This is a genomic window from Maricaulis sp. (genome assembly GCF_034670125.1).
Classification (GTDB): Bacteria; Pseudomonadota; Alphaproteobacteria; order Caulobacterales; family Maricaulaceae; genus Maricaulis.
This window is the reverse complement of sequence record NZ_JAXMOC010000005.1, coordinates 1-56,780: the sequence shown is the minus strand read 5'-3', so window position 1 is coordinate 56,780 and position 56,780 is coordinate 1. Positions and strand designations below refer to the sequence as shown.

Sequence of the window (56,780 nt, the reverse complement as noted above, 5' to 3'; positions counted from 1 at the left end):
ATCGCCATTGGTCTGTTCGACCTGGTCGACGGCGGAACCGGCGATCTCTGTCGAGCGGGAAATCTGCTGGGAGATCTCGCCGATCGAAGACACCATTTCCTCGGCAGCCGCAGCAACGGTCTGGACGTTCTGCGAAGCCCCCTCGGACGCCTGGGCGACCGCGGCAGACTTGCCGGTGGTGGCGGCAGCCGTCGAGCTCATGGCCCGGGCCGCAGTCTCCATGCGGGTCGCCGCTTCGCCAACCTGACCCAAGGCATCGCCCGACTGCTGTTCGAAGGCCTGGATCAGGCTTTCGATGGCCGCCGACCGCTTTTCCTTCATGCGGCGCTCGGCTTCGGTCTCTTCCTCGAGGCGAGCCCGTTCGATAGCGTTCTGGCGGAACACATCCACCGAGCGCGCCATCGCACCGATCTCGTCCTTGCCTGGCGAGAAGCCGAGATTGACATCGCTATTGCCCTCAGCCAGGGCACCCATCGTACGGGCCATGGCGCTCAGTCGCTTCAACAGCATGTTGTTGACGTAGAAGATGGCGATTGCAGCGGCGACGCCGAGGCCGATCGCGGCGATCGCGATGAGCAGGATGCGCCCGGTAATGACGGCTGAATCCGCCGCCGACGTCGCATCGGTGACGCGGCCGGCCACCTGGGCCTTGAACGCCTGGACACTGGCCAGCAGGGCCTCGGCAGAGATGCGCGCTTCCTCGGCGACCACTTCGGCAGCGGCCACGGCGCCCAGCTCGCTCTTGCGGAGCTCGAAAATGCCGTTCTCGCCGTCGCCGAAATTGATCAGATTGTCGGATTGGGTCTGCATCACATCGGTTACGATCGCGCCGAGGATGGCAAAATTCACGTCCAGCTCGCCGGCAGCCTCATCCCAGCGGTCAAGAATGACATCGACTTCACCGGTCGAGGCGGCCGTGTCGACTTCGTTGTACTGGATCAGCATCTGGTTGGCCGACAGCAGGGCCCGCAGCAGGCTTTCAATGTCCGCTTCGTCGCTGGAATCCAGGGCGCCTTCGACGCTGGAGGACAGGGCGGCGCGGGCATTGCGGGCATCATTGGTGGCGGCCCAACGACGATCCCGGATCTGCAAGCGGCGCTCGACCACTTCATTCATGCTTTCGACAAGCTCGTTCAGGTCCGCTACGGCCGTCCGCAGGGCGGTGGTTTCGCCAACACCCGACAGGGCTTCGAGCTGCTGCAGCTCCTCGCCGAGCGAGTCGCGATAGCCAACGACGCGGTTGTAGTTCTCCAGGCGCGCTTCAACCGTGGTCGATGCGGCAAACACGCTGAGGGCCTCGCTGAGGCCGACACTGTATTCGGAGAGGGCGTCGACTGCCTGGGTTTCCGGAATGGCGCGATCGGCAATCTGCTCGACTGCATAATTCGCGGAGTTGAATCCGGTGACCCCGACAATGGCCGCGATCAGTGTCATGACCGAAGTCAGCGCAAATGCCGCAAGCAGCCGGACCCGGATGCTGGTGGTTTTGCTGAGAAAAGTTTCAAGCACAGAATTCATTTCACGGCCCCTAAGGCTGATGGCCTGACCCAAAAAAGATACGGCGACGCTACCGCGCCGCCGTAAATGAATTCTTATTATGGTAAACGCTTTTCAGTTCTTTCGCTGATTTGCGCTTTGTCTCAGGGTGTTAACCGCCGAGATTGAAGTCGAACCGCTGCTGCATTCCGGTCGTAGCCGCTGCAGCCGGGGCATATTCCCAGCCTTCAATGGCCCGCAGGACAGCGCGATCAAAGACGCCTTCCGGCTCGGCCTCGACAACGGTGGCCTCGGCAATCGAGCCGTCTTCGGCCACGGTATACTCGACCACTGCGTATCCTTCGATACCGCGACGCTCTGCGCCTCGCGGATATTCTGGCGCTTCCACACCCGTACGTTCACGGTCCTGAGCCAGTGCCGGCGCCGCTGTGAAAGCCATGGCAGACATCGCTGCCGCCAGAATCATGGTTCCCGTCTTTTTCATGACTTACCCTTCATCCATTTTACAAAGTGGCGCGTCCGGGATTTTCCCCGTGTTCGAACGCCGTTGTTGAATTCGTGCGGGTCGTTTGCTGCCCGACGAGATGGATCATGCCCGATAGCGGTTGCCAAACGCTTAAATCCGGACGGAAAAGGCAGAATTCTGTTCGATTTTTTTGTGTAATAAATACAGGCGGTTAGGGCAGAAAAATTGGGATTGTCGGACGGTTGTGCCAGAATGCGACAGGTTTCGAACCGAGTTATGCTTAATAAAGCGATAACGGCCGACATCAAATCTTATGCAGTCGGACTTTTGACGGCGACGAGGTAGACAACTCCCCATGAACCCACCGGAACGCCGCATTGATGCGCCAACCCTGACCGCTTTCTGTGAGCGCCTGCTGCGCCAGGCCGGTACTCGGGCGGAGGATGCTGGTCCGGTGGCCCATCATCTGGTTGATGCCAACCTCAAGGGCCATGACAGCCACGGCGTCGGCATTCTGCCGGCCTATGCCAGCCACATCCGTCGCGGGCAGGTCTGCCTCGACGCCAGCGACACGATGCTGACCGATACGGCCGTCCTGTTGCGGATCGATGCGGGTGGCGGCTGGGGCGCTCCCGCCGGCGAACGGTTGATCCGCCAGGCCAGTGCCAAGGCGAAATCCGGTGGACTGGCGGCCGCAACGATCGGGAATGCCCATCATCTCGGCCGCATCGGCGCCTATGCCGAACAGGCCTCCGCGGCCGGACTGATCTCGATGCACTTCGTCAACGTCACAGACCACGCGCCGCTGGTGGCGCCCTATCGCGGTTCCGACGCCCGCTTCGGCACCAATCCCGTCTGCATCAGCTTTCCCGCGACAGACACACGTCCGGCCTTCCTGCTCGACATCGCCACCAGCCAGATCGCCCTGGGCAAGGCCCGGGTCGCCTCCAACAAGGGCCTGCCCGTGCCTGCCGGTTCGCTGATCGACAAGCAGGGCCGCCCTACCACAGATCCGTCGGGCATGAGCGGTTTCGAGATTGAAGGCGCCCTGACCCCGCTGGGCAAGCACAAGGGTTATGGTTTGGCCTTTGCCTGCGAGTTGCTGGCTGGCGTGCTGGGCGGGGCCGGAACGATCCAGCCCGACCATCCCCGCTCCGGCGGGCTGAAAAATTCGATGTTCTCCATCCTGATCGACCCGGATGCCTTCGGGGACCGTGCCTGGATGCAGGCCGAGACCGACGCCATGGCCCGCTACGCCCTCGCCTCCCCGCCGATGGATTGGGACAGCCCGGTCCTCTATCCCGGCGACCCGGAACGCGCCATCGCCGGCAAACGCGGCAAGGAAGGCATCCCGCTGGACGAGATCACCATAGGGCAATTGAATGAGACGTCAGACACGTTGGGGATGACAGAGCGAATCTAGCGCTACGTCAGCTCCGCCCCGACCAGCCCGAACGCCGCCATCACATCCTCACCGATCCGCATCGGGCGGCGGGTGTCGCGACTGATGCGGCACCATTCGGTGGTGGCGCGGGCAGAGAAGCGTTTGGCGCCGGGCTTGCGGATGTCGACATGGCGGTCAAAGCGGGGGCCGTGGGGTCGACCGAGCCAGGTGCGGATCTCGGCGGTCTCGCCGGGCAGGATCGGGTCGCGGTATTCGATCGTGTGTTTCAGCGCCACCCAGACCTCGCCGCTGATCAGGTCATCCGGTGCGATGGCGTGCCAGTGGGTGATGGCGATATCCTGGACCCAGCGCAGATAGACGACATTATTGACGTGACCGAGCTCGTCGATATCGGCCTCGCCCGGTTCGATCCGGCGCAGGAAGGCGGTCTCGAAAGACACACAGCCCAGGCCTTCGCCCGCGACCGCCTGGTCGGCCCCGATGATGCCGGAAAGGAAACTGCCGGTGTCGTCCATGGTGATCCCGCCTGATTGCCCCAGAGGGGACAGGTATAATTAACGCGTCACGTCCCGATCCAGAAGCTCGGCGGAGCCACGCGTTAATTATACCTGTCCCCTACGCCAGACGCCCTACTTCTTTGGCGCCGAAATATGGATCGGGTGCCCCAGCGCCGTCAGCGCCGCTTCGGCGAAGCCTTCGGTCAGGGTCGGGTGGACGTGGATGGTGCCGGCAATATCGTCGAGGCGGGCACCCATCTCGACCGCCAGGGCGAACTCACCGGACAATTCGGAGACATGGGTGCCAACCGCGTGGATGCCGAGGATGACATGATCGTCCTTGCGCGCGGTGACACGGACGAAACCGCCATCACTGCCCGCTTCCATCGACAGGTATCGTCCGGAGGCGGCGAGCGGGAATTTGCCGGTGATGATCTCTTCACCCTTGGCCTTGGCCTCGTCCGGCGTCAGGCCGACGCCGACGATTTCCGGCTCGGTGAAACACACGGCCGCAATCGAGACCGGGTCATGCTCGCGGCGATGACCGGCGATGATCTCGGCGACCATCTCGCCCTGGGCGGTGGCCTTGTGAGCCAGCAGCGGCTCGCCGACGACATCGCCAATGGCGTAGACGCCGCGCATGCCGGTGCGGCACTGGCTGTCGACCTTGATGAATTTTCCGCCATCCAGATCGAGGCCCATATTCTCCAGGCCCCAACCGTCCAGGCAGGCCTTGCGCCCGACCGCGACCAGGATCTTGTCGGCCTCGATGGTCTGAGCCGCACCCTTGGCGTCCTCATAGGCAAGAACGGCCTTGCCGTCCTCTTCGGTCACACCCTTCGCCTTGCAGGACAGGTTCACCGCGACCTTGTGCTTCTTCAGCCACATGGTGATCGGGCGGGTGATCTCCTTGTCGTAGAGCGGCAGGATACCGTCGGATGCCTCGATGAAGGTGACGTCCGAGCCCAGCTTGCGATAGGCAATGCCCAGCTCAAGGCCGATATAGCCGGCTCCGACCACGACCAGTTTCTCCGGCAGTTCGGTCAGGTTCAGCGCTTCAGTCGAACCAATGACCGTGTCGCCGAAAGGCAGGAAGGGCAGTTCGACCTCGACCGATCCGGTGGCGAGGATGACATTCTCGGCGGTGATCTCGATCTTTTCGCCATCATCCATTGTGACGACACAGGTTTTGGCGTTCTTGAACTCGGCCCAGCCGACAATGTGCTCGGCGCCTGCTGCCTTGATCAGCTGACCGACGCCGCCGGTGAGCTTGGATACGATGCCGTCCTTCCAGCCGACCAGCTTGCCCATGTCGAGCTTGGGCGCTTCGGCCAGCGAGATGCCCAGCACGTCGCTGTCGGCATGCTTGCCCATGTCCTCGAACTTGGTCGCGGCGTGGATCATCGCCTTGGACGGGATGCAGCCGCGATTGAGGCAGGTGCCGCCCAGCCCGTGCTTGTCGACAATGATGGTGTCCAGACCCAGCTGGCCGGCGCGGATGGCGGCCGGATAGCCGCCCGGGCCACCTCCGACAATGAGGACTTGGCAAGACCGTGTCTGCATCACAGGCGCTCCTTGGAAGATCAACGCACGAAACCGCGTGTTTCGCGGACGGATTTAGCGGCTTGGCCGGGAAAGGGGAAGAGGCTGACTGAGGCTAGGCCGCCCGGATCATCCGCCGCCAGAGCAAGGAGCCGAGCGGTGCCAGGACGGCGACCAGCACAAAGCTGCCGAACACGACCTGCGGCATCCATTCCGACGGCATGCCGACTTTCTTGTGGTAGAACATCAGAACGAAGACCAGCCCCGCCCAGACGGCGGTGACCGTGACAAAATCGGACCAAGTCTGTTTTACATGTGTCGCCATCCGGAGTCCCCTCTGGCGACCTTTGTGCCTTCGAGCCCACACCAACGTCAAGCAGTGCGGTGGTTCGATCTGACGCGCCATGATCATCGGGAAACACCTTGTCGCCGGAAACTGGGTCAGCAGGGATACCGGCTTAACATCAAGCCCGACTAGCGGACCGCCTGGCCTGAGCCTGGTGAGCTATCAGAGCATTCCAGACGCACTAATGCCGGGGGATTGGCGGTGGGCGGTTCCGCGACCAGTCAGCGCTAATTTTAGTCGTCGAAGTATCCGGATTCAGTCAGGTGTGCAGCCAATTGGCGCCCATCAATTACCAATACGCCCGACCTCGAGGCGAAATCCCACCCAAATTTCGAGACGTTACCCGAAGTGACAAGTACGGCAAAAATTGGATCGTAGGGCCGGATGCCAAACCTGTCTGACCGCGTCGGACTATAAGCACTAATGCCATTCCGAACCATACCGACCGAACCAATCAACTCCCGTACATCAGAAATTTTGAAATTTGTCTTTTTATAGTGCTTTGCTTGACCAACTACATAAGTACTAAAGTTATCAATCAAAGAATATGTCGCACCATCATCTTGATTTACAGTTAGATCAATTTTCCCAACAAAATCGACGCCGTCATCTTTCGATGCAGGCGTAATTTTATAAGAAGAAGCACCCATTGAAACAAGAAACGCGACCATGAGGGCTTCAAAACCATTAGCATCTAGCGCATCGATTCTTTCGATATTCGCGCCAATTTTCGAGCGCCGAGAACGGATTAAGCGCTCGTCGGCCGCCATCCCGTCATGGCTCCATGCCATCCCTCGAATGTAATCATTGCCTGTACCAATTATTTCAAAATCTACTGGATAGTTATTTGCAACGCAAAGCTCGTAATGATCAACCACCGTCCGACGAATATCATTGAAGTTCCTCTCGCAAAACTCCACGACATCTTCAGATCGACCAGTATCCTTTAGTAAACAATACGAGTCAGCAAAGGCATCTAAACATCTAATAGGACCAGAATTTATATCAAAATTCTGTATTAAGAACTCCGCCACTTTTTTGATGGAAGGGTGGCCCATGATCACTCAGACGCCAGCCCCGTCGCGAGTTTAGCCAGTTTATTCAAAACGTCTTTGTCGTCCTGAGTAAAATCCTTCACAACAGCGAAGGGAATTGCCTCAAGAGCATTCAATGCCGCTCCGACATCCCTCCGCCAGCGCTTCGACTGCTCCTGACTTCTCGCTAGAGTTACAGAATCGAAAAAGCTCGCGGATTCATCGAGGAGCACACGCGTGGCTTCGCCATTTTGGAGAATATTTCGGAGCTCGCGGACATCAGAGTACGTTCGAATTTTGGGCTCACGTGGGCGCCCACCGTCTTCCTGTTCCGTCGGCGTAATCAACTGATAGAAATTCTCAACTTCGGCTTCTTCATCGAACTGAAACGTCTCCGCATTCCACCCAAGCCACTCCCGGACCCTCGGAAGTGAGACAGCCTCATGAAAGATCGGGTACATGTCTGGCTTCGCGAATCCACCAAAATCCTCGTTTTGCTCCATCTGCTTTAGAGCTTTGATCGCTCTGTAACGGCGGTTGCACTCTTGGACGCTTAGCCCAATCCGTCCGGCGACATCCTGCCCATCAAGACCAAATTCATCTCGCAGCTCCTGGACTAGTTTGGCACTTTGATATCCGCCCCACTCTTTGATGCCGCCAACATGACGAATGCCCATCAGGACATGCCGAAAAAACTCTTCGTTGCCCTGCTCGACGACGATACACGGTACAGCTTGGAAAAGCGCAGCTAGTCGACCGTCATTGTCTTCTATTAGCCCCTCCTCGAGATCGCGCTGAATCAGCTTCAAGCTCGCTATCCGACGGTTCCCTTCAATCACGATATAGCGATTTGGTTCCTCGCCGTACGGCTCGACAACAATGCGTTCAACTGGAATAAACCCGTTCTTGAGGATAGACTCGCGGATTTCTTCCAAGCCTATTTGGCGAAGCGTTTTGAGCGCCCGGTCTTGGTGCTTATCAAGGTGCCGCGCATCATCTGGCACACTCCGATACTCGCCAACGTCATGGTATCTATAGTTGTTCGGGTCGAGAATAATCTGGTCGAGCGGTAAGTCCGTCGCATTCATGTGCGCAATCCCTTTTCGTGAGGCAAGAGACCTAAGCTCCTGCCGACGCTCGAGTCAAAGCTGTGGCTATGCCACTCCGATGTCTGAATGGCAGCGAACCCCGAAACCCGCAAACTGATCGGGCAGTTGCTACTACCCAGCATCACTATATCGTTGCTGAACCAACACTTCACTACATAAACAGAGTCGCCGGATTCTCCAGATAACCCTTCACGGCCTGGATCAGCATAGCCGCCTCATAGCCGTCGACGATGCGGTGATCGAAACAGCTGGACAGGTTCATCAGCTTGCGCGGCACGACCAGGCCCTCGGCATTGTAGCGCGGCAGGGTCTGCATCTTGTTGACGCCGATGATGGCGGTTTCCGGGGCGTTGAGGATAGGCGTTGTGACCAGACCACCAATCGCCCCCAGCGAAGTGATGGTGATGGTCGAGCCGGTCAGCTCGGCCTTGGTCGCCTTGCCGTCCTTGGCCGCTCCGGCGAGACGCTTCAGCTCGGCGGCGATCTGCCAGATATCAAGGCTCTCGGCATGCTTGATGACCGGCACCATGAGACCGTTCGGCGTTGCCGCGGCGACACCGCAATGCACGGCGTCATGCTTGGTCAGCAACATCGCCTCGCCGTCGAAATGGGCATTGGCTTGCGGCGTGTTGGGCAGCGCCTTGGTCAGCGCCATCACCAGGAAGGGGATGAAGGTCAGCTTGGCCTGGTCATCCGACTTGCTGGCATTGAGATGGCCGCGGAGCTCTTCCAGCGCCGTGACATCGATTTCCTCGACATAGGCGATATCAGGAACAGTTCGCTGGACGTGCGACATGTTCTCGGAGATGCGGCGACGCAGGCCGATCACCTTTTCCTCGGTCACGCCGGTCCGCGGCGCCCGGACGGACGAACTGCCCGATCCCGAGCGCGCGACCAGACGGCCACCGGATTTGATGAAATCATCCAGGTCGTCATGGGTGACACGTCCGGCCGGGCCGGTACCCGGCACATTGGCCAGGCGGATATCGGCCTCCAGGGCGCGTTTGCGCACAGCCGGGCTGGCCAGCGGGCGCTCGCCATCGGTTCGGCTGGCGATGGAGGGCGCGTCTGCTGCAGCCACAGGCTCGGCGGCTTTGGGTGCGGCCGGTTTGGCAGGTTCGGCGGGCTTCACCGCTTCGGCTTCAGCCTCGGCGTCGGCTTCAGCGGGCACAGCACCGTCGACCGCGATGAACATGATCTCGGTGCCGACGGCGATGACATCACCCGGCGCGCCAACCAGCTTGCTCACCGTGCCATTGACGGCGCAGGGGATTTCCACGGTGGCCTTGTCGGTCATCACGTCGAGGACATGCTGGTCCTCGGTGACCGTGTCGCCTTCCTTGACGTGCCATTCGACGATTTCCGCCTCGACGATCCCTTCGCCGACATCGGGCATCTTGTAACGATATTCGCTCATCGATCAGGCCTCCAGAACGGTGTTCATGGCATTGATGAAACGGTCCGGCCCCGGGAAGTAGGACCATTCATGGGCGTGCGGATACGGCGTGTCCCAGCCGGTGACGCGCTGGATCGGCGCCTCGAGCGCGTAAAAGCACTCTTCCTGGATTTGCGCCGCCAGCTCGGCCGCGAAACCGGAAGTGCGCGGCGCTTCCTGGGCGACAATGCAGCGCCCGGTCTTGTTAACCGAGCGGGCAATGGTCTCGATATCATAGGGGACCAGCGTCTTGAGGTCGATGACTTCAGCGTCGACGCCGGCCTTCTCGGCCGCCGCCTGGGCCACCAGGACCAGCGTGCCGTAAGCGACGATCGTGACCGCCGAACCCTCGCGCACCACTTCGGCCTTGCCGATGGGCAGGCTGTAATGATCCTCGGGCACTTCGCCCTTGGGATGATTGGCCCAGCTCGACAGGGCGCCACCGGAGTGACCGTCGAAGGGACCATTATAGAGGCGTTTCGGCTCGAAGAAGATGACCGGGTCCGGGCTCTCGATCGCGGCGATCAGCAGGCCCTTGGCGTCGTAGGGATTGGACGGCATCACCACCTGCACACCCGGCACCTGAGTGAAGAAGGCTTCCGGGCTCATCGAGTGGGTCTGGCCACCGCGGATACCGCCGCCGCAGGGCGTGCGCACCACGACCGGCGTCGTGAAGGCACCGGCGGTGCGATAGCGGATGCGCGACATCTCCGAGACGATCTGGTCGAGACCGGGGAAGATATAGTCCGAGAACTGGATTTCAGCGACCGGCTTCAATCCCTTCGCGGCCATGCCGATGGCCATGCCCATGATCGCCGCCTCGTTGATCGGCGCGTCAAAGGAGCGGTCGAGGCCGTATTTGGTTTGCAGGTTCGCGGTGACGCGGAAGACGCCGCCGAAATAGCCGGCATCCTCGCCAAAGCTGATCACGTCGGGATCGCGTTCCATCATGTTGTCCAGGGCCGAGTTGAGGGCCTGGATCATGTTCATCTTGGCCATGATCTAGACTCCCAGGTCCTGGCGCTGGCGACGCAGGCGCCAGTCCGGTTCGGCATAGACATCCTCGAAAATCGACTCGACCGGCGACAGCGGACCGTCATGCAAAGTGCCGTGGCTCTCGGCTTCCTTGTAGGAGGCGATGACCAGCTCGTTGAGTTCCTTTTCGAGCGCGGCGTGGCGCTCCTCGTCCCACTCGCCAAGCCCGATCAGGTGCTGCTTCAGGCGCTCGATCGGATCGCCCAGCGGCCAGATCGCATTCTCGCCCTTGGGACGATAGCCGGACGGGTCGTCGGAGGTGGAGTGTGCATCGGCGCGATAGGTGAAGTGCTCGATCACCGTGGTGCCATGGCCGGCACGAGCCCGCTCGGCGGCCCATTGGGTCGCGGCGTAGACGGCGAGGAAGTCATTGCCGTCAATGCGCAGGGAGGCCAGGCCATAGCCCATGCCCTTATAGGCAAAGGTCGGCGCGTCACCGGCAGCGATGCCCTGGAAGGTCGAGATCGCCCACTGGTTATTGACCACATTGACGATGACCGGCGCCCGATAGGTCGAGGCCAGCACCAGCGCACCATGGAAATCGCCCTCGGCGGTCGAACCGTCACCGATCCAGGTCGCCGCGATTTCACCGTCACCGCGATACTCGCACGCCATGGCATAGCCGACGGCCTGCGGCAGCTGGGTCGCCAGATTGCCGGAGATCGAGAAGAACTTGCCCTCGGCCCAGGTATAGTGAACTGGCAGCTGGCGGCCCTTGAGGTTGTCGCGACTGTTGGAGATGCAGTGGCACATCATGTCGACGATGTCGCGACCACGGGCAAACAGGATGCCCTGCTGGCGGTAGGACGGGAACACCATGTCGTCCTTGCTCATCGCCATCGCACCAGCAACGGCCACGGCCTCTTCGCCTGTGGACTTCATGTAGAAGCTCATCTTGCCCTGACGCTGCAGCTTCAGCATGCGGTCGTCATAGACGCGGGTCAGCACCATGTGGCGCAGACCTTCGCGCAGAACGCCGGCATCCAGCTTGGGGTCCCACTCGCCGACCGCCTGGTGGTTATGGTCGAGCACACGGACGAGGCCGAGCGCCAGATCGCGGGTCTCCATTCCGGGCACCGCCGTGTCGGGGCGCTTGGCCTCGCCGGCCGGCGGAATGTCGATATGGGAAAAATCAGGCGTGTCGCCGGGCCGGACATGTGGCGCGGGAACGTGGAAGCGGGGTTCAGAGTGTGCCATGGGCTCTCGCTGAAAACATCGGCAATACGTGCCTAAACGGGCGTCGCCGCCTGATGCGGCCACGCGACAGGCGTCTAGCGCGCAAGAGCGGGTCTTGTCCAGCATAGCAATGCGGTGCCATTTCGGGGTTCGCAAGTGCGGAAACTTGAATTATTTTCCCTCCAAATGATGATTTGAGGAAATAATGACCGTCACCCTGGACACGATTGATGTACGCATTCTCGAAGCCCTGCAAGCCGATGCGGGTCGATCCGTCGCCGACATCGCCGAAATCGTCGGCCTGACCCCCTCGCCGTGCTGGCGCCGCATCCGTCGCCTGGAGACCGAGGGCATCATCAAACGCCGCTCGATCCAGCTCGACCGGCGCATGATCGGCCTGATGTTCACCGCCTATCTGGAAGTGAAGATCCAACCGGCCCGCAAGGCCAATTACGAGAAGTTCGAGAAGGCCATCCAGAGCTTCCAGGAAGTCACCGAGGCCTGCACCATGACCGGGCCCTATGATTACCTGCTCAAGATCGTGACCCCGGACATCGACGCCTACAACGAGTTCATGCAAGACAAGATGATCCCGCTGGACGTGGTCGGCGACTTCCGTACCTCGGTGCAGATCCGCAACGTCAAGGAAGGCCGAGGCCTGCCCTTGGGACATATCGACGGCTGACGGACCGGTCCGGATTTCGCCAGTGCAGCATGGATTGGCAGCAGGGGGCGGCGGCGTCAGCGCGCCGCCAGCAAGGCGCTGACAGCCAGGCGGATATCATCATCGACACCCTCCGGCACCGCCTTGTCAGGCAAATAGAGCCGGACGGCGCCCAGCGGGACGCCGATCAGGGCCAGGCGGACCCGTTGCAACGGCAGGCGTTGCTCAAACGCGAACCGTTCCAGCCCCGCCTTGCCTTGCCCATTGATCTGATCGAGACGGGCCCGCATTTCCGCCGGCGCCTTGTCGGACATCATCTCGGCGCGTCGCCCCATGGTGAGGATCAGGGCCCGGGCCACCTCCTCGCGACAGAAGGCGGGGGTGGCCAGCGCTGCCGCCAACCCTGCCTCTCGTGTCCCGGCCGCCAACGCCACAAGAAATCGTTCCTGAAACGCCTCCACCGCGTCCAGCCAGGCGGCGGCCATCAGCCCCTCGCGTGAGCCGAAGCGGTGATAGATCGATCCGGTCGACACGCCGGCCGTCGCGGTGACGGCCTGCAGGCGCACCTCCCCCTGCTCGACCAGACAATTGGCCACAGCAGCAAAGACAGTGTCATCGAGGAAGCTTGACGGTCGGCCCATAATAGAACATTTTTTCTAGAACATAAATTTCAGTACGGATTGATCATGAACATCCTCGCCGCCTTGGCAAGCCTGAGCGCCTTCATCACCTTCGCCGTCCACACCTTTGCCGGCGGACGTGTCGTTGCCCGGCCGTTGCTGGCAGACACCCATCTGCCGCCGGCCAGCAAATGGCTGAACTATTATTGCTGGCACATCACCACCGTCCTGCTGGCTGCCATGGCCCTGGCCTTCGCAGCGACGGCCCTGGACGCCCGTTTCGCCGCCTTTCCCTATCTGCTGGGACCTTTGGCCTTGTGCCTGTCCGGTCTGAGCGCCGCCATCGCCATCAAGGCCGGGATGCCGCCGCTGCGCCTGCCGTCGACCAGCCTGTTCGCCCTGACCGGGACGTTGGGTGTCGCGGCCATCTTCGCCAATCCTGTCTGAGCGAGGCCCGCCCATGCTACTCGTCGCTGCAAGCCTGACCGTGCTGGTCGGACTGTTCCACTCCATCGCCGGAGAGGTCCGCCTGATCCGCCCGCTATTGGCAATGCCGGACCTGCCGACACTGGGTCATGGCCCCTGGTATGCCCGCGCCCTGATCCGCACAGCCTGGCACATCACAACGCTGACCTGGTGGGGAATTGCGGCCATGCTGGTTGTCATTCATCGCGCGCCGCTTCCGGATCACGCCCCGCTGCTGTGGATCATCAGCGCCGTCTTTACCGTGAGCGGCGTGGCGGCCCTCATCCTGAGCCGGGCCAAGCACCCGGCCTGGCTCGCTTTCCTGCCAATCGCCGGGCTGACCGGGTTGGAGGCCTCGATGAGGGCGTCGTGAAACCGCCCAAGACACCAATCTGCCATCAGCTGCGCTCAAACTGCGTTCACGCCTCCGGACCAAAATCCCGGTCCTCGCGGCTATGCCAGAGACGCAGGATGAAAATGGTGCCGGCGGCAATCTCATACCGCATCTCGTAGTGACCGATGATGATCCGGCGCACTTCGCGCGGCTCATAAACGTCCAGTTTCTCGCCAATACGAGGATGGTTGAGCAGGCAGTTCGGGGCTCGGGCGATTTCCTGCACCACCCGGACCGCCGTATCCGGAGCGACCGGTTCCAGAAAGTCGTGGAGCCGCGCGAGGTCACCGCTGGCCTTGGCGGTCCATTCGATCTTCATGCGATTTTATTCGACAGGCGGCGGCAGGGGCGTGTCCGTTCCCAGACTGTCGACCCAGGCCAGCATGGCCCCGTGATCGACAACACGGCCAGCATCGACGTCCGCGAGCGCTTCAAGCGTCAGCCGGTGACGCTCCTCTTCCTGGTCGACCCAGGCGGCCAAAGCCTGTTTCATCACCCAGCCGCGCGAGCGATCAAGCCGCGCCGCCATGGCATCCACCTTCTCGGCCAGACCAGACGGCACATGCGCGGTGATGACACGCGTTGCAGCGCTCATGGCAATCGCTCCCAATCGGACTGATTGTAACTTAATCACTCCATGTCAGATTGGCAATCTGCGACCTCGAACGACAAAGGGCGCAGCCATCGGCCGCGCCCTCTTCATGCCAGTCTGTACGACCAGGCCTACATGCGCTCGACAGCCACCGCCGTGGCTTCGCCGCCGCCGATGCAGAGCGAGGCGACGCCCTTGGTCTTGCCGCGTTTTTCCAGTGCGGCGAGCAGGGTGACCATGATGCGGGCGCCAGACGCGCCGATCGGGTGACCCAGGGCGCAAGCACCGCCATTGACGTTGATGATGTCGTGGGAAATGCCCAGCTCCTTCATCGCGATCATCGGGACGACGGCGAAGGCTTCGTTGATTTCCCACAAATCGACATCACCGATCTGCCAGCCGGCGCGCTCGACGACCTTGCGCATGGCGGGTACCGGCGCGGTGGTGAAATAGGCCGGCTCGTGGGCGTGGGCTGCGGTGGCGACAATCCTGGCGATCGGCTTGAGACCGCGACGCTCTGCTTCCGACAGGCGCATCAGGATCAGCGCCGCAGCACCGTCCGAGATGGCCGAGGCATTGGCGGCCGTCACCGTGCCGTCCTTGGAGAAGGCCGGGCGCAGGGACGGGATCTTCTCCGGCATCGCCTTGCGGGGCAGCTCGTCCGTATCGACAACCACATCGCCCTTGCGGCCCTTGATCGTGACCGGTGTGATCTCGCGCCTGAAGTCACCATCCCGGGTCGCGCGCTGGGCACGGGCCAGTGTTTCCAGGGCGTAGGCGTCCTGCTGCTCGCGGGTAAACTGGTGCTCCTCCGCGATCATGTCGGCATAGACACCCATCGGCTTTTTCTCATAGGCGTCTTCGAGGCCATCCTGGGCCATGTGGTCCTTGATGGTGTCGTGACCGTATTTGAAACCGCCGCGATGGGTCGGCAGCATGTGCGGCGCGTTGGTCATCGATTCCATGCCGCCGGCGATGATGATGTCGGCATCGCCCGAGGTGATCGCGGCGCGACCCATGATGGCCGCCTGCATGCCCGATCCGCACATCTTGTTGAGCGTCGTGGCTTCAACGGATTTGGGCAGGCCGGCCTTGATCGCCGCCTGGCGACCCGGCGCCTGGCCCTGACCGGCCATCAGCACATTGCCCATCAGGATCTGGTCGATGTCATCACCGGCGATGCCGGCTTCTTCCATCGCCGCCTTGACGGCAACCGCGCCGAGCTCGTTGGCGGACAGGGGTGCGAGTTCACCGAGCAGGCCACCCATCGGGGTGCGGGCCATGCCGACGATGACGATAGGATCGTCCACAGCACTCATTTCATCTCTCCTCTGGGATCATTCTTGATTAGTCTGGCGCGCATGATCGAATTATGCGGCACAGCGTCAAGTTATTTCGCAGATGCAAAACGAGCCGTCCGAACCTCGCCCGGATTGCCGATATGGGGGCAATCCCTTCTAATATTTGCTCTATTCATCGCCGCAGCCCTCGCCATCAACAAAGTTGAATACCTGTTCAACTTTTTGGTGACAGAGGATTTGACCGGCTTGTTAGCGGTAGCAGCACTGGCGATCCTCGTCCCGGCGTTGGCCGAGGAGCTTGTTTTCCGGGTCGGGCTGGCGGGTCGCAAGGGCCGGATTCGCGCCACCCTCGCCCTCGCCGCCTTTGTGCTGTGGCATCCGGTCCAGGTCTGGCTCGGCCTGCCCATGGCGCAACCGCTCTTCCTCCAACCCGGCTTCCTCGCCATCACCGCCGCCCTCGGCCTCGCCTGCACGATCAGCTACCGGACCAGCAGCTCTGTCTGGCCGGCCACGGTGATGCACTGGCTGGTCGTGGTGGGCTGGAAAGGGCTGACGATGCCGGCTTGAGCTAACGCTCGCACGCGTCCGTCTCGCCAAGCTCACACGCCTGCACGAACAGGGCCCGCGCCCGGACGGCATTGCGGCGCAGGGTCTGGGCACCATCACGGCCACGATGATACATCAGGGCCAGCGCGTAACAGGCCGTCCCGTCGCCCTCGGCGCACACCACGTCGCAATCACCCAGCTTGCGCATCCGGCCGACACGATTGCCGTAGCAGGCCGCCCGTGAGGCCTCCAGCGCATTGCGGCCCAGCGACGCCAGCAGATCGGCCTGACGGGCACAGCCATCGGAAAAACCGGCTTCGCAGGACTGGCGGGCCAGCGCCAAGCCCCGCTCCCGATCGGCCACATTGCCATCCTCGAAGAAGCTGGCGGCCTGCCAGCAGGCCATCGAGCTGCCCCGCTCACATCCTGACAGGGCGATCGGCAGGTAGCGCTCGCGGTCATAGCGGATCGGCCCGTAAGGATTGGGCGTGTTGATGCGCTCGAACACCCAGCAGGCCCGGTCAGACCCGACTTCGCAGCCACGCACGAACAGGGCCACCCCCTCGTCGGTCAGCCAGAATGTGCTGTCGGCGCGCTGCTGGACGCCATAGGCGTAGAGACAGGAAAACCCGTCACCCGCCTCGCAGGCGGCAATATAGGGCGCCGGGTCCGGGTCCGCCGGTTGCGCCCGGGCGACCGGAGCCAGAACGACGCTGAAGAAAAGGATCAGGAGAATACGCATCAGGCCTCGCCGGGTTTGGGACAGGATAGTCGGCGCCGGCCCTGGCGGGCAAGCACCAGCACCGCCACGGCGCGATCGCCTGGCGTTTCGAGTGGAGGAGGGAACGGGATGCCGGCCAATGCCGACATCGGGTTGATTTGAATAACGTGACATCGCCGACATCCCGTTCTCGGAGTTTTCCCGGGCTGTCTCCACCCCGATTCCAATGCGTCAGGTAGATGGGGTCGGTCGTTTAGTGCCCCGCGACCTGGTCGCACGCCCTGCCGGAGTGTCGGGATGTCATCCCCGCACGCGGACAGGCTCCGCTCGTCTCCGGGCACAAGTGACTGAGCTCGTGCCTCCCGTCCCGAAAACCGAAGCCATTATGGGTTGGCGGGCGATGGGTGGGGATAAGTTTTCGCGGATTTTTGCTGACACGCACTTTCCCTCTCCCCTGGGAGAGGGTCAGGGTGAGGGGTAAATCCCGGTGACCGCAGGAAAATTCCCCCCTCATCCGGCCTCCGGCCACCTTCTCCCAAGGGAGAAGGAAAGGGGTGCGTGGGCGGGGATAAAGGCACAAAAATTTTGTCATCCCGGACGAAAACCTGCGCAAGCAGGTTGCAGATCCGGGACCTATACACGCCGATATCGGCAGCACCGAGCGTATGGGTGCCGGGTCTCAACCCTGATCAAGTCAGGGCTCCGCCCGGGATGACACGCGCGGGTTTGTCGGTGAGCGTCGTCAGCGCCGGATGTTGCCGCAAACTTCCGCATGCCAATCCCTCTCAAACCAAAGCACATTTATCCCGGCCGCAGCCCCGCAACAGCGGGGCGAAGAGCCGGGAGCCACGAAACCCTCCGGCATGCGATGCGTCTCCCGTCGGTCCCGGGTGGCGCTGCGCGCCTCCGGGAAAAATGGAGAGGGGAGCGCTGGCGGTGGGGTCCACGACGCCCTACCCGATCAACCGAACCCCGCTCGATCCACCACCGCGACCACTGGTGCTGACGATCCAGCCGCCGCCGAGGACACGATCGGCGTCGTCAGATGAATAGAAGACACAAGCCTGGCCCGGCGCGACACCTTCCTCGCCCTTGGCGAGGACGACGCTGATACTGTCCCCATCGACCGCGAGGGCGGCGGGCACGGGCGGGCGGGTGGAGCGGACCTTGACCTGCACCGGCGCACCGTCCAGCGGGGCGTCATCGCCCAGCCAGTTAATCTCCTTGAGGGCGATCGTGTCGACTTCCAGTTCCTCGCGTGGGCCGACAATGACCTGGGCCTTGTCGGCATCGAGGCGCACCACATAGAGCGGATCACCGACGGCGATCTTCAGGCCGCGGCGCTGACCGACGGTGTAGCGGATCACGCCTTCATGGGTGCCCAGGACCCGACCATCGACATGCACGATCTCGCCGGGACGCGAGGCACCGGGACGAACCTTTTCGACAATGTCGACATAGCGGCCCTGGGGTACAAAACAGATGTCCTGGCTGTCCGGCTTGTCGGCAACGATGAGACCGAAGGCCTCGGCGAGCTCGCGCGTCTGGTCCTTGTTCAGGTGACCGAGCGGAAAGCGCAGGAAGTCGAGCTGGTCATGCGTGGTCGCGAACAGGAAATAGGACTGGTCCTTGCCGGCATCGGCGGCCCGGCGCAGTTCCGCGCCGTTCTCGCCGACAACCCGCTGGATGTAATGCCCCGTGGCCATGCACACGGCGCCCAATTGGCGGGCGGTGGTCAAAAGGTCGGCGAATTTGACGGTCTGGTTACAGCGCACGCAAGGAATGGGCGTGAACCCGGCCAGATAGGTGTCGGCAAATTCCTCGATCACCGCTTCGCGGAATCGGCTCTCATAATCGAGCACATAATGGCGAAAGCCGCAGGCCTCGGCGACGCGCTTGGCGTCGTAAATATCCTGACCGGCACAACAGGCGCCCTTCTTGGCCATGGCGGCGCCATGATCATAAAGCTGCAGCGTCACGCCGACGACGTCATAGCCGAGATGGTGCAGCAGCGCTGCGGTCACCGAGCTGTCGACACCGCCGGACATGGCCACCACGACGCGGTGGTCGCCCGGCTGGCCACCCAGCCCCAGCGGATCGCCGGACAAGCCCAAACGGGAAATAAGGTCATCGGCCTGCACACGGGCGCGGCCGGTCGTGTCGACGGGAAGGTCGGTCGTCATATATCGCCTCCAGCGGGGTCAAGGCCCGCAGCAAACGGTTGATGGAGGCGGGTATATAGGCGAAGCAAGCGTGCGTGACCAGTCGGGTCAGGAGCGTCACCAATTGAGATTGTGGAGCAACTGCCCGATGAATTTCATTGGATTGCGAGTAAACGCAAGCGTCAATCCGAAGGAAAGTCCAAACACGGTCGCGGATCCCAGCAGGAGGACCCAGAGGGACGCCCCCCAAGCCACCCAAAGAAACACGCCTGTCAAAGCAACTGCCATGACCAAGCTGACAACGACCGAGAGATCCACGCCCCGCTTCTTTTTGGCCGTTCCTTTACCCGTCATGTCCCCGACCCGCTGAACAAGTCACCGACGAAGCCGAGGCCTGCCGCCAAGAACTCGCCGATCGCGGACAAACCCGGTTCAAACAATGCGGCCAAGGCATTGTCTCCCGCAGCGATTTTCACGCCACCGCCCAGCGCGCCGCCGCCGACCGCAGCGCCCACAACGACCCAGGGCAGGACGGCCAGGCTCACCCCGATGTTCATCACGAAGAGCGCGAGGGCAATCAGGGCACCCAGCAGCGCGCCACCCACGATCGGACGACGGCGTCTTGGTGTGAATCTGCGTGACATGAGCCCCTCCCCTTCCAGTGCAAACACTAGAGCGGGGTCGCGGTACAACAAAAGCGGGAAAACCGGTCGGCCCGTCCCTACCTCAGGAAGTTCAGCAGGGACACCTGGCTGAGCGATGAGAAGGTCTTGGCGGAGACGTCGACGGCGGTCTGGGCGGCCTGGAATCGGGTCGCGGCCTCGGCCATGTCGACGTCTTCGAGATCGGACAGCATCTGCTGGAGGAAGATCTGGCGATCGCCCTGCGCGGTCCGGATCGTTTCGACATTCGCCTGGGCAGCGCCGTTCTCACCAATCCGGACATACATGTTGTCCAGCGCGGTGATGACGTTCTGGATTTCGCCGTTCAGGAAGGTTTCCTGGGCTGCACTGAGCGGCCGGTCAAAGGGGCCGTTCACGCCGGCATCGAAATCGGCAATGCGCTTGAAACTGTCGAACACCTCGCCGCCGACATCGCTGGCCAGCATGCCCGTCTCCAGGGTCAGGTTCTGGTCGAGCTGAACCTGCGGCCGACGGTCATTGTTGACGAAGGCTTCCGACGCCGAACCCATGGCCACCAGGTCGTCCAGGTCATTGGTCGTGACCGGGGCCGTGTCAGTGCGTGTGCCGCCGAAGACATAGGTTCCGGCATGTTTCGTGTTGAGCGCGTTGGCGACCTTGTCGAAGGCTTCGCGCACCTGGTGCATGGTGTAGTCGCCATCCTTCGAGGTCACGGCGAGGCGCAGATCGGTGATCGCATCGGCCATCTGGCCCATCGCGACATCCTGGCTCGCCAGACGGGCCTCGGTGCGGACCGCGGCTTCTTCGTAGGCACTGGCCCGCTGCAGGGCGGCGCGGGTGGCAGACAGGGTCTCGGCCTGGTGGCCGACGCCCTTGAGGTCGGTGGCGAGCTTGCCGGTGGTCAGCTGTTTCTGGGCGTCGAACATCGCCTTCTGGGCCTTCATCAGGTCCATCAGCGCGTTCTGGTTGGCAGCGAAGGTGGAAACACGGGTCATGGTGCGAATTACCTCCTAGACGATGCCCATCAGGGTATCGGTCATTTCCTTGGCCGCCTGCAGCATGCGCGCGGCGGCATTGTAGGATTGCTGGTAGAGCGTCATGGCAGCGAGCTCTTCGTCGAGGCTGACGCCTTCGACATCGGCGCGTTTCTGGGCGGCCGTGGCCTGCAGTGTTGCGGCAGACCCGGCCTCGCTCTCGGCCCGGGCGGCACGGGAACCGATAGTGCCGGCGATCCGGGCGGTATAATCACCAAGGCTGGCGCTCGAGCGGGCCAGTGAACCGGCCGCGTTGAAGGTGCGGGCGCTGGACAGGGCGTCCTGCAGTCCGGCGCCGCCCCGATTGTCACCCGACGACAGGACATAGTCGCCGGCCACCGTGCCCGCATCAATATCCAGCTTGCCGAGGGCGAGACGGAACGAGTCGGCCCGAATGGCGGGGTCGACCGCGAAGGCTTCGGCCCGCGAGGCCCGGGCATTCAGGCCGATGCCGAACAGATCGGAGAAGGAGACACCGCTGGTCCCGCGCGATGTGTCGTCACCGGTCAGCGACAGCTCATAACCCTCGTATCCCGCATTGGCCGTGTAGGTCAGCCCGCCATCGGTATTCAGCGCGAAGGTAACATAGCGGCCCATGCCGCTGGACGTGTCGTTGAGGGCGGTGATCACATCACCGATCGACCCCCCGGTGGTCATCGGGATGTTGTAGGTCCCGGCAGTCTTTCCGGCCACCGTGTCGACGCGGAAGGACAGCGACGTGCCGGTGGTGAAATTATGGGCTTCCGCCGCGCTCAGGCCGACCTCGAAGAAACCGGGCGTGTCGGAGCGCACGAGGTCGTTGAGACCGAAAAAGTGCGACAGGCCGCGTCCGGCGCGGGCCGACGGTGTGGTCTCGTCCTGCAGGAAGGCGACGCCATTATTGGCGGACGTCGCTGCCACGGTCAGCTTGCCATTGGCAAAACTCGCCGAGCCGACCCCGGCCAGAGCCGTATTCAATGCAGTTGCCAGGTCGCCGACCGTGCCGGCTATGGCGACGGCCGCCCCGCCATCCACGGAATAGGTGGCGGCGTCAAAATCAATATCAATGCGCCGGACCAGCTGGCCGGTGCTGTCGGCCACGGCCAGGGTCGTGGCACCACTGAAACCGTGGCTGTCGGTGCTTTCCAGCCCGGTATTGCGACCGGTCAGGGTCTGCGGCGCCGGGTAGGCGGCCGCATTGTTGTGGGCAGCGTTGAGGGCGTCAGCCGCACCGGCCGTCATCTCGGCCAGCTCTTCGGCGATGTTGGGCAGGGTCTGGTCGCGCAGGTCGATCAGGGCCCGCAACTCGCCCGAGGTGATATGGCTGTCGAGTTCCTGCGGATTGCCGCCATTGGGCGGCACCGCATAAATCTTGCCGTATTCGACACCGTAGGAACCCGTGCCTCCGACCTCATAGGTCAGGTCGGCGGGATAGTTGTCGAGCAACAGGACACCGTCGGTCGTCCGCAGCACGACCCGGCCATTGCCCTGGAAATCGGCTCGGATATCCATGAATTCCGACAATTCATCGAGCAGTTCGGAGACGCGGTTCTCGGCGCCGGAACTGTCGCCTCCGCTCGAGGCGACACTCTGGACGCTGGCATTGAGGTCGAAGATTTCACGCAGGATTTCGTTGGAGCGCTGCAGGGCGGCGCTGATCTTGGCGTCGGCCTCCTGGCGCTGGACACGGACTTCGCCGGACAGCCGCTCGGCCTCGGTGAAGAAACTGTCGACATCGGCCGCTGCCGACAGGCGCGCGACCGACAGGGTCGGGTCCACACTGGCCTGGGACAGGCCGGAGAAAGCCGAGTTGAGCCGTGCGAAGATGGAGCCGCTATCGTCCAGATTGCCGAATTGCGACTGCATGCGATCAAGCGCGGCGGCCCGGGTCTGGGTGCCGCTGGCGTCGGAAATACTGCTCAACGAGGTCAGCTGCAGGTAGCGATCGACGATGCGTACGATACCGTTGACCTGTACCCCCATCGCGACGCCGCCGACATTGCGGGCTTCAACGCTGGAGACGGTGCGGGCATAGCCGGGCGTGTTGACATTGGCGACGTTGTTGGACGCCGCGCGCAAGCCCGACTGGCTGGCCTGCAAACCCGAAAGGGCGTTGCCGAGAATACCGCTCAAGGACATGTGTGGCTCCCTGCACAGGCGGCAAAATCGAGGCGGTCCCGGCGGAATCTGCCGTCAAAGCGGCAAGCATTGCCCAGCGCGGCGCTCAGCCCGAGGCGGGCCTTCACCGGGCGATCCATGCCGTAACCATATGCCTTCATTTGCTTTTTCATTCGCTTTCCATGGTCCGGTCCTGACAGATGCGGGCCGGGCGTGCCTTAACCATCGCAAGCGCCGGGCCAATCCCCGGCCAGTCCCTCGCCAGCCCGGCCATCAACTAAACGATCCCCGGTCCCTCGCGGGCGGCTGCACGCGCTCACGCGCGGTAACAAGGTCACGAACGGGGCGCCCGGCGGCCGAGGCCGGTGACCCGGCAAATTGCGCCCACCGGCGGCAATCGAGGTCGGATATTCCTGCCCATCGCAAGGTGTTACCGCCAAATTAACGCGTAATTTCAGAATGTTAGACACTCCTCAATTGGCACAGCGCTTGCGATCATCCCGATGAGACGAGGCATGATGTGTGCCTTGGCGCAGTCGAAGAGCACCCATGACGCTGAACCTGACACCTGCGACCTTGCTGACCGACGCCGGACCTGCCGGCGGTGCACTGGCGCAGCCTGCGGCCGGATCGGGCCATGCATTCCAGGGCGTCAATGGCGCAGTGGCAGACAGCTCTCCCTTCGCGCTGCTGGTCACTGCCAGCCAGGCCCAGTCGGCGATTGGCGCAGCCACGCCGGTCCGCAACGCGGCCATGGCCAGCACGTCACCGCTTCCCCTCGACGCACCGACCCCGACTGTGGCTCAGACTGTGGCCCAGCCCGCAAACACCACCGGTCTCACCGCCGCACCCGCGATGGTGGCGCCGCCGCCACCGGCTGGTCTGTCACAAGCGGGCCTGACACAAGCAGGCTTGTCTGGCGAAGCGGGTACCGAGCTGATGGTCGAAGAGGTGATCCCGGTCACCCCGGTCGCTCCGGTCATCCGCTCCATCACCAAGCCGGGCGTGCAGGTGCAGGACGTCATCGATCCCGCCAACCCGACGGGCACGACCAACTCGACGGGCACGACCAACTCGACGGGCACGACCAATGCGACCGCGTCCCTTGCAACGGCCCCGTCGGCCACACCCGACGAGACGACGACCGCCACAGCGCCGGTCCTTGCCGCCACCGCTGGCAGCAGTGACAAACGCATATCGGTCGGCAAGCCGGTATCCGAAACCATCGCGCCTTCCGGATCGACCCCGGCGCTGGCGACACCCGCGACCACGACAATCTCAGTCACAGACACCGCTGCCACGCCGGTCCTTGCCGCCACCGCTGGCAGCAGTGACAAACGCATATCCGTCGGCAAGCCGGTATCCGAAACCATCACGCACGGGACGGCACCGGTATCGCCTGCCACACCGACAACCACAGCTGCGACTCAATCAGCGTCAGGTGCAGCCCCGATATCAGCCCCGGTATCAGCCCCATTGCCGTCCGGGCCGGGGCCAGTGGCTCCTGCGCTGACGCCCTCTGCGGCACCGGCATCGGGACCGGACATGAATCCGGCTCAGGCCGACGGCGCCAAACCCATGCCTTCGGCTGCCATCAACAGCGCCACCCGCACACCGATCGCACCGCCCGGCGTGGGCCCTCAAATCCCGGCGAACACTAATCCTGTCGTCGCGGGTGCCGGCAGCCCGGCAGCCACGATCCCGGTTGCAACCAAGCCGGCGGCGGCCCTGGTCGGCTCACCCGGCACAGAGGCCGGACACACCCTTGCCAAGGCAACGGAGTCCGTCACCGCCACGCCTCTGACAGCAACAGGCACCATCACTTCAGGCAACGCCGCTGCTGCCAACGCGACACCCGCCAGCTCCGGCCCGTCTCCCGCAGGACCAAATCCGGCGGCCACGACGGTGCCGGCCTTTGCGCAAGCGCCAGCCCAGCCGGCTCCGGCATCGGGGCAGAATTCGGCAGCTCCAAACAAGCCTGCCGCTGGCGTGGCCAAGGCGACCGCAACCGGCAAGACGACAGCTTCAGCGTCCGCCTCCGGCCAGCCCACCGCAACCGCGGCGGCCCGCACGTCCGGGGAGCCTGTCGACCCGACACCGCTGCGCCAGCGCGGTGGCGACACGCCGACCATCCAGACCGCCAGCAGCCTCGCGGCCCGCCCGTCGCCGGGATCGCAAGGCGGTGCCCCGACTTTCAACGCCGCTCCGGGTTCGACCTCGCCGGCCAATCCGTCTGCCAGCGCGGCGACCGGTGCAGCCGGTGCCTCAGCGACCAACAGCGATCCGGCCGCCGTCCTGGCCGCGACCAAGGACGCGCTGCCCACCGCAGCCCAATCCGGCGCTCCGATCACGCCGCTTCCTGCCGCCCTCGGTGAGGCCCAGGCCCAGCAGGCCGCCAGGCTGGACGGCGCATCACTCGATGCGGCTGTCCAGGCCGATGCAGACTTCAACCTGTCGCGGTTGGAGGGGCGGATGGCCGCTGATCGCACCGGCAGCCAGCTACACCGTTTCACGCCGCACACCACCACCCAGCTTGCCGGCCAGATCACCAAACATGTATCCAACGGCAACCGCGTTTTCGACATCCGGCTCGACCCGGCTGAACTGGGCAAGGTCGATGTGCGAATCGAGTTGCGGGCCGACAATCGCGTCCACGCCGTCCTGACGGTGGAGCGTCCCGAGACCCTCAATGAGTTGCAGCGTTCGGCGCGCGACCTCGAACGCTCCCTGGCCGAGGCCGGGCTGGAGCTGGATGAGGACGGGCTGAGTTTCCAGATGAATGACGGCCAGGACCCGGCAGGCGATGACGATCGCGATACCGGCGACGCGCTGCCGGTCTTCACTCAGACCAATGAACTGGCCCGGCGCGCCGAGGACGAATTGTCCGCCCGCCCGCGCTCGGCCTACGGCTTCCTGTTGTCCGGACGCACCGGCGTCGACGTGCAGGTCTAGGAGTACACGATGGTAGATGCAGTCTCCGGCCTCGGTGCCACCAGCCCCTCCCTCGCGAATTCGCAGACCGGGCTGGCCGACAATTTCGAGATGTTCCTGACCCTGCTCACCGAGCAGATGAAAAACCAGGACCCGCTCAATCCGCTGGACTCGACCCAGTTCGTGAACCAGCTGGTCGATTTCTCCAGTGTCGAACAGCAGATCGCCCAGAACCAGAACCTGGAAAACCTGTTGCTGCTTCAGTCAGCCGCCGCGCAGAGCGCCTCGGTCAGCTATATCGGCCGCATCGCTACGGCCCAGACACCGCAGGCCTTCCTGCAGGAAGGCGAAGCCAGCTGGGAGTACACACTGCCCAGTGATGCGACTACGAATTCGATCATCATTCGCGATGAAGATGAGCGGATCGTGGCACGCCGTGATGGCGAGACCTCGACCGGCTCGCATGATTTCACCTGGGACGGTCTCGGCGATGGAGGCGCAGCACTCGATGATGGCGTCTACACGCTGGAAATCATCGCCCAGGACGCAGACGGCGAAGAGCTCGCCGTCGGCATCCAGGCTGCGGCCCGGGTCACAGGTGTGGACCTGTCCGGATCCGAAGTCGTCGTGGAAATGGGCGGTATCCGCGTCCCGCTTTCCTCTGTCATGTCCATCAAGGACGCCAACACCAACTAACGCCAGGCCGCCGGCCTGATCCGGACCGCCAGAAGGGCGATCCGGCCAACCTGACCAGCAGAAAGCTCCGTAAAATCAACCAAAACGCCAGGAGCACGCATTATGAGTATCAATTCAGCGCTTTTGGCCGGCGCATCCGGCCTGATCTCGAACTCGAACGCCCTCGCCTCGATTTCGGACAATATCGCGAACGTCAACACGGTGGGCTACAAGCGCGCCTCGGCGGTCTTCACACCGCTCTATGACAGTGACAGCTCGACCAAGGGCTATTCGGCTGCCGGTGTGAATTCAGTCGCCCGTCTCGCCATTGGCGAAAGTGGCCTGCTGACCGCCGGCTCCTCGCCGACCGACCTTGCCATCTCCGGCCGCGGCTTCTTTGTCGTCCGCGACGATGCGACCGTGGATTCCTCCGACCCGGTGTCCTTCACCCGCGCCGGCCGTTTCACACCGGATACGAGCGGTTACCTGCGCAATGATGCCGGCAAGTATCTGGCCGGCTGGCCTGTGGCTGCCGACGGTTCGGTTCCGCAGAACCCGTCCGACCTCAACGCGCTCGAGACCATCAACCTGTCCTCGATCGGTGGTGCCGCCGAGGCGACGACGATCATGGGCATCAACGCCAACCTGCAACAGAGCCAGGCGATCTCGGCTGACGAAGCCACCTATGATGCCTCGATCTCGGCCAACAACATGTCGTCAGGCACGGTGACGCCAGACTTCCAGCGTTCCATCCCGTTCTATGACAGCGTCGGCGGTGTCCGCACCCTGACCATCTCGATGCTCAAGAGCGCGACCCCCAATCAGTGGCACGCCGAAGTCCACATGGTCCCGGCCGCCGATCTCACCACCGGTGCCGGCCTCGTTGACGGCCAGATGCTGACCGGGACCGTCGCCTTTGACGCCCAGGGCCGCATCGACAGTGCCAACACCACGCTGCCGACCCAGCTCGACTTCCTGTCGTCGACCAATGTCGCCGCCCTTGGCGCGACCGAGTTCCAGTGGGCCGCGGCGACCGGTGTCGATGCCCAGTCCATCACGCTGGACTTCGGTTCACCGAACGCGCCGGGCGGGTTCACGCAGTATGACAGCCCGTCGGCCCTGCTCTCGACCAATGTGAATGGTTCGGCGTTCGGCAATTTCTCGAGCGTGGACGTGGACAATGACGGATTCGTCTTTGCCAAGTTCAACAACGGCATCGTGCGCAAGATCTATCAGATCCCCGTCGCCACCTTCATCAATCCGGACGGTCTCGATGCCCAGTCGGGCGGTACCTTTACCGTGACCCCGGAATCCGGTGCCTACACGCTCAACCCGCCGGGCCTGGGCTCGTCGGGCCAGATCGCGGCCTCGACCCTGGAGAGTTCAAACGTCGATCTCGCCAATGAGTTCACCAACCTGATCACCACCCAGCGGGCTTACTCCGCCTCGTCGAAAATCATCACCACCGCCGATGAAATGCTCGACGAAGCCATCCGAATGAAGCGCTAACCATCACCCAACCGCTTCTTTCTCGGGGCCCTGCCATTGGCGGGGCCCTTTTTTTTGACCGGGTGGCCGGGCGTCCTGTTTCTCGGGCCGCCCATTTTTTATGACCGGAAAGTGAGGCCGATCGGAACATTTAGAGCGGGATTTTACCGACCCCATTAAACGTAAATTTACCCAGCAGTTTAGGGCGATGTTAAAGGGCTGCGTGTAGGTTGATCCTACAAACAAAAAAAGAACGGGGACCGGACATGCAACCGCGCCTTAAAAAAGAAAACTTCGTCATTGGACCGGATGGTAGCCCGCTGACACTTGGTGACCTGCCCAACCCGAGCACCCAGCGTTGGGTGGTTCGGCGCAAGGCAGAAGTCGTCGCCGCGGTAAGAGGTGGCCTTCTCACGCTGGAACAGGCGTGTCAGCGATACTCACTGACCGTCGAGGAATTCCTCGGCTGGCAGCGGTCGATCGACCGGCACGGCCTGGCCGGACTGCGGACGACCCGTATCCAACAATACCGCTAGCTCCCCCCCTGGCTGGCGCATGATGAACGGCGACCGCGCCCCCTCGGTCGCCGTTCTCGCGCGACAGTGAGAGAATGGCCGCGCCTGCTGCGCAAGAATTGCGTGCCCTGATTGGCTAATCGGGCGCCGGTCATCACGTATGCAAGCGTATTAAAGTCTCGTTTACCCGACAGGTAGGAAAATTCTGCCCAGTGCTTCGCTGATGAAGCGCACACTCTGAGGCAGGGATTTCCACGTGAACGCGCTTTTTGAACAGTTCAGGGCTTTCGGGGCCGGGCGTCTGACCGCAATTTTCGGCCTGGCTGCCGGTGTCGCCGCCGCGCTCATGTATTTTTCCGGTGCCATGGGCGGCGCCAGCCAGTCCCTGCTCTATTCCGGACTCGACCCGTCCGAGGCGGTCGCTACCTCCCAGCTGCTCGACCAGGCCAACATCCCGTATGAGATCCGCGAAGGCGGGTCGGCCATTTATGTCGCCCGCGAGCAGGTTGACGAAGCGCGGGTACGCGTCGCCTCGAACGGCCCGCTGAGCGGCGCCTCGGTCGGATACGAAATCTTCGACCGCCAGGACAGTTTCGGCCAGACCAGCTTCGTGCAGAATATCAACGCCAAGCGCGCCACCGAAGGCGAGCTGGCCCGGACGATCCAGTCGCTCAACTATGTCAGCGCCGCCCGCGTCCATCTCAACCTGCCGGAGCGCCGCCTGTTCTCGCGCGACCAGCAGGCACCAACGGCCGCTGTCACCATTTCGACCAATGGCCGGTTGAACTCGGAACAGGTCCGCGTCATCCGCAACATCGTCGCCTCGTCTTCCGGCATCGCGCCCGGCGGGGTCTCCATCGCCGATGATCGCGGCCGTCAGCTGGCCAGCGGCGGCGACGGCCAGTCAGCCGGTTCGATGCTGATGGACGAGCGTCGCGGCGAGATCGAGGCCCAGCTGCGCCAGAACATTCTCGACATCGTCGAAGGTGTCGTCGGCGCCGGCGCGGCCCGGGTCCAGGTCAACGCCGAACTCAACCGTCAAAGCATCACCCAAAGCTCTGAAACCTATGACCCGGACGGTCAGGTGGTGCGTTCACGCGAACGCGGCGAGGACCTGTCCAACGACCAGGACGGCGCCAACCAGAACCGTGTCTCGGCGTCCGAGAACCTGCCCGATGCGGCCGACGGATCGGCTGCCGAAGGTTCAGGCAGCCGCTCCAATCGCGAAAGCACCAGCGAGCGGGTCAATTACGAGATTTCCTCCACGACCCGCACCGAGATCATCGAGGCCGGCGCCATCAATCGCCTGTCGGTCGCCGTGGCCGTCGACGGGGTTCTGGAAACTGCCGAGGACGGTACGGTCACCTGGCGTGAACGGCCCCAGTCGGAAATCGATCGCATCGAAGCCCTGGTCCGTTCGGCGATGGGTTTTGTCAGCGAGCCCGGTGCCCGCCAGGACCTGTTGACCGTCAGCCAGATCGAATTCGCCCGAACCGATCCGCTGCTGGGCACGCCCGCCACCAGCGGTATGTCCTTCACCAAGAGCGACATCATGCGCGCCGCCGAAATTGGCGTCATGTTCATCACCGCCCTGCTGATCATCTTCCTGGTCGCCCGGCCTCTGGTCAAAGGTGCCAGCGGTGTGGCCATGCCGCAGGGTCTCGCCCTGGCCGGAGCCGGCATGGACGGTGCGATTGGCGGCGCCCAGGCTCCCACCGCCCTGCCGACCCAGCCGAACCGTCCGGCGGCCTTGCCCGCTGCCGGCGGCGCCAGTAGCGACGACTCGATCGATATCGAGAAGATTGACGGCCAGGTGAAGGCATCGTCGCTGAAGAAAGTCGCCAATATCGTTGAATCCCACCCGGAAGAGTCGATCTCGATCCTCCGGACCTGGCTGCATGAGAGCTGAGCTCGACCATGTCTGACAAGCGCGCCATTGAAGATCCGACCCGCCTGACCGGCCCCGAAAAGGCCGCGGTGATGCTGCTTGCCCTCGGCGATGAGGGCGAAAGCATGTGGCAACATCTGGACGAGGAGGAAATTCGCGAAGTCTCCCAGGCGATGTCGAATCTGGGCACCGTGACGTCGTCGGCTGTCGAAAAACTGATCGTCGACTTTGTCGGCCAGATGTCCTCGACCGGCTCCCTGATGGGGTCATTCGAAGCGACCCAGCGCCTGCTTGGCTCCTTCCTGCCGGGCGACAAGGTCGAGTCGATCATGGAGGAGCTGCGCGGTCCGGCCGGCCGGACCATGTGGGACAAGCTCGGCAATGTGAACGAGGTCGTGCTCGCCAATTATCTCAAGAATGAATACCCGCAGACCGTCGCCGTGGTGCTGTCCAAGGTGAAGTCCGAGCATGCCAGCCGCGTGCTGGGCGCCCTGCCCGAGGATTTTGCGCTGGAAGTTGTCACCCGCATGCTGCGCATGGAACCGGTCCAGCGCGAGATTCTGGACCGGATCGAGGAGACGCTGCGGACCGAGTTCATGTCGAACCTGGCCCGCACCTCCAAGCATGACAGCCACGAGATGATGGCGTCGATCTTCAACAATTTCGACCGCCAGACCGAGAACCGCTTCCTCGCCGCGCTGGAAGAGCGCAATCGCGAGAGTGCCGAGAAGATCCGGTCGCTGATGTTCGTCTTCGAAGACCTCTCCAAGCTCGACCCGGGCGGCATCCAGACACTGATGCGCTCGATCGACAAGGACCAGATGGGCCTGGCGATGAAAGGGGCATCCGACAGCCTGCGCGACCTGTTCTTCTCGAACATGTCCGAGCGCGCCGCCAAGATCATGCGCGAAGACATGGCCTCGCTCGGCCCGGTTCGCCTGAAAGACGTCGACCAGGCGCAACAATCGATCGTTTCCATGGCCAAGGACCTCGCCGCCAAGGGCGAGATCATGCTGGCCGATGGCGGCGCCGATGATGAACTCATCTACTAGGGAGGTTGAACGATGAATCCGATCAAATTCGATTTCGATACAGAGTTCGACCATGACGGCCAGATCCTGCGCGAAGGGGAAAGCTACAAGCGCTTCTTCACCCAGGACGATGTCGACGCAGCCCGCATGTGGGGTGTCGAGGAAGGCCGCGAGATGGAGGAAGGCCGCTGCGCTCAATCGCTGCAGGCCATCGCCTCGCAGATGCAGCTGATCCTGTCCCGCCTCGCGATGGAATCCGACGGTCTGCGCCAGGAAGCCGCCGGGCTTGCCATGGCCGCCGCCCGCAAGATCGCCGGCGAGGCCCTCGCCGCCTATCCGGTCGACACCATCGAACAGGTCGCGCTGGAAGCGGTGAAGGACCTGCGCTCGGAGCCGCGCCTGTCGGTGCGTTGTAATCCGGAGCTGGTTGAAGCCCTGGCGGAACGGCTCGAGAAGACCGCCCGCGACGCCGGTTTTGACGGTGCCATCATGGTGCGCGGCGAGGACGGGCTGGCCAATGCCGATGTCCGACTGGAATGGGGTGCCGGTGCCATCCAGCGCAGTGCCGATGAAATTGAATCCCGACTGAATGACGTCGTCGCTCGCTGGCTGGCTTCGCCGCCCGACGACGAAGACACCCAATCTGACGCGCCCGGCGACCATTCCGCCAGTGCAAGCGCGGCTTAAGGAGGCCTGACATGGCTGACGACAATCTCGACCTTCCCGATCTGGGCGATGACGGCACGCAAGTGCCGGTCGAAGCGCCCAAGCGTGGCCAGCAGATGATGGACGAAGAAGAAAAGAGCGCCGCTGACCTGGCGCCGGTCTTTGACGTTCCCGTCAATATCTCGGCGGTCCTCGGCAAGGCCCATATCGACGTGAACTCGCTGCTCAAGCTGACCTCCGGGTCGGTGGTCGAGCTGGACCGCAAGATCGGCGAAGCGATCGACATCTATGTGAACAACCGGCTCGTCGCGCGCGGCGAAGTCGTGGTGGTCGACGACCGACTGGGCGTCACCATGACGGAAATCATCAAGGACGGGGACGCGGGCTAAGGCCTGGCGTAGAGGACGGAGCACATCATGCGAATTTTGATAGTCGGCAGCCTGGGCGGGCAATTGCACACCGCCACGAAGATCGCCCTCGACCGCGGCGCGAAGGTCTCGCACGTGGACACGATCGAGCAAGCCACCGCCCATTTGCGGGCCGGGCGCGGCGCCGACCTGTTGATGGTCGACCTGCACCTGGACGTGCAGTCCCTGATCGCTGCGAATGACGCCGAGCGGATCTCCGTCCCGGTCGTCGCCTGCGGCGTCAATGTCCGTCCCGAGGCTGCCGCTGCCGCGATCCGCGCCGGGGCCAAGGAATTCATTCCGATGCCGCCGGACGCCGATCTGATCGCTGCCGTTCTGGCCGCGATTGCCGACGACGAACGCCCGATGATTGCCCGCGACCCGTCCATGCAGGCCGTCATCCACCTCGCCGATCGCATTGCCGGCTCTGACGCCTCCGTCCTGATTACCGGTGAAAGTGGCTCCGGTAAGGAAGTCATGGCCCGCTATGTCCACACCAAGTCCAAGCGCGCCCAGGCTCCCTTCATCTCCGTCAACTGTGCCGCAATCCCGGAAAACCTGCTGGAGTCCGAACTCTTCGGTCACGAGAAAGGCGCCTTTACCGGCGCCATCGCCCGCCGCGTGGGTAAGTTCGAAGAGGCCGACGGCGGCACGCTCCTGCTCGACGAGATTTCCGAAATGGATGTCCGCCTGCAAGCCAAGCTGCTGCGCGCCATCCAGGAACGCGAGATCGACCGGGTCGGCGGCACCAAGCCGGTCAAGGTCAATATCCGCATCCTGGCGACCTCGAACCGCGACCTGCGCAAGGCCGTGGCCGATGGCAGCTTCCGCGAAGACCTGCTGTTCCGCCTGAACGTGGTCAATCTCGCCCTGCCGCCGCTTCGCGAACGCCCGGCCGACATCGTCGCCCTGTCCGAGCATTTCGTGAAGAAGTACTCAGCCGCCAACGCCGTCGATGTCCGCCCGGTCTCGGATGCCGCCCGCACCTCGCTGCTGGCCCGGGAGTGGACGGGCAATGTCCGCGAACTGGAGAACGCCATGCACCGCGCCGTTCTGCTGGCCACAGGGCGGGAAATCACACCGGACGCGATCCGCATGCCCGACGGCTCGGCCTTCACCGGCTCGGGCAATAACGTCGTCCGCCAGGCCGCTGACACCGCCCAGTCGGTTCAAGCCGACATGATCGGTCGCACGGTTTCGGAAGTGGAACAGGACCTGATCCTCAACACGCTCGACCATTGCTTCGGCAACCGGACCCATGCCGCCAACATTCTCGGCATCTCGATCCGGACCCTGCGCAACAAGCTGAAACTCTATTCGGACCAGGGCGTTGACATCCCCGCGCCCAACCAACCCGCCCAGGGTGTTTCCGTAGCCTGATTGGACTGAACCGTGGTCGATACCGCAGCCTCCCCGACCGCCGCTCCTGCCAGTGGTGGATTTGACATCCGCGCCTTCCTGAACCGCACGCTGCGTGGTGATGTGGCGTTGGCCGTCGGCATTCTCGCCATCCTGGTGATGCTGATGCTGCCCATGCCCAGCTTTCTGCTGGACATGTCGCTGGCGATCTCGATCTCGATGTCGGTCCTGGTCCTGATGACGGCGCTCTTCATCAAGAAGCCGCTGGAGTTCTCGGCCTTTCCGGCGCTGCTGCTGATCACCACCCTGCTGCGCCTGGGCCTCAACATCGCCTCGACCCGGCTGATCCTGTCCAAGGGCCATGAAGGCACCGACGCGGCCGGCGAGGTCATCGAAGCGTTCGGTTCCTTTGTCATGCAGGGCAATGTCGTCATCGGCATCATTGTCTTTGCCATCCTGGTGATCGTGAATTTCGTGGTCATCACCAAGGGTTCCGGCCGGATCGCCGAAGTCGCGGCCCGCTTCACCCTCGACGCCATGCCCGGCAAGCAGATGGCCATCGATGCCGACCTCTCGGCCGGCCTGATCACCGAAGACGACGCCCGCAAGCGCCGCACCGAGCTGGAAGGCGAAAGCAATTTCTTCGGCGCCATGGATGGTGCCTCCAAATTCGTCCGCGGCGATGCCATGGCCGGCCTGATGATCACCGCCATCAACCTGGTCGGCGGCATCATCATCGGTGTGGTCCAGTCCGGCATGCCGTTCTCGGAAGCCGCCCAGGCCTATTCCTCGCTGACCATCGGTGACGGCCTGGTCTCGCAGATCCCGGCCCTCATCATCTCGGTCGGTGCCGGCCTGCTGGTCTCCAAGGCCGGCGTCAACGGCCAGGCCGACAAGGCCCTGTTCGGCCAGCTGACCGCCAACCCGCAAGGCCTCGGCCTGGTATCCGGTGTTGCCCTGATGGTCGGACTTCTGCCCGGCATGCCGCTGATTCCCTTCGCCCTGATGTCGGCCGGCGCCGGCGCCCTGGCCTGGATGAACCGGGACATCGCCGAACGAACAGCCCAGGCCGAGCTGGACGCGAAGGCCGAGCAGGAAGCTGTGGAACAGGAAAGCCAGGCCGAAACGGAAGCGCCGATCGAGGACAGCCTCGCCATCGACGAGCTGAAGATCGAGCTGGGCTATGGCCTGCTGCCGCTGATCAATGATGTCGACGGTCGCAAGCTGACCGATCAGATCCGCGCCCTGCGCCGGTCGCTGGCCGAGGAAATGGGCTTCATCACCCCGGCCGTGCGCATCATCGACAACATGGCGCTGGGCAATAACGAATACACGATCCGCATCAAGGAACTGGAAGCCGGTCGGGGCGTGCTGGAACTGCACAAGCTGCTGGTCATGGATCCGGCCGGCATGCCGATCGACATGCCGGGCAGCCACGTCAAGGAGCCGACTTTCGGCCTGCCCGCGACCTGGATCGATGAAGGCCTGCGCGAGGAAGCCTCCTTCCGTGGTTACACGATCGTCGAACCCGCCGCTGTTCTGGTCACCCACCTGACCGAACTGCTGCGCGAAAACATGGCCGACCTGCTGTCCTATGCCGAGGTCGAGAAGCTGATTGCCAAGCTCTCCAAGGAGCACAAGGCCCTCGTCGACGACATCACCCCGGGACAGATCAGCCGCGCCGGCATCCAGCGCGTCCTGCAATCCCTGATCAAGGAACGCATCTCGATCCGCGACCTGCCAACGATCCTGGAAGGCATCGCCGAAGCCAGCGCCACGACGCAGAATCTCGACGCCATCGTCGAGCATGTCCGGACCCGTCTCGCGCGCCAGATCTGCCACGCCAACAAGGCGCATGACGGCGTCCTGCCGGTGCTGGCGATGGGTCCGCAATGGGAGCAGGCCTTCCTGGAGTCGCTGGTGGGCGAAGGCGACCGCCGCCAGCTCGCGCTGGCACCGTCCAAACTGCATGATTTTGTCGCCGCCATTCGAAACTCTTTTGAAACCGCATCAGCTCAGGGTCATGTGCCTGTACTGCTGACGAGCCCACTGATTCGTCCGTATGTGCGTTCGTTGGTTGAGCGTTTTCGCCCGCAGACCGTGGTGATGTCGCAAAATGAAATCCATCCGAGCGCACGTCTCCAGACGATGGGCCATGTCGGCTGACCGACCGATTTTGACCTGTGAAATGATGCGAGCCCATGCACCTTAAAACCTTTGCAGCCCCGTCCCTGACCCAGGCCATGGCCGAAGTTCGCCGTGAAATGGGTCCCGACGCCGTGATCATCGCGACCGGTGACGCGCCCGGCGGCGGCGTGCATGTCCGCGCGGCCAGCGAGATGGCGCGGGTCGCCGAGCCGGCCGAACAGGTGCGTGACCGTTCCATCCGTCTGGCCGGTGAAGCCGAGATCGAGCGCGGCCTGCGCGAGGATAATGAGCTGGACCGGGTCATCCGGGCACTCGGCTTCCATCGCGCGCCCGGCTCTGCCGCCCAGGCCCTGATCCGTTCGGCCCATGACCTGTCCGACGGACAGGCCGTGGCCCGTCTCGCCCACGCCATCGAGAGCCGCTACACTTTCCAGCCTCTGCCCGCCGTGCCGGAACATGCCGTGCTGTTCGCCGGCACGCCCGGTGTCGGCAAGACCTCGGCCTTGGCCAAGACCGCGGCTCGCGCGATAACCGCAGGCGCTGTGCCGACCCTGATTTCCTGTGACGGAGAGCGCGCCGGCGCCAATGACCGGCTTCAGGAACTGGCCCGTCGCATGGGGGCCGGTTTCCGGGCTGTCGACGATCCGCGCGAAATGATCGATGCGGTCGACGAAATCGACGGCCCTGTCCTGATCGACAGCCCGGCGGTCAATCCGTTCGAGCTCGACGATCTGGACATGACCCTGGCCTTTGCTGACAGCGCCAATGCCGAAATCATCTATGTGTTTGACGCCGGGCTGACACCGGAGGATGCCGAAGACGCAGCCTCGTTGTTCGCCTCGATTGGTGCCAGCCGCTGCATCCCGGTCAAGCTGGACTGCGCACGCCGTCTCGGCGCCATGCTCGGCGTCGGCGAGACCGGCCTGGCCTTCGCCCAGATTTCGTCCACCCCGTTCATTGGCGGCGGACTGGCACCGGCCACGCCCCTGCGCATGGCCCGGGTCCTGGTCGAGGACCGCAATACCCCGTTCGAGGAAGACGACTGATGAAAATCGCCTCCGCTCCGCAAGACCGCTCCGCCGGCCGCATCCTTGCCATCGCCTCCGGCAAGGGCGGTGTCGGCAAGACCATGCTGTCGATCGGCATGGCGCGCGCCTTTTCGCAAATGGGCGAACGCTGCCTGTTGATGGATGGCGATCTCGGCATGGCCAATATCGACGTCCAGCTGGGGCTGCAGCCCAATTCCGACATTTCCAGCGTCATCAATGGCCGCGTCGCCATTGCCGATGCGACCTGTCCGGCTCTGGGTGGTGCCTCCCAGAAGGGCGGTTTTGACGTCATTTCGGGTCGGTCGGGCTCCGGGGCACTGGCCAATCTGGCCGGCCCCGGGCTGACCAAGCTGGCAACCGGCGTCGCCGCGCTGGCCCTGTCCTATGACCGCGCCATTCTCGATCTGGCCGCCGGTGCTGACCGGGCCACGATCCGCCTCGCGCTGACAGCCGATGATGTCGTGATCGTGCTCAATGACGAACCGACCTCACTGACCGACGCCTATGCCTTCGTCAAAACGCTTCGGCTGCACGATGACGGCGCCTCGCCGCTGGTGGTGATCAACAATGCACCCGACATGAGCGCCGCAAACGAGGCCTTCAGCGCCTTCCGCAAAACCTGCGAAGCTTTCCTGAGCTTTACGCCAACACTCGCCGGCATCATCCGCCGCGACCCGACGGTTCCGGCTGCGATCCGGGCCCAGACTGCCGTGTCTCTGCGCGCGCCACAGTGCGAGGCGGCGAAGGATATCCAGAGCTTGGCGGGCTCGCTGGCACGTGGCAAACAGGCGGCCTGACCGGGCTTTGGGGAGCACCGACACATGTATGACAGTCTCGCAGATCGCCTGACCGCCGGCTTCACCCCGTTTGACTGGTGGCTGATTATCGTCCTGTCACTGGTCGCCGCCCTGATCATGCGCAAATGGCCACAATGGCCGGCCGCCGCCTCGATCGCCTTCCTGATCGACGCCTGCGCCCCCTTCTTCTATCGCTGGTCGACCGGCATCCCGCCCGATTTTGCCTTCGATTTCGCTTTCTCCCGACTCGACGAGCGCGGCGGCGTCGTCGTCATCCTGCGCCTGGTCATCTACATGACGACCATCGGCGCCATCTTCTGGGCCAAGCGCCGCTACGGGCGTTAGGTTAAAAGGGGGACAGGCATATTTAACGCGTGGCACGGGTGGAACGAGCAACCACGCCCGAGACGCGTTAAATATACCTGTCCCTTTTCTTGACGCATCTCCGAGCCGGCATCACGAAATTAACGGGGACACTCACCGATTTCACGCGCGCCCGGCTCCAAACATACGGTCCTGTAAACTTCTTGCCCAAAACGCACGCACCTGTGTCTCCCCCGTTTCGAATGCGCCGGGATGACGGGGGTCGGTCGTTTCGTGCCCCTGGACCCGGTCGCACGCCCTGCCGGAGCTTTGGAGGGTCACATCCAAGGCGCGGACAGGCTCCGCAAGGTCCCGGGCACAAGTGACTGACCTCGTGCCCCACCCCGCCTCGAACACACAAAAGGCCCCGAACCAGCTGGTCCGGGGCCTTTTTTGTCGTCAAAGATATCGCGCTGCTAGTGCGACGAGCGTCCGTGGCGGATCTGGGCGATTTCGTCGAGTTCGTCCTGTTCTGCGGCACGCACGGATTGTTCGATCCGGGCCAGGCGGCGCTCTTCCAGGAGCTCGTATTTCTTGAGGTCCGTGAAGGCCTCCGACAACCGGTCACGCAAGGCGTCGGCCTGGACGTCGACTTCATCAAGCGAAACGCGGATGTTTTCCTTCCGCTTGATCACAGCCTGGGCGTAAGAGCCGTAGGCGACATAGCCTTCCTTGGACTGCGCGGCTGCGGCCTGTTCCTCGGGCACCGAGGCCTCCAGGCGCTCGATCTGTCCGACCAGCGCGGCACGCGAGCGATCCAGCTCGGCCATCTGCTTTTGCAATTCTTCCACCTTGAACCGGGCCAGCCGGATCAGGGGTTCATGTGAGCGTGTCATTGCCGCCCTCCTTCACCACCACCCAAAATCTCCGACAGCATTGCAAATGTCGACGGAATGTCCGCCGCATCGTCTTTTGACTGTCCGAGGAACGCTTCCAGCGGCTCGTTGAGCTCAATGGCCCGATCCACCGCCGGATTGGATCCCTGGGTGTAGGCACCCAGACGGATCAATTCTTCCATGTCGGCATAGGCCGACAAATGTTTGCGCGCTTCCGCGACCAGGGGTCGCTCGGCAGCGTCATAAACCTCGGGCGCAGTCCGGCTGACCGACTTCAAGACGTCGATCGCGGGATAGCGTCCGCGTTCAGCAATGGCTCGGCTCATGACCACATGTCCATCCAGGATACCGCGTACGGCATCGGCTATGGGTTCGTTATGATCATCACCATCCACCAAAACAGTGAAAAGTCCGGTAATGGAGCCGGATTTTTTGCCATCCTTGCGCTGCGGCCCCGGGCCGGCCCTCTCAAGTAGCCGTGGCAATTCAGCAAATACCGATGGCGTATAGCCCCGCGTGGTCGGTGGTTCGCCGGCAGCGAGGCCGATTTCGCGCTGGGCGAGGGCGAAACGGGTGACGCTGTCCATCAGGCAAAGCACGTCGAGACCCTGGTCGCGGAAATACTCCGCCGTGGTCAGGGTCAGGTGCGCCGCCTGGCGACGGGCCAGGGCCGGGGAATCGGAGGTTTCGGTGATCACCACGGAACGCTTGCGGCCTTCCGGCCCCAGGACATCATCGACGAATTCGCGCGCTTCCCGACCCCGTTCGCCAATCAGGCCGATCACGATGACGTCGGCATCACAGGCGCGGGCCAGCATCGACATCAGCACCGACTTGCCGACACCGGAGCCGGCGAAAATGCCCAGCCGCTGGCCGCGCCGCATGGGGACAAAACCGTTGAGGACCCGAACGCCCATGTCCATGCGGTCACCCAGACGGGCGCGACCGTGGGCGCCGGGCGGGCTGCCCTTGAGCGGATAGGGGGTGGCGCCTTCGGTCAGCGGTGCGCCGTCATCGAGCGGCCGACCGAAGCCGTCCAGCACCCGTCCCAGCCACGACCGGCTCGGGCGGACGCGAGCCGCCTCCGGCTGCAACAGGGCCCGCGCCCCCGGGCGAATGCCCTCGAGCGGACCGAACGGCATCATCAACGCGGTTTCACCGCGAAAGCCGACCACCTCGCATTCGGCGATGCCATTGCCGGTCTCAATCTTTGCGTGGGCGCCCAGCGACAGGCCGGCCTTTGGGCCCTCGGCCTCGACGAGCAGCCCGTTGAGCGCGGTGACCCGCCCCTCAAGGATCCGGTCATCCAGTCGCCCGACGCGATCGATCAGGGATTGCATCATACGGGTCGGCCCGCCTTCTCATGCGTGACTGAAAAGCCACTTCTTCCACATCATATCGGCTGCGTCTTGCCTCGACGTAAACACCCGGGATGATCGGGAGGCCGAAAATCCAGCCGATTCCCGGCAGGACGGACTCCGATTCCAGTGGTGAGTCCCCGCTTGTCCAACATCAACTGTGGATAACCGTGATGACCCCGGCTCGCTCATCATTGGACGATTTTGACTGTTGTCACAGGTGAATGCGGATCGCGATCAGGAATACTTTATGCCGCACATATTTGATCAATGGGACAAAAATTCCGTCAACCCGATCCGGAAGGGGCCCGTTAACCCTTGAATGGTTAACGTGAAATCCGAATCAAGCGTGCCCGACGAATTTTTGAAAATCTGCGATTCCGAAATTCGGTCAAGTCGCAGTTAACTTTCGTTAAGGGTTTCCGCATAGCGTCCAAATAAGGTTAATCACGAGATGAGGCCGGGCGGATGTGATTCGCCCCGCGTAGCAAAAACCGGAGGCGAACCAAATGCGGGTTCTTCTTATTGAGGACGATCGGGCAACGTCCCAGTCAATCGAATTGATGCTGAAGTCCGAAGGCTTCAATATCTATACAACCGACCTCGGCGAAGAGGGCGTGGATCTGGGCAAGCTGTATGATTACGACATCATCCTGCTTGACCTGAACCTGCCGGACATGCCGGGCTTTGATGTCCTCAAGACGCTGCGCGTGGCCAAGGTCGACACCCCGATCCTGATCCTCACCGGCAATGCCGACATCGACAACAAGGTGCGCGGCCTGGGTTGCGGCGCCGACGACTACATGACCAAGCCCTTCCACAAGGACGAGATGGTCGCCCGCATCCACGCCATCGTGCGTCGGTCCAAGGGACACTCCCAGTCGATCATCAAGACCGGCTCGATCGGCGTGAACCTCGACGCCAAGACGGTCGAGGTCGAAGGCCAGCGCGTCCACCTGACGGGCAAGGAATACCAGATGCTCGAGCTGCTCTCCCTGCGCAAGGGAACGACGCTCACCAAGGAAATGTTCCTGAACCACCTTTATGGCGGCATGGACGAGCCGGAACTGAAAATCATCGACGTCTTCATCTGCAAGCTTCGCAAGAAGCTGGCAGCCGCAACGGCCGGCGAACACCATATCGAGACGGTTTGGGGCCGCGGCTATGTGCTGCGTGACCCGGTCGAGGAGAAGGCGTCAGCCTGATCCCGGTCTCAGACGTGATTGGAAAGGACCCGGGCTGCCCGCCCGGGTCCTTTTCTTTGTGAAGTACCTCGATCCGACCAGGTCAGGGCGTCGCCGCGCAGTTTGGCAGGGAATGGCGCTCGAGGAAGTGGTCGATTTCCTCCACCGCCGAAGCCGCTGCCCGGGCATTGTACTGGAATGTCGCGCTCGGACCGAAAACGGGGAACAGGCGGACTGTCCTGCCGGTCTCGAGGCTGGCAATATCGAAACCGTGATGGGCAGCCTCGAACACAACGACATCGAGAAACCCGCTCGATGCAGCCGCATCGGATACCTGCAACGCCGGTGTCACATCATCCAGTGACCCGACCAGTGCCAGTGACGGAAATCCGGGCGCAATGACAAGATCATCCTGATTGGACGGATAGTAGAGGATGGCGGCGTCCCAGTTGTGCACGCCGTCGCCATCGATGCTCAGGGCCCAAACCCCCTCACCGCCCAACGACCAGGCCGCCAGCAGGTTGGCATTACCCCGGAAGAAACCCAGTCTCTCGACATGGGTTCGCGCCTGCGCCGTGGCCCAGGCGATCTTGTGCCCGGTCTCACCGACCCGGGGTCGACCGGCGGCGATGTAGGCCGCGCGATAGTCCACCATCACAACATCATAGCAACGACGCACCCATTCGCGGGCAGCCCGGCGATAGTGCCCGGTATCCCCGAAAATATCGAACCCGGATGAACCGGGCAGGATATAGACCGTGCCTTTCGGGGCGCGAGCGTCGGTCGGAACCAGCCGGACGAAGTCCGACATGTCGAACGCGTCCGCTTGCACCGCCCGGGCCGAACCTGCCAGGGCCAGTGTCGTTGCCGTCGCGATAGCCAGGGCAAGGGCCGCAAGTCGGACATGGCTGGCTGAGCGCATGGTTTGTCCTTCCTGCAGGATGTTTCCGTTCATGATTGGAGACCGTCTAGTCAACAACCGGCTCGCGGCCGGTCACGCCGAGATACTCGATCTCGCTGAATGTCATCTCGGTCACTTCAGCGATGTCCTGGAACGCCGCGCTCCCCTCGACCCGGCTCGACAGTCGCCTCATGACAGGCGCTGCCAGGCCCTCGAGACGCTGGAATTCCATGACAAGCTCGAAAGCGTCGATCCGCACGATGGGATGCGGGCGGAAACGCTCCGGCGCATGCAGCCGGATGCGGGCCGGCCCGGACCCGTCGCGACGGACCGTCACTTCGCCGATCAGGTGGCGGGCCATTGCGGCGTCCATCTCGTCCGCCCCCAGATAGGGTGCGAATGTGTAGGTCAGCTCTGCCTCGGTTTCCGCCAGCAATTGGATCTCATCGGCGATCAGCTCCGCTGCATCCGAGGCCAGGAACAAACCGCCGGTTTCCCCCTCTTCGTCGCCGGGCGAGATTATTTCGTCCCAAGCGGTCCGCTGGACAGCGGTCAGTTCACTCATGGACGGCGTGACCAGACTCCAGCCATGATCGTTATCCTGCTGCTCACCGTCGAAGCGCAGGGCCAGCGGCCCGTCGACCGTGTAGGCATCGGCGAGGAAGCGCCAGTTCTCCCGACCGTCGGTTTCAGCCTCCACAGCCGAAGCGAAGGCGGCGACCAGAGGATCGGGCCACCCATCCTGGTCAGCCGCCGCGGCTCCGTGAAGGGCGGACCACATCACCGCGATTGAGGCGAGGCCTGCCCATGAGCTGAACCACGCACGCGTCGTTGAACGGCGGCGATCGGCGGGCTTCGCGACTACCGGCATTCGATCATCAATTCGCGGTTGACGATGGTCTGGAGGTCCCAATCGCCATCGATTTCCGAAACCATCGTATCCGTGTCGCCAACGCGATCGATCACGATATAGCCTTGCGGGCAGAGTCGGCTCGCCTCTTCATAGCAGTCGCTCCACCGACCACCGCCGCCACCCGAGCAGTTGACCGAGAAGCCCGGTCGTCCGTTCGGTGAGGTGAGCGGGTCGGACGTCGCGCATCCGCTCATGAAAAGTCCGATGGCGAGAAAAGCCGGCCAAAGCGTGGCCGGGCGGATGGTTGATTTCGTATGAGTTGTCATGGGGGTCTCCGATCATGTTCGTGACCGGAACCTGACACTGCAAGCGGGATGGGGCGTCCGAGCCAAGCGGCGCGGCCCCGGCCGAACACCTCGACAGTCCGGCCCGGATGGCTCGGACGTCACGGCGAACCGAGGTCGCTAGGAAAGAGCATCAGCCGGGTCCAGGAAGTGGATTCATCGCCCCCGTATCCGGCTGAGCGTTCAAACGGCGGCTCCCGGGCGACAAGGCGCTCAATGACCCTGCGTCGACACCAAGGCCGCCCGTGTCCACATCCAGTTTCGGGAATAACAATGAAACATCTGATCCTGACGACGGCTCTGGTCGCCGTGTTCTCTGCAGGCGCCCAGGCGCAAGACTCCCGCTTCACCCTCTCGGAGGGCTATGCCTACCAACAATTCGACGAATTCAACGCCCACTCGACCAATGGCCGGCTGGGCTACAATCTCAATGAATTCATCCGCCTCGAAGCCAACGCGGTCTCGGGTCTGAGCGGCTCTTCGGGCATCGCCTGCCCGGTTGGCGAAGATTGCTCTGCCGTCGAGCCGCGGGCTCGCTTCCGCTACGGTTATGGCGTGTCGGTCGCCGGAGCGTTTCCGGTGTCGGAACACCTCTCCATGTTCGCCCGCGTCGGGTATGACATCGCCAATTTCAAGGCCACCGCCGGTCCGACCGGCAATGATTCCGGCCTGGCCCTTGGCGCCGGCGCCGACTTCTATTTCAACGATGCCCACGGTGTCCGCCTGGAATACTCACGGACCGAGTTCGACGACCGCGGCGACGCGTCGAGCTGGGGCATCTCCTACGTTCGCCGATTCTAGCGGGCAGGGTCTGATCGCCCACGCCTCTCCCCTTGGGCGACCGGGCTTCAGCCGGCGGCGGAGTTACGGTTGGCGCCGTGGCTTCGCCGCCATTCGGTCGGCGTCGAGCCGCTGACTCGCTTGAACGCCGCATTGAATGTCGACTTGGTGTTGAAGCCAACCGTCAGGGCGATCGACAGGACCGAGTCCGCATTGTCCGGGTCTGCCAGCATGTCCATCGCCGCCCTGACACGGGCCTGGGCGATGAAGTCGTAGAAAGTGCTGCCGATCTTCTGGGTCAGCGTCTGTGACACATAGGGCGCCTGCACACCGATGAATTTCGATAACTGGGTCAGGGACAGATCACTGTTCCGATAGATGGCATCCACATGGACCGCCTGCCGGATCTTCGCGGCGATCCGGTCCATGTCCTCCTGGGTCAGGCCCGACTTGGTATATTTTTGCTCCGCCTCGTGCCGGATATCCAACGGGGTCTCGACGAGTTCGAGCGCGCCCAACCGGTCGCCGGGTGGGGTTGGCGAAACAGGTGCCGGAGGCGTGGTTTGCGGACCGAAGATCACGCCCTGGCGCAGTCCCAGCACAGCAATCACATAAAAGCTCGCCAACTCCCAGACAATCAGCGTGATGAAGCCGGCCGGTGTGTCCGAAATGTCGGTCCAGTCCGCCGCCATGGCCGCGACCCACAGGAGCGCAATGTTGACCAAGGAGAATTTCAGCCATCTCAGCCGCTTGCGATCCAGATTCGAAAATTCGTCGCGAATGCTGGCCGAGTTTTTGTTCAGAAGCGCATACCCCTTGATGATGTACACCAGCGTGATGATGAATGTGGTCAACAGGACCACGACCAGCATCAGCATGACAAGCAGGTCAATCGGCGCGGTGGGCCCGACGTCCTCGGTGATGAATCTCCCAAACGCTTCGGATGGCACCAAAAGCAATCCCGACGCCACGAACGCCCCGATCGAGGGCGCAATGAAATGCTGCCGGTTGATCGGAGCCGCAAGCTGGCCATCGCGATTCACGACCTTGATGATGTACAGGTAAAGAAGCGGGCCCAGAAACATCGGGGCAATCATCAGCGGTACGGCAAGGCCGGGCACCGCGCCCAGAATTCCCGTCATGGCGATGATTTCGGCCAGGAAAGTCGACCCGTACAACCCGACGAAGACGCCCAGATAGAACCGGGGCTCCGCAGAACTCCGCGCAAAGGAGACCAGCATCGCTGCCACCAGCAGTGATTGGGAAAACCCGGCGGTGAGCAGCGCCAATTTGAGATGTTCCAAGGGGTAATCCGAGATGCTTGAAGCCCAGTCCATCATGTTCGCCTTCGGAGTCGATGCCAATAAGGTCAATGCTCGTTGTTGACCCCTCCGCCAGCGCCTGTCGCTGCCGGCGGAGGGGTCATCGCACACCCGATGTCCCGGTGGTGAAGGCGGGGGGCCCTGACATACAGGACTTCGAGCCGCTCAGGCCTGTCGCAAAGGGGGGAGCGACGGCCGGTGCGCGATCGGTGCGAATTCGAATGGGTACCCAGCGGCTATCGGGACGCCCTGACACGTTCAATCATGGCCTCAATCTCGGCGATGACGAGATCCGGCTGGTCACGCTGGATGTAGTGGCGGGAGCGGGACGCCTCCACATATCGAGCCTGCCCGGCCGCGGCGGCGAACGCCTGTTGCTCGTCGATCCACAATTGGCGGAACTGTGGCGAAGCACCGTTGGCCGGCCGGGTCGCCACGATCACGGTGATCGGCAAGTCGCCGAGGCGGGACGGATCCGCCAGGTCAGCCATGGTGACCTCGCTTCCGTCCAGCTCGGCCCGGACATGGGGTTCCATCAACATCCGCACGATCGAAGGCGGTTCACACATGCCGGCGTCGACAGCGGCGCAGCGCTGGCTGAAGAGCGGCGGTCGGCTGTCCACCAGAACCAGACCAGCGGTCTGCTCGGGATAGCGGCGGGCGAAGCTCTGGACGTAAAGCCCGCCGATCGAATGACCGACCAGGATATAGGGGCCTTCAAGGTTGGCGCTTGCCAGCATTTCCTGCAACGCAACAGCCACTTCATCGCCGGTACGGCCGTCGCGGTCACCATCGAGCGTCGGATCCGAAAAGGGCGCGCCGCCATATCCCGGCCGGTCATAGAACACCACGGTGGCGTCGACGGCCAGCTGACGGGCGATGGCCTCCCAGGACTGGCGATCGTCGCCAAGGCCGGACTCAAACACCACCACGGGACCGCCGCTGCCCAGCACGGAATAGCTCATGTCTCCACCTTGCAGGTTGATGGTGGTTGCCGGGGTGGAGGCGCAACCCGACAAGGTGGCGGCCAACAGGGCAGCGGATAGGAGTCTGGCAATCATGGTACATCCCGTCACATGGCTCGAGCACTGGATGACGACATCCGCGCCCTTGAAGATGTCAGGACAATAGCCGGGCCAACGCCGCTGCCGACCGGCCCGAACGGGCCGGACCTCGGGGCACAGGCCGTCGGCGGCTACCGGCCCCGACCGCGCATCAACCGCCGGCAGGCGGATACAAAAAACCCCGCAGCGGACACTGCGGGGTTTTCAGTTGATATCCGGAGTTTTGTGGATCAGGCGGCGGCCGACTTGGCGGCGACCTTGCGGCCATACAGGCCGCGCCGTCCCTCGACGGGCGAGAAGTCACGCGACAGTCCGACGACCGTCTCGGCGGCGCCCATGATCAGATAGCCGTCCTGGGCGGTTTGCGTGGCAATCCGCGAAAGGACTTTCTTCTTGGTGTCCGGATCGAAGTAGATCAGCACATTGCGACACAGGACCAGATCAAAGGTGCCCAGGGTGGCGAAACTTTCCAGCAGGTTCTGCTTCTGGAAGGTCACCATCGAGCGGATGTTGGACTTGATACGCCACTGCTCGCCCTGCTGATCAAAATGCTGCACCAGGCGCTGCACGGCCAGGCCGCGCTGGACTTCGAACTGAGAGTAGACGCCGGCCTTGGCTTTCTCCAGCACGCGCGGCGCCATGTCAGTGGCAATGATTTCGACGCGCAGATTGCCGAGGCGGGCACGTTCTTCTTCAAGCAACATGGCCAGCGAATAGGGCTCCTGGCCGGACGAACAGGCCGCGCACCAGATCCGGATCGATCCATTGTTGCCGCGGGCCCGGGCGAGGACCGGCAGCACGTCCTGCTTGAACAGGTCGAACGGGGTGTTGTCGCGGAAAAAGAAGGTCTCGTGCGTCGCCAGCGCTTCGGTGATCGCCCACAGCAAGCGACCGGTGGAGTCGCGGCGGGCCGCCGTGATCAGGGCTTCGATCGAAGGATAGCCCTCGGCCCGCGCCAGCGGTGCCAGGCGGCTTTCGAGGAGATAGCCCTTGTCGGCTGACAGGACGAGGCCGGAACGCTTGAACGCTTCAGCGGCAACGAAAAGGATGTCGTCGTGTTTTATCATTATTAGTTTCCACCTTTCGCGCGCCGGACAATGCCCGGCCCCATGTCCGCGAGGGACAGGATTTCATCGGCCAGGCCCGCTTCTGCGACGGCTCCCGGCATGCCCCAGACAATGCTTGTCGCTTCATCCTGGGCGAGGATGGTGCCGCCGACGCTGCGCAGCATGCGCGCGCCCTCGCGGCCGTCATGACCCATGCCGGTCAGCACGATGCCCAGGGCTGCACCGCGGGTGACTTCCGCCACCGACTGGAACAGGGGGTCAACGGCCGGACGGCAGAAGTTGATCGGCGGCGTCTGGTCGAGCACCGCGTAGAAACCGGCCGCGTCCTTGCGGATGGTCATGTGGAAATCACCCGGGGCGATATAGACGCAGCCCGGCTTCAGCCGCTCATTGTCTTCCGCTTCCTTGCAGACCAGCTTGCCGGCCTTGGTCAGGTGTTCAGCCAGGATCTTCGTGAACAGCGCCGGCATGTGCTGGGCAATGACAATCGGTGCCTGGACGTCAGCCGGAAACGCGCCGATCACATCGCGCAAGGCCTGCGGACCGCCCGTGGAGGAACCGATGGCAATGATCTCCGGCTTGCCGGTATGCCGGGGTGTTGCGCCGCGGCCCTGCGGCGGCTTGGCAACCGGTGCGAAGGCCTTTTTGGCCGGCGCCGATGCTGGCGGCGGCGTGATGCTCCGGGCGACCGGTGCCCCGGGCGCGGCAGGGGCCGGCGCCACATTGTTCTGGGTCGGAACCGGCGGGATCGGGCGCGGTGCCAGAGCCTTCAGCTTCGACAACAGGTCGCGACGGAATTCCTCGGCACCGGCAAGACGGCCGGCCTGCGGCTTGGACGCGTAGTCCGCGGCCCCCATCGACAGGGCACGGATTGTGACTTCACCGCCGCGACGGGTCAGCGTCGAGGCCATGACGATCTTGCAACCCGGCGCAGCCTTGAGCAGCAGCGGCAGTGCCGCCAGCCCGTCCATTTTCGGCATTTCAACGTCGAGAATGATCAGGTCCGGCTTGAGTTCTTCGGCCTTTTTCAGGCCTTGCTCACCATCAACGGCCGAGCCGATCAGGGTGAGGTCGGAATCCTCTTCCACCCAGCGGGTCATCAGACCGCGGGCGACCGCCGAGTCGTCGATCACGAGGACGCGGGCGATAGAATGGGCGGGAGACGCCTTGGAGGCGAGTTCCGTCATGGGAAACTCCCTCAAGAGGCGCGCAGCAAACCCGTTTGCTGAAATTTGGATTCGATGATGTCGCCATCAAACGGCTTCATGACGTACTCGTCAGCACCCGCCCGGAGGGCTTCGGTGATGTGAGCCATGTCATTTTCCGTGGTGCAGAACACGACAACCGGCTGGTCCCCGGTTTCCTCACGCCGCAGCGCCTTGACGAAATCAAGACCGTTCATGACCGGCATGTTCCAGTCCAGCAGGATCGCATCCGGCATCTGTTTGCGGCAGGCCTCCAGGGCTTCCGACCCGTCACCGGCTTCAACGCACTCGAACTCGAGCTCTTCAAGAATTTTGCGTGCGACTTTCCGGATTACCCGGGAGTCGTCCACGACCAAACAAGTTTTCATCCCAACACTCTCCGCTAGGCAGCTTCTTTTTTGGCGCCGGCCGATCCGATTACGGCCGAAACATCCAGAACTGCGAGCAATTCTTTCTCCAGGCGATGCACACCCTTGACCATCGAACGCCAGGTCGGATCGACATGGGCAGGCACCGGTTCCAGCTCCGCCCTCGGACGACGAAGCACCTCACCGACACTATCCACGATAAGTCCAAAAATTTCGCTACCACGCTCGACGCCAAGTGCCATGCCGGCATCATCGGCTTCGCGCGGCGGCAAACCGAGGCGGCGGCGGGCGTCGATGGCGGTCACAATCCGGCCGCGCAGGTTCAACAATCCGGCGACTTCGGTCGGTGCGAGTGGAACCGAGGTGACCGATTGCGGTGCAAAGACTTCGCGGATCGCGTCGACCGGAGCACCGAACAGCTGGTCACCGATCCGGACCGAGACATACTCGTTCATGGACTCGGCGCTCAGTTCGCAATTGTCACTGTGATGCGTGGTCATGCCACCTTCTCCTCTTGAGACACCGAGTCGAGGGCGGCGATCAGGGCGCCACGATCCGATCTCGGCAGCACGGCTGTCAGACCTTCAGCCTGGGCCTCTTCCGGCCAGTCGGTGACGGCCAGCGTCGGCAGGTTCGGCCACAGGCCTTCCTGACGAATGCGCGACAGCGCGCTGGGATCCCCCACCATGGCATCGAATTTCTCCCCGGCTTCGGCGATGGCGTGCACTTCGTGCATGCCGCCGGTCGGGGTGACATCATAGCCGGCAGCTGCCAGCAGCGGCGCAATCATGCGGCGCGCGAAGGCGTCGGCGTCGACCAGCAGGATGCGGCGACGGCGATTGGTGGAGCGGCGCTGGATATTGCCGGCGCGGGACTGGTCCAGATACCAGGCAATGTCGACCACATCGGTCGCCTTGCCCTTGATGATGGCCGACCCGATAACGCCCTGCTTGTCGGACGACATTTGCAGGTCGACGCGCTCTTCGACGACATCGACGATCTCGTCGACAGCCAGGCCGATCGAGGTATGGTTCTCGGCGAAGACCAGCACCGGCTGGCGCTGCCCCTCGACGGTACGGATTTCCGACCCGATCGGCACGATCGGCATCAGGCGGCCGCGATACTGCACCACGAGACGACCATTGGTGCTCTCGATGGTACCCGGATCGAACTCTTCCAGACGTGTGACCAGGGCCAGCGGGACGGCTTTCGGTTCGGCGCCACCAGCGCGGACCAGGAGCAGTCGTTGGGTATTGGCCATTTCAGCAGCTTTCGCGGAGCCGGCACCGTCGGCGGTATCTTCTTCCATCGCCGTGACGATTTCGCCGGCCAGGCCATTGGGATCGAGGATCATGATGACCGAGCCATCGCCCAGGATGGTGGCGCCGGAATAGGCGTGGACGCCGCGCAGGGAGTCCGACAGCGGTTTGACGACGATTTCCTCGGTGTCCAGGACATTGTCGACGACCAGGCCGACATTGCGGCCGCCGGCATCGAGGACAACCACGAAACCGGTCTCGTCCTTGTTGCCGTTATAAGCCTCGCCGACACCCAGCACGTCGTGCAGGTCGACCAGCGGCATCAACCGGTCGCGCAGACGCATGACGCGGGCACCATTGAGGTTTTCAACCGTATGCTCCGACCCGGCACCGACCCGGACCAGCTCGCGGACCGCGAGTTGGGGAATGGCGAAGCGCTGCTCGTCACAACCGACGATGAGCGCGGAAACGATCGCCAGGGTGAGCGGGATCTTGATCGAGAAATGCGAGCCCTTGCCGGCCGTCGACGTCACGTCGATCACGCCGCCAATCTGCTCGATATTGGTACGCACCACATCCATGCCGACGCCGCGGCCGGACAGGTTGGTGACTTTCTCTGCGGTCGAGAAGCCCGGCGCGAAGATGAAGCGATGGATCTGCTGATCCGTCATACGCTCCAGCTCTTCGTGCGTGGTCAGGCCCTTCTCGAGGGCCTTTTCGCCGATACGGTTGGTGTTGAGGCCCATGCCATCGTCAGAGATGGCAATGATGATGTGGCCGCCTTCATGATAGGCGGAAAGCTTGATCGTACCCTTTTCCGACTTGCCCGCCTTGATGCGGTCAGCCGGCATTTCGAGGCCATGATCCGCCGAGTTGCGCACCATATGGGTGAGCGGATCCTTGATCAGCTCGAGCACCTGGCGGTCAAGTTCGGTCTCGTTGCCGTCCATCACCAGTTCGATCTTCTTGCCCAGATCGGTGGAAACGTCGCGGATGATCCGCGGCAGCTTGCGCCAGGCGTCACCGATCGGCTGCATGCGGGTCTTCATGACGCCGTCCTGCAACTCGCCGGTCACAGCCGACAGGCGCTGCAGCGGCCCCTTTAGATCGTCGTCTTCCAGACCGCGCACGGTCTGCATGAGCTGGTTCCGGGTCAGAACGAGTTCCGACACCGTCGTCATCAGGGCTTCCAGCACATCGACGCCGACTCGGACCGTCGCCATGACCTTCACGCCACCCTCACCAGCGACCTGCTCATCGGCACCCTTGAGTTCCGCCATGGCGGTCTGCAGGGCTTCTTCGCGGCTCATGTCCTTGCTGATGACGTCTGCAAGCGCCGGCGGAGCGACGTCCGGATCAGCTTCTGCGTCGGCAAAAGCGGCTTCGAGCTCGGCGGCGGATACTTCACCCGGGCGCAGCTCGCGGCCAAGGTCGGGATCAAATTCTCCGACGCCGATATGCTCGGTCGGCGCAGGGGTCGCTTCGGCAGCGACAGGCGCGGTGCCCGGTTCGACTTCCGCGTCGGCGCCATTGAACGCTGCTTCGAGATCGGCAAGGGACACTTCGCCCGGGCGCAATTCGCGGCCCAGGTCGTTGTCCCAGTTTTCAGGCTGCTGCTGGGCTTCCTCGGCCGGCTGTTCGGCCAGTCGCCCCATCGCGGCATCTTCCAGGCGGGCAATCAGCTCGGCATCATCGCCGGCCGGTTCCACACCGGACTGTTCCAGCGAATCGAGCACCACCTTGATCTGGTCAATCGCCTGGAGAACCAGGGTCACCATCGGTGGGGACACACTCAGTTCACCGTCGCGGAACTTGCCCAGCAGGGTCTCGCCGGCATGGGCGACCGCTTCGAGACGCGGCAGGCCCAGAAAGCCGCAAGTCCCCTTGATGGTATGCAGAAGGCGGAAAATATTATCGAGGATCGCCCGGTCTTCCGGGTTGTTCTCGAAGCGTACCAGTTCGGAATCGATGACGTCGAGGCTTTCCGCCGTTTCCATCAAGAATTCGCTGATAAGATCGTCCATGGCAGGCCCCGTACGGTTCTGATTTCACAGCAAGGTGACAGGGCTTGGTTAACGGACTCTTGGCTCCCGGCGCATCAGGCGCGGCAAAATGCTCATACGATATGAAACCGGCCGCGGCCGGATGAAACCTGATGAATACGGGCGAAACCGGATCAAACCGGCGGGCCGGGTCGGGCGTGATCAGCCGATCATGCCCTCCGGGCCCTTGACCAGGGCGATGAATTCGACCCGGTTTTCATGCGCCTGCGCACTGACACGGCCGCCATTGCTGCGCGCGATCAGGCCTGTGTAATAGGGCTGGATCGAGCGGCCGTCATAACCATTCTCCGGTGCCAAAGCTTCCAGCGCCCGCGCCGTCCCCGCCTCGAGGCGGGCCCTCGGCCCTTCCGAAATCACACGCAGACGCGCACCGCCACCGGTTTCGGCACCTTCGATGGTGACCGTGCCACCACGCGGTGCCGCATCGACACCCAGCAGGCACATGTTCAAGAGCAGACGGGCCGCCTGCTTTTCCAGACCTGTGGACTCGACCTTCCAGACAATCTCCGGCTTGACCGACGAGAACATGGCTTCGGTCAGGCGTTGCAGTTCGCGACTGTCCATGATGCCGGGGGCAGACCCGCCGGCCCCGAAGGCCAGCCGGCAGAACTCCAGCTTGGCCTGGGCCTGGCGGGAACTCTCCCGCACCAGCTCCATCGCATCATCATGCATGTCGGTGCTGTCGGGATCATCGAACACGCTGAGGGCGGCGCCCAGCGCCGAAACCGGGCTGACAAGGTCATGACAGAGCCGTGCACAGAGCAGGGCGGCGAGTTGGTCGGCCGGGAGTTCGGCGGGGAGATCATCTTGCATGCTTTTTTGCATACATGATTCGGTCGGCCCGGGACCGGTTTTCACACCGAAACTGCAATCATGACGACGGAAAGGTCTTGGCAACCGGATCAGTCCAAGACATGATTCGTTCCCGGGCTGTGGGGACAGGTTCCGCCGGGCTCCCGAATCAATTCGGGAACGGTGCGGGATTTGCTTGTTGGACCAGACACAGGTTCGCGTTCGGGCCACGAGTACCGCGCGGATACGTGTGTCGTTTTGAGCAGACCGGAGTTTAGGGCCAGTGTCAGAGTTTGACGTAACCCGTGCCGATACCCGGCGCACGCGCGGCCTTGTCGCCCTTGCCAGCCTGGCGCTGTCCGCCGGGCTGCTGACAGCCTTGATGCTGACCGGAGAGCCAAGCAGCCAGGCCGCCAGTGGCGAGGCCGTCAGCCTGGCCATGATCGCGCCGGTCGAGGCGACGCCCGCGAACGCGGCCAGCGTCCCGCTTCAGGACGGTGCCGCGACCGAGCCCGCCCCTGTCATGCTCGAGCCGGCAACCCGACTGCGGGTCAATGACGCCGCCTTCACCCAATGCACTACCTGCCCGACCCGCGCCCAGGTCGAACGCACGGTCCCGCGTGGCGGCACCATGGCCGGTCTGCTGGACGATGCCGGCGTCGACCGCGTCGAAGCCGCCCGTGCCATCGCGGCGCTGGGCACCGTGTTCGACCTGCGCTATCTGCGCGCCGGTGAACGCATCAATCTTTATCTCGAGACCGAAATCCCGGCTGATGGCAGCCCGGCGGTGACCCGTCTCGACGGCCTGTCCTTCCGCCCTGACATCGAACGCTCGATCACCGTCGCCCGGACGTTTGACGACACCTTCCGCGCCCGAGAAACCATCGCCCAGTTTGATCGCGAAATGGTCCGGGCCAGCGGCTCGATTACCGCCTCCCTCTATGTCGACGCCCTCGCCGCCGGTGCCACAGATCGTGTTGTTGTCGAACTGGCCGGCGTGCTCGCCTATGCCATCGATTTTCAGCGCTCGATCCAGCCCGGCGATGATTTCGACATCCTGTTCGAGCGCTTCGTGGATGAGGAAGGCAATACCGCCCGCACCGGCGACATCCTCTACGCCATGTATGATGGCCGCGGCGATCCCAAGGAATTCTTCCGCTACGAAACCGAAGACGGCATTGTCGGCTATTACAGCCCCGAGGGCGCCAGCGCCCAGCGCCTTTTGATGCTCACACCGGTCAATGGCGCCCGCCTCTCCTCATCCTTCTCGAGAGCCCGCCGCCACCCGATCCTGGGCTATACGCGGCGCCATAACGGTACCGACTTCGCCGCTCCGCGCGGCACACCCGTCATGGCCGCCGGCAATGGTATCGTCGAACGCGCTGACCGCTTTGGCAGTTTCGGCAATTACGTCCGCATCCGCCACGCCAATGGCTATCAGACCGCTTACGCCCACCTGAACGGTTTCGCCCGCGGCATCCGCGCCGGCAGCCGCGTCACCCAGGGCCAGGTCATCGCCTATGTCGGCACCACCGGTCGCTCGACCGGCCCGCACCTGCACTATGAAGTCCACCACAACGGCACGCCGCGAAATCCGATGACCCTGGACCTGCCCACGGGCCGCCAGCTGTCGGAAGACGAAATCCCGCTGTTCGAAGCCGAACGCGACCGCATCATCGCCATCCGAGAGGCCGCCCGCCCGGCCGCCGAGGACGAGACACCGGTTGTGGCCGATGCCGGGAACGGGGCCCAGTAGGGGCTGGGGTTTCGCGGCGTGATCGACCTCGAGTCCAGCTGCCGCGAATTGATCGACTGTCAGGTTGAACTTGTGAGCGAATGGGCCCGCCTGTTCGGCCTCGACATAGTCCTGACCGACGCTCCGCCGACAGGCCGTATTAAGGTGGCCTCCGGCGATTGGACATTTCGGCGCCACGGCTCGGGAGTGTGTTTCACCCACGAGCCAAGTACCCGCCGCGTCGATGTCCATGACAACTTCGACAAGCCTGAACTGTTCGATGCTTGGCGACTCGAACTGTTTCTGGAGAGTCAGGGAGTTTTGTTCCGCGGCAGAAAACTTGCTGAAGCGCTCAATGACGTGCCGGTCATCAAGCCAGTCGGCCGACACTTTAAATTCACAAGCGAAAACAATAGCAATCACTCGCGGCCGTCGCCTGGGACCGCGCGCGACGCGCGGAGCGGTCCATAGATCACTTGTTAGCCAGCAGGCCGCATCCGCTTCTTGAGGTCAAGGGAGCCGCAGGCGCCGCTCCGCGGGCATGCCCCTTGAGCTCGAGAACCGGTTACGGCTGTCTCTCGGCAAGTGGTGTATGACCGAATGTGCGCCGCGGGCGCGGTAACTTCACCTGTGCCCTGCCCAAGCCAGCCCCGCGTCGCTAGGAGAATGGTCAGTGCATCAGGGACAACGGTATGGGTCCCCAGCCGACCCCGGTCGCCGCCTGTCATGGGCGCCAAGGGGGATTGCGACGCGTTTGATCTCGCTGTTGCCAAGCTGTCCGGCTTGTTAGCGATTGGCTGATGCGCGACGCGTCGAAGATTGGAGATACGCATGATGCAAGGTTTCAAATCCGCTTGCCTTCTCATCGGCATGGGCTTGTTTGGCTATGCCGGGACCGCATCTGCCCAACAAGCTGCCCCGCCTGTTTGCGGCCAGGACGTCGCACCGTATTCGGATTTCGATTTCGTGATCGGCGAGTGGGACTTTTTTAACGCCGACGGGCAACAGATCGGCACCCAGACCTATTCCCGGCGGGAGGCTGGCTGTCTGGTGGTTGAAGACTGGTCGACCTTCGATGGCGGAACAGGCACAGGAATGACCTTTGTCGACCCGGCCACCGGGCATTGGCGGCAGGTCTGGATGAGCCCGCGCTTTCACATCGACTATTCAGGCGGACTCGACGAAACGGGCGCGATGGTCCTGGAAGGCCGATTGCACAGCAATGCGGACGGTAGCGAAATGCAGGTCCGTGGCATTTGGGCACCGCAGGAGGATGGCAGCGTCCGACAGGAATTCTGGGTCCGCCCGGACGACACATCTGATTGGGCCCAACTCTTTGTCGGATACACCCGACGCCGGTAACGCGGCTGGCCAGATCGGAAAAACTTGACACACGTCATTTATCTGATTTCCGCCTGCCTTCGCGGGGCGTCCATCAGGGATTGTCTGTTTGAGATGGTGTTAGAGTGTGTGCGCCGGATGGGGGGCCTTGGCAGCAACCTTGGCCCCCCTGCCGCTGTCGCGACCGCACAGGGATGGGGCTCTCGCCCGTT

At 63.1% G+C, this 56,780-nt stretch carries 55 protein-coding genes (1 of these 55 running past the window's edge); 23 read left to right on the top strand and 32 right to left on the bottom strand.

Features of this window, described 5'->3' with window-relative positions; all coding sequences use genetic code 11:
- Together VOI18_RS10625 and VOI18_RS10620 are read right to left on the bottom strand one after the other, a co-directional pair.
- Window positions 1–1,518, bottom strand: partial view of a methyl-accepting chemotaxis protein gene (locus tag VOI18_RS10625; protein ID WP_323762386.1) — the 5' portion only. 540 nt of this gene lie to the left of the window's left edge; only the first 1,518 of its 2,058 coding nucleotides appear in the window; it begins with the start codon at window positions 1,516–1,518; its stop codon lies beyond the left edge, outside the window.
- Between the two features lie 130 nt (window positions 1,519–1,648).
- Window positions 1,649–1,981 carry an energy transducer TonB gene (locus VOI18_RS10620; RefSeq protein WP_323762385.1) on the bottom strand — a complete coding sequence of 111 codons (333 nt, stop codon included), beginning with the start codon at window positions 1,979–1,981 and terminating at the stop codon, window positions 1,649–1,651.
- Window positions 1,982–2,318: 337 nt separating this feature from the next.
- Here VOI18_RS10620 and VOI18_RS10615 point away from each other — a divergent pair, with 337 nt between their 5' ends.
- Window positions 2,319–3,386, top strand: coding sequence for a malate/lactate/ureidoglycolate dehydrogenase (locus VOI18_RS10615; RefSeq protein ID WP_323762384.1), 1,068 nt, complete (start codon window positions 2,319–2,321; stop codon window positions 3,384–3,386).
- 2 nt (window positions 3,387–3,388) lie between these two features.
- Here VOI18_RS10615 and VOI18_RS10610 read toward each other — a convergent pair whose 3' ends face one another.
- The 8 genes from VOI18_RS10610 to VOI18_RS10575 all read right to left on the bottom strand — a co-directional run bounded on the left by VOI18_RS10610 (window position 3,389) and on the right by VOI18_RS10575 (window position 11,563).
- A complete protein-coding gene (locus tag VOI18_RS10610; RefSeq protein WP_323762383.1) occupies window positions 3,389–3,883 on the bottom strand; it encodes a thioesterase family protein in 495 nt (164 codons plus the stop codon).
- A 114-nt stretch (window positions 3,884–3,997) separates the two neighbouring features.
- Entirely contained in the window at window positions 3,998–5,431 is a 1,434-nt protein-coding gene (lpdA, locus tag VOI18_RS10605; RefSeq protein WP_416374877.1) for a dihydrolipoyl dehydrogenase, read from the bottom strand.
- A gap of 91 nt (window positions 5,432–5,522) precedes the next feature.
- Entirely contained in the window at window positions 5,523–5,732 is a 210-nt protein-coding gene (locus VOI18_RS10600; RefSeq protein WP_323762381.1) for a hypothetical protein, read from the bottom strand.
- 254 nt (window positions 5,733–5,986) lie between these two features.
- On the bottom strand, window positions 5,987–6,811 hold the full coding sequence (locus VOI18_RS10595) for a restriction endonuclease (RefSeq protein ID WP_323762380.1): 825 nt from the start codon (window positions 6,809–6,811) through the stop codon (window positions 5,987–5,989).
- Between the two features lie 2 nt (window positions 6,812–6,813).
- Entirely contained in the window at window positions 6,814–7,875 is a 1,062-nt protein-coding gene (locus VOI18_RS10590) for a ParB N-terminal domain-containing protein (protein WP_323762379.1), read from the bottom strand.
- Window positions 7,876–8,047: 172 nt separating this feature from the next.
- Window positions 8,048–9,313: a dihydrolipoamide acetyltransferase family protein gene (locus VOI18_RS10585; protein ID WP_323762378.1), complete on the bottom strand. Its 1,266-nt coding sequence runs from the start codon at window positions 9,311–9,313 to the stop codon at window positions 8,048–8,050.
- 3 nt (window positions 9,314–9,316) lie between these two features.
- On the bottom strand, window positions 9,317–10,330 hold the full coding sequence (locus VOI18_RS10580) for an alpha-ketoacid dehydrogenase subunit beta (protein ID WP_323762377.1): 1,014 nt from the start codon (window positions 10,328–10,330) through the stop codon (window positions 9,317–9,319).
- Between the two features lie 3 nt (window positions 10,331–10,333).
- On the bottom strand, window positions 10,334–11,563 hold the full coding sequence (locus VOI18_RS10575) for a 3-methyl-2-oxobutanoate dehydrogenase (2-methylpropanoyl-transferring) subunit alpha (protein WP_323762376.1): 1,230 nt from the start codon (window positions 11,561–11,563) through the stop codon (window positions 10,334–10,336).
- Window positions 11,564–11,747: 184 nt separating this feature from the next.
- On the opposite strand from VOI18_RS10575, the gene VOI18_RS10570 reads away from it, so the two are divergent.
- Window positions 11,748–12,227: an Lrp/AsnC family transcriptional regulator gene (locus VOI18_RS10570; RefSeq protein WP_323762375.1), complete on the top strand. Its 480-nt coding sequence runs from the start codon at window positions 11,748–11,750 to the stop codon at window positions 12,225–12,227.
- A gap of 56 nt (window positions 12,228–12,283) precedes the next feature.
- Here VOI18_RS10570 and VOI18_RS10565 read toward each other — a convergent pair whose 3' ends face one another.
- Window positions 12,284–12,847 (bottom strand): TetR/AcrR family transcriptional regulator, encoded by a 564-nt coding sequence (locus VOI18_RS10565; protein ID WP_323762374.1) that lies wholly within the window; start codon window positions 12,845–12,847, stop codon window positions 12,284–12,286.
- Between the two features lie 45 nt (window positions 12,848–12,892).
- Between VOI18_RS10565 and VOI18_RS10560 the strand changes: the two genes are divergently transcribed.
- Window positions 12,893–13,273: a hypothetical protein gene (locus VOI18_RS10560; protein ID WP_323762373.1), complete on the top strand. Its 381-nt coding sequence runs from the start codon at window positions 12,893–12,895 to the stop codon at window positions 13,271–13,273.
- 13 nt (window positions 13,274–13,286) lie between these two features.
- Window positions 13,287–13,664, top strand: coding sequence for a hypothetical protein (locus VOI18_RS10555; RefSeq protein WP_323762372.1), 378 nt, complete (start codon window positions 13,287–13,289; stop codon window positions 13,662–13,664).
- Window positions 13,665–13,710: 46 nt separating this feature from the next.
- Here VOI18_RS10555 and VOI18_RS10550 read toward each other — a convergent pair whose 3' ends face one another.
- From VOI18_RS10550 to VOI18_RS10540, 3 genes are all read right to left on the bottom strand, one after another.
- On the bottom strand, window positions 13,711–14,004 hold the full coding sequence (locus VOI18_RS10550; RefSeq protein ID WP_323762371.1) for a type II toxin-antitoxin system RelE/ParE family toxin: 294 nt from the start codon (window positions 14,002–14,004) through the stop codon (window positions 13,711–13,713).
- A 6-nt stretch (window positions 14,005–14,010) separates the two neighbouring features.
- The gene (locus VOI18_RS10545) at window positions 14,011–14,280 is read right to left on the bottom strand and encodes a ribbon-helix-helix domain-containing protein (protein ID WP_323762370.1); all 270 of its coding nucleotides are present in this window, start codon (window positions 14,278–14,280) and stop codon (window positions 14,011–14,013) included.
- Between the two features lie 128 nt (window positions 14,281–14,408).
- The gene (locus tag VOI18_RS10540) at window positions 14,409–15,596 is read right to left on the bottom strand and encodes an acetyl-CoA C-acyltransferase (RefSeq protein ID WP_323762369.1); all 1,188 of its coding nucleotides are present in this window, start codon (window positions 15,594–15,596) and stop codon (window positions 14,409–14,411) included.
- Between the two features lie 228 nt (window positions 15,597–15,824).
- Here VOI18_RS10540 and VOI18_RS10535 point away from each other — a divergent pair, with 228 nt between their 5' ends.
- Window positions 15,825–16,145, top strand: a complete 321-nt coding sequence (locus tag VOI18_RS10535) for a type II CAAX prenyl endopeptidase Rce1 family protein (RefSeq protein WP_323762368.1) — start codon at window positions 15,825–15,827, stop codon at window positions 16,143–16,145.
- 1 nt (window position 16,146) lies between these two features.
- Here the strand turns inward: VOI18_RS10535 and VOI18_RS10530 are convergent, their stop codons facing one another.
- From VOI18_RS10530 to flgK, 5 genes are all read right to left on the bottom strand, one after another.
- A complete protein-coding gene (locus VOI18_RS10530; RefSeq protein WP_323762367.1) occupies window positions 16,147–16,866 on the bottom strand; it encodes a hypothetical protein in 720 nt (239 codons plus the stop codon).
- A 932-nt stretch (window positions 16,867–17,798) separates the two neighbouring features.
- Entirely contained in the window at window positions 17,799–19,028 is a 1,230-nt protein-coding gene (gene mnmA / locus VOI18_RS10525; protein WP_323762366.1) for a tRNA 2-thiouridine(34) synthase MnmA, read from the bottom strand.
- A gap of 329 nt (window positions 19,029–19,357) precedes the next feature.
- Window positions 19,358–19,651: a hypothetical protein gene (locus tag VOI18_RS10520; protein ID WP_323762365.1), complete on the bottom strand. Its 294-nt coding sequence runs from the start codon at window positions 19,649–19,651 to the stop codon at window positions 19,358–19,360.
- Window positions 19,652–19,728: 77 nt separating this feature from the next.
- Entirely contained in the window at window positions 19,729–20,643 is a 915-nt protein-coding gene (locus tag VOI18_RS10515; RefSeq protein ID WP_323762364.1) for a flagellin, read from the bottom strand.
- Window positions 20,644–20,658: 15 nt separating this feature from the next.
- Window positions 20,659–22,800, bottom strand: coding sequence for a flagellar hook-associated protein FlgK (flgK, locus tag VOI18_RS10510; RefSeq protein WP_323762363.1), 2,142 nt, complete (start codon window positions 22,798–22,800; stop codon window positions 20,659–20,661).
- Window positions 22,801–23,328: 528 nt separating this feature from the next.
- Here flgK and VOI18_RS10505 point away from each other — a divergent pair.
- The 13 genes from VOI18_RS10505 to VOI18_RS10445 all read left to right on the top strand — a co-directional run bounded on the left by VOI18_RS10505 (window position 23,329) and on the right by VOI18_RS10445 (window position 38,078).
- Entirely contained in the window at window positions 23,329–25,731 is a 2,403-nt protein-coding gene (locus VOI18_RS10505) for a flagellar hook-length control protein FliK (RefSeq protein ID WP_323762362.1), read from the top strand.
- Window positions 25,732–25,740: 9 nt separating this feature from the next.
- Window positions 25,741–26,406, top strand: a complete 666-nt coding sequence (locus VOI18_RS10500) for a flagellar hook assembly protein FlgD (RefSeq protein ID WP_323762361.1) — start codon at window positions 25,741–25,743, stop codon at window positions 26,404–26,406.
- A 102-nt stretch (window positions 26,407–26,508) separates the two neighbouring features.
- Window positions 26,509–27,894, top strand: coding sequence for a flagellar hook protein FlgE (locus VOI18_RS10495; RefSeq protein WP_323762360.1), 1,386 nt, complete (start codon window positions 26,509–26,511; stop codon window positions 27,892–27,894).
- A gap of 245 nt (window positions 27,895–28,139) precedes the next feature.
- Window positions 28,140–28,409 carry a DUF1153 domain-containing protein gene (locus tag VOI18_RS10490; RefSeq protein ID WP_323762359.1) on the top strand — a complete coding sequence of 90 codons (270 nt, stop codon included), beginning with the start codon at window positions 28,140–28,142 and terminating at the stop codon, window positions 28,407–28,409.
- Between the two features lie 235 nt (window positions 28,410–28,644).
- Window positions 28,645–30,297, top strand: a complete 1,653-nt coding sequence (fliF, locus tag VOI18_RS10485; RefSeq protein WP_323762358.1) for a flagellar basal-body MS-ring/collar protein FliF — start codon at window positions 28,645–28,647, stop codon at window positions 30,295–30,297.
- A gap of 8 nt (window positions 30,298–30,305) precedes the next feature.
- Window positions 30,306–31,328: a flagellar motor switch protein FliG gene (fliG, locus tag VOI18_RS10480; RefSeq protein ID WP_323762357.1), complete on the top strand. Its 1,023-nt coding sequence runs from the start codon at window positions 30,306–30,308 to the stop codon at window positions 31,326–31,328.
- A gap of 12 nt (window positions 31,329–31,340) precedes the next feature.
- Window positions 31,341–31,994, top strand: a complete 654-nt coding sequence (locus VOI18_RS10475) for a FliH/SctL family protein (RefSeq protein WP_323762356.1) — start codon at window positions 31,341–31,343, stop codon at window positions 31,992–31,994.
- Window positions 31,995–32,089: 95 nt separating this feature from the next.
- Window positions 32,090–32,362 carry a flagellar motor switch protein FliN gene (fliN, locus tag VOI18_RS10470; protein ID WP_366511510.1) on the top strand — a complete coding sequence of 91 codons (273 nt, stop codon included), beginning with the start codon at window positions 32,090–32,092 and terminating at the stop codon, window positions 32,360–32,362.
- A gap of 27 nt (window positions 32,363–32,389) precedes the next feature.
- Window positions 32,390–33,760: a sigma-54 dependent transcriptional regulator gene (locus VOI18_RS10465; RefSeq protein ID WP_323762354.1), complete on the top strand. Its 1,371-nt coding sequence runs from the start codon at window positions 32,390–32,392 to the stop codon at window positions 33,758–33,760.
- A 12-nt stretch (window positions 33,761–33,772) separates the two neighbouring features.
- The gene (gene flhA / locus VOI18_RS10460; protein WP_323762353.1) at window positions 33,773–35,905 is read left to right on the top strand and encodes a flagellar biosynthesis protein FlhA; all 2,133 of its coding nucleotides are present in this window, start codon (window positions 33,773–33,775) and stop codon (window positions 35,903–35,905) included.
- A 35-nt stretch (window positions 35,906–35,940) separates the two neighbouring features.
- On the top strand, window positions 35,941–36,933 hold the full coding sequence (locus tag VOI18_RS10455; protein WP_323762352.1) for a flagellar biosynthesis-like protein (FlhF): 993 nt from the start codon (window positions 35,941–35,943) through the stop codon (window positions 36,931–36,933).
- Window positions 36,933–37,733, top strand: coding sequence for an AAA family ATPase (locus VOI18_RS10450; RefSeq protein WP_323762351.1), 801 nt, complete (start codon window positions 36,933–36,935; stop codon window positions 37,731–37,733). The genes VOI18_RS10455 and VOI18_RS10450 overlap by 1 nt, the downstream gene beginning before the upstream one ends.
- A gap of 24 nt (window positions 37,734–37,757) precedes the next feature.
- Window positions 37,758–38,078 carry a hypothetical protein gene (locus VOI18_RS10445; RefSeq protein WP_323762350.1) on the top strand — a complete coding sequence of 107 codons (321 nt, stop codon included), beginning with the start codon at window positions 37,758–37,760 and terminating at the stop codon, window positions 38,076–38,078.
- A 434-nt stretch (window positions 38,079–38,512) separates the two neighbouring features.
- Here VOI18_RS10445 and VOI18_RS10440 read toward each other — a convergent pair whose 3' ends face one another.
- Both VOI18_RS10440 and fliI read right to left on the bottom strand, forming a co-directional pair.
- On the bottom strand, window positions 38,513–38,932 hold the full coding sequence (locus tag VOI18_RS10440) for a flagellar FliJ family protein (RefSeq protein ID WP_323762349.1): 420 nt from the start codon (window positions 38,930–38,932) through the stop codon (window positions 38,513–38,515).
- Window positions 38,929–40,272, bottom strand: a complete 1,344-nt coding sequence (gene fliI, locus VOI18_RS10435) for a flagellar protein export ATPase FliI (protein WP_416374882.1) — start codon at window positions 40,270–40,272, stop codon at window positions 38,929–38,931. The genes VOI18_RS10440 and fliI overlap by 4 nt, the downstream gene beginning before the upstream one ends.
- Window positions 40,273–40,799: 527 nt before the next feature.
- Between fliI and ctrA the strand changes: the two genes are divergently transcribed.
- Window positions 40,800–41,495: a response regulator transcription factor CtrA gene (gene ctrA, locus VOI18_RS10430; protein WP_291767960.1), complete on the top strand. Its 696-nt coding sequence runs from the start codon at window positions 40,800–40,802 to the stop codon at window positions 41,493–41,495.
- Window positions 41,496–41,577: 82 nt separating this feature from the next.
- On the opposite strand, the gene VOI18_RS10425 is transcribed toward ctrA, so the two are convergent.
- From VOI18_RS10425 to VOI18_RS10415, 3 genes are all read right to left on the bottom strand, one after another.
- A complete protein-coding gene (locus VOI18_RS10425) occupies window positions 41,578–42,396 on the bottom strand; it encodes a hypothetical protein (protein WP_323762347.1) in 819 nt (272 codons plus the stop codon).
- Between the two features lie 46 nt (window positions 42,397–42,442).
- Window positions 42,443–43,156, bottom strand: coding sequence for a hypothetical protein (locus VOI18_RS10420; RefSeq protein ID WP_323762346.1), 714 nt, complete (start codon window positions 43,154–43,156; stop codon window positions 42,443–42,445).
- Between the two features lie 80 nt (window positions 43,157–43,236).
- Window positions 43,237–43,554, bottom strand: a complete 318-nt coding sequence (locus VOI18_RS10415) for a hypothetical protein (RefSeq protein ID WP_323762345.1) — start codon at window positions 43,552–43,554, stop codon at window positions 43,237–43,239.
- Between the two features lie 291 nt (window positions 43,555–43,845).
- On the opposite strand from VOI18_RS10415, the gene VOI18_RS10410 reads away from it, so the two are divergent.
- A complete protein-coding gene (locus VOI18_RS10410; RefSeq protein ID WP_323762344.1) occupies window positions 43,846–44,373 on the top strand; it encodes a porin family protein in 528 nt (175 codons plus the stop codon).
- A 47-nt stretch (window positions 44,374–44,420) separates the two neighbouring features.
- On the opposite strand, the gene VOI18_RS10405 is transcribed toward VOI18_RS10410, so the two are convergent.
- From VOI18_RS10405 to chpT, 8 genes are all read right to left on the bottom strand, one after another.
- On the bottom strand, window positions 44,421–45,656 hold the full coding sequence (locus VOI18_RS10405; protein ID WP_323762343.1) for a helix-turn-helix domain-containing protein: 1,236 nt from the start codon (window positions 45,654–45,656) through the stop codon (window positions 44,421–44,423).
- Window positions 45,657–45,910: 254 nt separating this feature from the next.
- Window positions 45,911–46,735 (bottom strand): alpha/beta hydrolase, encoded by an 825-nt coding sequence (locus VOI18_RS10400; RefSeq protein ID WP_323762342.1) that lies wholly within the window; start codon window positions 46,733–46,735, stop codon window positions 45,911–45,913.
- A gap of 233 nt (window positions 46,736–46,968) precedes the next feature.
- Window positions 46,969–47,805, bottom strand: a complete 837-nt coding sequence (locus VOI18_RS10395; RefSeq protein ID WP_323762341.1) for a protein-glutamate O-methyltransferase CheR — start codon at window positions 47,803–47,805, stop codon at window positions 46,969–46,971.
- Window positions 47,806–47,807: 2 nt separating this feature from the next.
- On the bottom strand, window positions 47,808–48,992 hold the full coding sequence (locus tag VOI18_RS10390; RefSeq protein WP_323762340.1) for a chemotaxis response regulator protein-glutamate methylesterase: 1,185 nt from the start codon (window positions 48,990–48,992) through the stop codon (window positions 47,808–47,810).
- A gap of 11 nt (window positions 48,993–49,003) precedes the next feature.
- Complete coding sequence (locus tag VOI18_RS10385) at window positions 49,004–49,378, bottom strand: response regulator (protein WP_323762339.1); 375 nt, start codon at window positions 49,376–49,378, stop codon at window positions 49,004–49,006.
- A gap of 14 nt (window positions 49,379–49,392) precedes the next feature.
- Window positions 49,393–49,878 (bottom strand): chemotaxis protein CheW, encoded by a 486-nt coding sequence (locus VOI18_RS10380; RefSeq protein WP_323762338.1) that lies wholly within the window; start codon window positions 49,876–49,878, stop codon window positions 49,393–49,395.
- Window positions 49,875–52,661 carry a chemotaxis protein CheA gene (locus tag VOI18_RS10375; RefSeq protein WP_323762337.1) on the bottom strand — a complete coding sequence of 929 codons (2,787 nt, stop codon included), beginning with the start codon at window positions 52,659–52,661 and terminating at the stop codon, window positions 49,875–49,877. Before VOI18_RS10375 ends, VOI18_RS10380 begins: the two co-directional genes overlap by 4 nt.
- Before the next feature lie 180 nt (window positions 52,662–52,841).
- On the bottom strand, window positions 52,842–53,513 hold the full coding sequence (gene chpT / locus VOI18_RS10370) for a histidine phosphotransferase ChpT (RefSeq protein WP_323762336.1): 672 nt from the start codon (window positions 53,511–53,513) through the stop codon (window positions 52,842–52,844).
- A 262-nt stretch (window positions 53,514–53,775) separates the two neighbouring features.
- Between chpT and VOI18_RS10365 the strand changes: the two genes are divergently transcribed.
- From VOI18_RS10365 to VOI18_RS10355, 3 genes are all read left to right on the top strand, one after another.
- The gene (locus tag VOI18_RS10365; RefSeq protein ID WP_323762335.1) at window positions 53,776–55,248 is read left to right on the top strand and encodes a M23 family metallopeptidase; all 1,473 of its coding nucleotides are present in this window, start codon (window positions 53,776–53,778) and stop codon (window positions 55,246–55,248) included.
- An 18-nt stretch (window positions 55,249–55,266) separates the two neighbouring features.
- Window positions 55,267–55,698, top strand: a complete 432-nt coding sequence (locus VOI18_RS10360; RefSeq protein ID WP_323762334.1) for a DUF6896 domain-containing protein — start codon at window positions 55,267–55,269, stop codon at window positions 55,696–55,698.
- A gap of 360 nt (window positions 55,699–56,058) precedes the next feature.
- Window positions 56,059–56,589, top strand: coding sequence for a hypothetical protein (locus VOI18_RS10355; RefSeq protein ID WP_323762333.1), 531 nt, complete (start codon window positions 56,059–56,061; stop codon window positions 56,587–56,589).
- Window positions 56,590–56,780: the final 191 nt, after the last annotated feature.

Excerpts from the sequence above, each read along its gene's own strand:
- VOI18_RS10600 (WP_323762381.1), bottom strand. The coding sequence starts at position 5,732 with ATGGCGACACATGTAAAACAGACTTGGTCCGATTTTGTCACGGTCACC.
- VOI18_RS10520 (WP_323762365.1), bottom strand. The coding sequence starts at position 19,651 with ATGTCACGCAGATTCACACCAAGACGCCGTCGTCCGATCGTGGGTGGC.
- VOI18_RS10585 (WP_323762378.1), bottom strand. The coding sequence starts at position 9,313 with ATGAGCGAATATCGTTACAAGATGCCCGATGTCGGCGAAGGGATCGTC.
- VOI18_RS10540 (WP_323762369.1), bottom strand. The coding sequence starts at position 15,596 with ATGAGTGCTGTGGACGATCCTATCGTCATCGTCGGCATGGCCCGCACC.
- VOI18_RS10425 (WP_323762347.1), bottom strand. The coding sequence starts at position 42,396 with ATGCGCTCAGCCAGCCATGTCCGACTTGCGGCCCTTGCCCTGGCTATC.
- chpT (WP_323762336.1), bottom strand. The coding sequence starts at position 53,513 with ATGCAAGATGATCTCCCCGCCGAACTCCCGGCCGACCAACTCGCCGCC.
- VOI18_RS10410 (WP_323762344.1), top strand. The coding sequence starts at position 43,846 with ATGAAACATCTGATCCTGACGACGGCTCTGGTCGCCGTGTTCTCTGCA.
- VOI18_RS10390 (WP_323762340.1), bottom strand. The coding sequence starts at position 48,992 with ATGACGGAACTCGCCTCCAAGGCGTCTCCCGCCCATTCTATCGCCCGC.
- VOI18_RS10610 (WP_323762383.1), bottom strand. The coding sequence starts at position 3,883 with ATGGACGACACCGGCAGTTTCCTTTCCGGCATCATCGGGGCCGACCAG.
- mnmA (WP_323762366.1), bottom strand. The coding sequence starts at position 19,028 with ATGACGACCGACCTTCCCGTCGACACGACCGGCCGCGCCCGTGTGCAG.
- VOI18_RS10590 (WP_323762379.1), bottom strand. The coding sequence starts at position 7,875 with ATGAATGCGACGGACTTACCGCTCGACCAGATTATTCTCGACCCGAAC.
- VOI18_RS10615 (WP_323762384.1), top strand. The coding sequence starts at position 2,319 with ATGAACCCACCGGAACGCCGCATTGATGCGCCAACCCTGACCGCTTTC.
- VOI18_RS10395 (WP_323762341.1), bottom strand. The coding sequence starts at position 47,805 with ATGATAAAACACGACGACATCCTTTTCGTTGCCGCTGAAGCGTTCAAG.
- flgK (WP_323762363.1), bottom strand. The coding sequence starts at position 22,800 with ATGTCCTTGAGCGGTATTCTCGGCAACGCCCTTTCGGGTTTGCAGGCC.
- VOI18_RS10530 (WP_323762367.1), bottom strand. The coding sequence starts at position 16,866 with ATGCGTATTCTCCTGATCCTTTTCTTCAGCGTCGTTCTGGCTCCGGTC.
- VOI18_RS10445 (WP_323762350.1), top strand. The coding sequence starts at position 37,758 with ATGTATGACAGTCTCGCAGATCGCCTGACCGCCGGCTTCACCCCGTTT.
- VOI18_RS10550 (WP_323762371.1), bottom strand. The coding sequence starts at position 14,004 with ATGAAGATCGAATGGACCGCCAAGGCCAGCGGTGACCTCGCGCGGCTC.
- VOI18_RS10385 (WP_323762339.1), bottom strand. The coding sequence starts at position 49,378 with ATGAAAACTTGTTTGGTCGTGGACGACTCCCGGGTAATCCGGAAAGTC.
- VOI18_RS10375 (WP_323762337.1), bottom strand. The coding sequence starts at position 52,661 with ATGGACGATCTTATCAGCGAATTCTTGATGGAAACGGCGGAAAGCCTC.
- VOI18_RS10455 (WP_323762352.1), top strand. The coding sequence starts at position 35,941 with ATGCACCTTAAAACCTTTGCAGCCCCGTCCCTGACCCAGGCCATGGCC.
- VOI18_RS10570 (WP_323762375.1), top strand. The coding sequence starts at position 11,748 with ATGACCGTCACCCTGGACACGATTGATGTACGCATTCTCGAAGCCCTG.
- VOI18_RS10490 (WP_323762359.1), top strand. The coding sequence starts at position 28,140 with ATGCAACCGCGCCTTAAAAAAGAAAACTTCGTCATTGGACCGGATGGT.
- VOI18_RS10415 (WP_323762345.1), bottom strand. The coding sequence starts at position 43,554 with ATGACAACTCATACGAAATCAACCATCCGCCCGGCCACGCTTTGGCCG.
- VOI18_RS10400 (WP_323762342.1), bottom strand. The coding sequence starts at position 46,735 with ATGATTGCCAGACTCCTATCCGCTGCCCTGTTGGCCGCCACCTTGTCG.
- VOI18_RS10575 (WP_323762376.1), bottom strand. The coding sequence starts at position 11,563 with ATGGCACACTCTGAACCCCGCTTCCACGTTCCCGCGCCACATGTCCGG.
- VOI18_RS10355 (WP_323762333.1), top strand. The coding sequence starts at position 56,059 with ATGATGCAAGGTTTCAAATCCGCTTGCCTTCTCATCGGCATGGGCTTG.
- VOI18_RS10475 (WP_323762356.1), top strand. The coding sequence starts at position 31,341 with ATGAATCCGATCAAATTCGATTTCGATACAGAGTTCGACCATGACGGC.
- ctrA (WP_291767960.1), top strand. The coding sequence starts at position 40,800 with ATGCGGGTTCTTCTTATTGAGGACGATCGGGCAACGTCCCAGTCAATC.
- VOI18_RS10380 (WP_323762338.1), bottom strand. The coding sequence starts at position 49,878 with ATGACCACGCATCACAGTGACAATTGCGAACTGAGCGCCGAGTCCATG.
- VOI18_RS10580 (WP_323762377.1), bottom strand. The coding sequence starts at position 10,330 with ATGGCCAAGATGAACATGATCCAGGCCCTCAACTCGGCCCTGGACAAC.
- VOI18_RS10565 (WP_323762374.1), bottom strand. The coding sequence starts at position 12,847 with ATGGGCCGACCGTCAAGCTTCCTCGATGACACTGTCTTTGCTGCTGTG.
- VOI18_RS10420 (WP_323762346.1), bottom strand. The coding sequence starts at position 43,156 with ATGTGGTCCGCCCTTCACGGAGCCGCGGCGGCTGACCAGGATGGGTGG.
- fliG (WP_323762357.1), top strand. The coding sequence starts at position 30,306 with ATGTCTGACAAGCGCGCCATTGAAGATCCGACCCGCCTGACCGGCCCC.
- VOI18_RS10505 (WP_323762362.1), top strand. The coding sequence starts at position 23,329 with ATGACGCTGAACCTGACACCTGCGACCTTGCTGACCGACGCCGGACCT.
- VOI18_RS10495 (WP_323762360.1), top strand. The coding sequence starts at position 26,509 with ATGAGTATCAATTCAGCGCTTTTGGCCGGCGCATCCGGCCTGATCTCG.
- VOI18_RS10555 (WP_323762372.1), top strand. The coding sequence starts at position 13,287 with ATGCTACTCGTCGCTGCAAGCCTGACCGTGCTGGTCGGACTGTTCCAC.
- fliI (WP_416374882.1), bottom strand. The coding sequence starts at position 40,272 with ATGCAATCCCTGATCGATCGCGTCGGGCGACTGGATGACCGGATCCTT.
- VOI18_RS10545 (WP_323762370.1), bottom strand. The coding sequence starts at position 14,280 with ATGAGCGCTGCAACGCGTGTCATCACCGCGCATGTGCCGTCTGGTCTG.
- VOI18_RS10465 (WP_323762354.1), top strand. The coding sequence starts at position 32,390 with ATGCGAATTTTGATAGTCGGCAGCCTGGGCGGGCAATTGCACACCGCC.
- VOI18_RS10500 (WP_323762361.1), top strand. The coding sequence starts at position 25,741 with ATGGTAGATGCAGTCTCCGGCCTCGGTGCCACCAGCCCCTCCCTCGCG.
- VOI18_RS10620 (WP_323762385.1), bottom strand. The coding sequence starts at position 1,981 with ATGAAAAAGACGGGAACCATGATTCTGGCGGCAGCGATGTCTGCCATG.
- fliN (WP_366511510.1), top strand. The coding sequence starts at position 32,090 with ATGATGGACGAAGAAGAAAAGAGCGCCGCTGACCTGGCGCCGGTCTTT.
- VOI18_RS10560 (WP_323762373.1), top strand. The coding sequence starts at position 12,893 with ATGAACATCCTCGCCGCCTTGGCAAGCCTGAGCGCCTTCATCACCTTC.
- VOI18_RS10515 (WP_323762364.1), bottom strand. The coding sequence starts at position 20,643 with ATGACCCGTGTTTCCACCTTCGCTGCCAACCAGAACGCGCTGATGGAC.
- VOI18_RS10440 (WP_323762349.1), bottom strand. The coding sequence starts at position 38,932 with ATGACACGCTCACATGAACCCCTGATCCGGCTGGCCCGGTTCAAGGTG.
- VOI18_RS10595 (WP_323762380.1), bottom strand. The coding sequence starts at position 6,811 with ATGGGCCACCCTTCCATCAAAAAAGTGGCGGAGTTCTTAATACAGAAT.
- VOI18_RS10450 (WP_323762351.1), top strand. The coding sequence starts at position 36,933 with ATGAAAATCGCCTCCGCTCCGCAAGACCGCTCCGCCGGCCGCATCCTT.